The 42,961-nt window shown below is 64.2% G+C and carries 39 protein-coding genes and 1 pseudogene; 24 read left to right on the top strand and 16 right to left on the bottom strand.

What is annotated here, in order from left to right:
- Together AC3A35_RS27010 and AC3A35_RS27005 are read right to left on the bottom strand one after the other, a co-directional pair.
- A pseudogene (locus AC3A35_RS27010) lies at window positions 1-191 on the bottom strand (haloacid dehalogenase type II); the annotation flags it as partial.
- Between the two features lie 276 nt (window positions 192-467).
- Entirely contained in the window at window positions 468-1,952 is a 1,485-nt protein-coding gene (locus AC3A35_RS27005; protein WP_487439645.1) for an aldehyde dehydrogenase family protein, read from the bottom strand.
- A gap of 264 nt (window positions 1,953-2,216) precedes the next feature.
- Between AC3A35_RS27005 and AC3A35_RS27000 the strand changes: the two genes are divergently transcribed.
- The 7 genes from AC3A35_RS27000 (at window position 2,217) to AC3A35_RS26970 (ending at window position 10,324) form a co-directional block, all read left to right on the top strand.
- Window positions 2,217-3,077, top strand: coding sequence for a GNAT family N-acetyltransferase (locus AC3A35_RS27000; RefSeq protein ID WP_487439644.1), 861 nt, complete (start codon window positions 2,217-2,219; stop codon window positions 3,075-3,077).
- A 19-nt stretch (window positions 3,078-3,096) separates the two neighbouring features.
- On the top strand, window positions 3,097-4,023 hold the full coding sequence (locus AC3A35_RS26995; protein ID WP_487439643.1) for a 2-hydroxyacid dehydrogenase: 927 nt from the start codon (window positions 3,097-3,099) through the stop codon (window positions 4,021-4,023).
- Between the two features lie 140 nt (window positions 4,024-4,163).
- Window positions 4,164-5,786 carry a methyl-accepting chemotaxis protein gene (locus tag AC3A35_RS26990; RefSeq protein ID WP_487439642.1) on the top strand — a complete coding sequence of 541 codons (1,623 nt, stop codon included), beginning with the start codon at window positions 4,164-4,166 and terminating at the stop codon, window positions 5,784-5,786.
- A 235-nt stretch (window positions 5,787-6,021) separates the two neighbouring features.
- Window positions 6,022-7,401 (top strand): aminotransferase class III-fold pyridoxal phosphate-dependent enzyme, encoded by a 1,380-nt coding sequence (locus tag AC3A35_RS26985; protein ID WP_487439641.1) that lies wholly within the window; start codon window positions 6,022-6,024, stop codon window positions 7,399-7,401.
- A 97-nt stretch (window positions 7,402-7,498) separates the two neighbouring features.
- Entirely contained in the window at window positions 7,499-7,996 is a 498-nt protein-coding gene (locus AC3A35_RS26980; protein ID WP_487439640.1) for an Lrp/AsnC family transcriptional regulator, read from the top strand.
- A gap of 211 nt (window positions 7,997-8,207) precedes the next feature.
- Entirely contained in the window at window positions 8,208-9,302 is a 1,095-nt protein-coding gene (locus AC3A35_RS26975; protein ID WP_487439639.1) for a tartrate dehydrogenase, read from the top strand.
- Between the two features lie 32 nt (window positions 9,303-9,334).
- Window positions 9,335-10,324: a M14 family metallopeptidase gene (locus AC3A35_RS26970; RefSeq protein WP_487439638.1), complete on the top strand. Its 990-nt coding sequence runs from the start codon at window positions 9,335-9,337 to the stop codon at window positions 10,322-10,324.
- Between the two features lie 244 nt (window positions 10,325-10,568).
- On the opposite strand, the gene AC3A35_RS26965 is transcribed toward AC3A35_RS26970, so the two are convergent.
- Window positions 10,569-11,036 carry an Lrp/AsnC ligand binding domain-containing protein gene (locus AC3A35_RS26965; RefSeq protein ID WP_487439637.1) on the bottom strand — a complete coding sequence of 156 codons (468 nt, stop codon included), beginning with the start codon at window positions 11,034-11,036 and terminating at the stop codon, window positions 10,569-10,571.
- A gap of 103 nt (window positions 11,037-11,139) precedes the next feature.
- On the opposite strand from AC3A35_RS26965, the gene AC3A35_RS26960 reads away from it, so the two are divergent.
- The gene (locus AC3A35_RS26960; RefSeq protein ID WP_487439650.1) at window positions 11,140-12,471 is read left to right on the top strand and encodes a D-amino acid dehydrogenase; all 1,332 of its coding nucleotides are present in this window, start codon (window positions 11,140-11,142) and stop codon (window positions 12,469-12,471) included.
- Between the two features lie 25 nt (window positions 12,472-12,496).
- Here the strand turns inward: AC3A35_RS26960 and AC3A35_RS26955 are convergent, their stop codons facing one another.
- Window positions 12,497-13,159, bottom strand: a complete 663-nt coding sequence (locus tag AC3A35_RS26955) for a pseudouridine synthase (protein ID WP_487439636.1) — start codon at window positions 13,157-13,159, stop codon at window positions 12,497-12,499.
- Window positions 13,160-13,333: 174 nt separating this feature from the next.
- On the opposite strand from AC3A35_RS26955, the gene AC3A35_RS26950 reads away from it, so the two are divergent.
- Together AC3A35_RS26950 and AC3A35_RS26945 are read left to right on the top strand one after the other, a co-directional pair.
- Window positions 13,334-16,387, top strand: a complete 3,054-nt coding sequence (locus AC3A35_RS26950) for an EAL domain-containing protein (protein ID WP_487439634.1) — start codon at window positions 13,334-13,336, stop codon at window positions 16,385-16,387.
- Between the two features lie 131 nt (window positions 16,388-16,518).
- The gene (locus AC3A35_RS26945; protein ID WP_487439633.1) at window positions 16,519-17,121 is read left to right on the top strand and encodes a nucleotidyltransferase family protein; all 603 of its coding nucleotides are present in this window, start codon (window positions 16,519-16,521) and stop codon (window positions 17,119-17,121) included.
- A gap of 45 nt (window positions 17,122-17,166) precedes the next feature.
- On the opposite strand, the gene AC3A35_RS26940 is transcribed toward AC3A35_RS26945, so the two are convergent.
- From AC3A35_RS26940 to AC3A35_RS26930, 3 genes are all read right to left on the bottom strand, one after another.
- On the bottom strand, window positions 17,167-18,186 hold the full coding sequence (locus tag AC3A35_RS26940) for an XdhC family protein (RefSeq protein ID WP_487439632.1): 1,020 nt from the start codon (window positions 18,184-18,186) through the stop codon (window positions 17,167-17,169).
- Window positions 18,187-18,273: 87 nt separating this feature from the next.
- On the bottom strand, window positions 18,274-20,484 hold the full coding sequence (locus AC3A35_RS26935) for a xanthine dehydrogenase family protein molybdopterin-binding subunit (RefSeq protein ID WP_487439631.1): 2,211 nt from the start codon (window positions 20,482-20,484) through the stop codon (window positions 18,274-18,276).
- Between the two features lie 11 nt (window positions 20,485-20,495).
- A complete protein-coding gene (locus AC3A35_RS26930) occupies window positions 20,496-20,954 on the bottom strand; it encodes a (2Fe-2S)-binding protein (RefSeq protein WP_487439630.1) in 459 nt (152 codons plus the stop codon).
- A 126-nt stretch (window positions 20,955-21,080) separates the two neighbouring features.
- Between AC3A35_RS26930 and AC3A35_RS26925 the strand changes: the two genes are divergently transcribed.
- From AC3A35_RS26925 to AC3A35_RS26905, 5 genes are all read left to right on the top strand, one after another.
- On the top strand, window positions 21,081-22,034 hold the full coding sequence (locus AC3A35_RS26925) for a LysR family transcriptional regulator (protein ID WP_487439629.1): 954 nt from the start codon (window positions 21,081-21,083) through the stop codon (window positions 22,032-22,034).
- 405 nt (window positions 22,035-22,439) lie between these two features.
- Complete coding sequence (locus AC3A35_RS26920) at window positions 22,440-25,001, top strand: response regulator (RefSeq protein ID WP_487439628.1); 2,562 nt, start codon at window positions 22,440-22,442, stop codon at window positions 24,999-25,001.
- Entirely contained in the window at window positions 24,998-25,387 is a 390-nt protein-coding gene (locus AC3A35_RS26915) for a response regulator (RefSeq protein ID WP_487439627.1), read from the top strand. Before AC3A35_RS26920 ends, AC3A35_RS26915 begins: the two co-directional genes overlap by 4 nt.
- A 20-nt stretch (window positions 25,388-25,407) precedes the next feature.
- Complete coding sequence (locus tag AC3A35_RS26910; RefSeq protein WP_487439649.1) at window positions 25,408-25,782, top strand: response regulator; 375 nt, start codon at window positions 25,408-25,410, stop codon at window positions 25,780-25,782.
- Between the two features lie 67 nt (window positions 25,783-25,849).
- A complete protein-coding gene (locus AC3A35_RS26905) occupies window positions 25,850-28,132 on the top strand; it encodes an EAL domain-containing protein (RefSeq protein ID WP_487439626.1) in 2,283 nt (760 codons plus the stop codon).
- A 275-nt stretch (window positions 28,133-28,407) separates the two neighbouring features.
- Here AC3A35_RS26905 and radA read toward each other — a convergent pair whose 3' ends face one another.
- Together radA and AC3A35_RS26895 are read right to left on the bottom strand one after the other, a co-directional pair.
- Window positions 28,408-29,778 (bottom strand): DNA repair protein RadA, encoded by a 1,371-nt coding sequence (gene radA, locus AC3A35_RS26900; protein WP_487439625.1) that lies wholly within the window; start codon window positions 29,776-29,778, stop codon window positions 28,408-28,410.
- Window positions 29,778-30,716, bottom strand: coding sequence for a LysR family transcriptional regulator (locus AC3A35_RS26895; protein ID WP_487439624.1), 939 nt, complete (start codon window positions 30,714-30,716; stop codon window positions 29,778-29,780). Before AC3A35_RS26895 ends, radA begins: the two co-directional genes overlap by 1 nt.
- Window positions 30,717-30,869: 153 nt before the next feature.
- Between AC3A35_RS26895 and lplT the strand changes: the two genes are divergently transcribed.
- Window positions 30,870-32,120, top strand: a complete 1,251-nt coding sequence (gene lplT, locus AC3A35_RS26890) for a lysophospholipid transporter LplT (RefSeq protein WP_487439623.1) — start codon at window positions 30,870-30,872, stop codon at window positions 32,118-32,120.
- Window positions 32,121-32,147: 27 nt separating this feature from the next.
- Here the strand turns inward: lplT and AC3A35_RS26885 are convergent, their stop codons facing one another.
- The 4 genes from AC3A35_RS26885 to AC3A35_RS26870 form a co-directional block, all read right to left on the bottom strand.
- Window positions 32,148-32,999, bottom strand: coding sequence for a uracil-DNA glycosylase family protein (locus AC3A35_RS26885; protein WP_487439622.1), 852 nt, complete (start codon window positions 32,997-32,999; stop codon window positions 32,148-32,150).
- A 29-nt stretch (window positions 33,000-33,028) separates the two neighbouring features.
- Entirely contained in the window at window positions 33,029-33,478 is a 450-nt protein-coding gene (gene rimI / locus AC3A35_RS26880; protein ID WP_487439621.1) for a ribosomal protein S18-alanine N-acetyltransferase, read from the bottom strand.
- 2 nt (window positions 33,479-33,480) lie between these two features.
- A complete protein-coding gene (gene tsaB, locus AC3A35_RS26875; protein ID WP_487439620.1) occupies window positions 33,481-34,170 on the bottom strand; it encodes a tRNA (adenosine(37)-N6)-threonylcarbamoyltransferase complex dimerization subunit type 1 TsaB in 690 nt (229 codons plus the stop codon).
- A 75-nt stretch (window positions 34,171-34,245) separates the two neighbouring features.
- Window positions 34,246-34,590: a hypothetical protein gene (locus AC3A35_RS26870; protein ID WP_487439619.1), complete on the bottom strand. Its 345-nt coding sequence runs from the start codon at window positions 34,588-34,590 to the stop codon at window positions 34,246-34,248.
- A gap of 214 nt (window positions 34,591-34,804) precedes the next feature.
- Here AC3A35_RS26870 and ompR point away from each other — a divergent pair, with 214 nt between their 5' ends.
- The 8 genes from ompR to AC3A35_RS26830 are packed head-to-tail and all read left to right on the top strand — an operon-like array spanning window position 34,805 to window position 40,091.
- Window positions 34,805-35,542: an osmolarity response regulator transcription factor OmpR gene (gene ompR, locus AC3A35_RS26865; RefSeq protein ID WP_487439618.1), complete on the top strand. Its 738-nt coding sequence runs from the start codon at window positions 34,805-34,807 to the stop codon at window positions 35,540-35,542.
- Window positions 35,543-35,576: 34 nt separating this feature from the next.
- A complete protein-coding gene (locus AC3A35_RS26860; RefSeq protein ID WP_487439648.1) occupies window positions 35,577-36,971 on the top strand; it encodes a sensor histidine kinase in 1,395 nt (464 codons plus the stop codon).
- Complete coding sequence (locus AC3A35_RS26855) at window positions 36,968-37,681, top strand: MBL fold metallo-hydrolase (protein ID WP_487439617.1); 714 nt, start codon at window positions 36,968-36,970, stop codon at window positions 37,679-37,681. Before AC3A35_RS26860 ends, AC3A35_RS26855 begins: the two co-directional genes overlap by 4 nt.
- Window positions 37,671-38,084: a group II truncated hemoglobin gene (locus AC3A35_RS26850; protein WP_487439616.1), complete on the top strand. Its 414-nt coding sequence runs from the start codon at window positions 37,671-37,673 to the stop codon at window positions 38,082-38,084. Before AC3A35_RS26855 ends, AC3A35_RS26850 begins: the two co-directional genes overlap by 11 nt.
- A 34-nt stretch (window positions 38,085-38,118) precedes the next feature.
- A complete protein-coding gene (locus AC3A35_RS26845) occupies window positions 38,119-38,727 on the top strand; it encodes a septation protein A (RefSeq protein ID WP_487439615.1) in 609 nt (202 codons plus the stop codon).
- The gene (locus AC3A35_RS26840) at window positions 38,727-39,026 is read left to right on the top strand and encodes a YciI family protein (protein WP_487439614.1); all 300 of its coding nucleotides are present in this window, start codon (window positions 38,727-38,729) and stop codon (window positions 39,024-39,026) included. Before AC3A35_RS26845 ends, AC3A35_RS26840 begins: the two co-directional genes overlap by 1 nt.
- Window positions 39,023-39,298, top strand: a complete 276-nt coding sequence (locus tag AC3A35_RS26835; protein ID WP_487439613.1) for a BolA family protein — start codon at window positions 39,023-39,025, stop codon at window positions 39,296-39,298. The genes AC3A35_RS26840 and AC3A35_RS26835 overlap by 4 nt, the downstream gene beginning before the upstream one ends.
- 10 nt (window positions 39,299-39,308) lie before the next feature.
- The gene (locus tag AC3A35_RS26830; protein WP_487439647.1) at window positions 39,309-40,091 is read left to right on the top strand and encodes a peptidylprolyl isomerase; all 783 of its coding nucleotides are present in this window, start codon (window positions 39,309-39,311) and stop codon (window positions 40,089-40,091) included.
- Between the two features lie 109 nt (window positions 40,092-40,200).
- On the opposite strand, the gene AC3A35_RS26825 is transcribed toward AC3A35_RS26830, so the two are convergent.
- From AC3A35_RS26825 to AC3A35_RS26815, 3 genes are all read right to left on the bottom strand, one after another.
- Window positions 40,201-41,991 carry an acyl-CoA dehydrogenase gene (locus AC3A35_RS26825; RefSeq protein ID WP_487439646.1) on the bottom strand — a complete coding sequence of 597 codons (1,791 nt, stop codon included), beginning with the start codon at window positions 41,989-41,991 and terminating at the stop codon, window positions 40,201-40,203.
- 41 nt (window positions 41,992-42,032) lie between these two features.
- Window positions 42,033-42,698: an energy-coupling factor ABC transporter permease gene (locus AC3A35_RS26820; protein ID WP_487439612.1), complete on the bottom strand. Its 666-nt coding sequence runs from the start codon at window positions 42,696-42,698 to the stop codon at window positions 42,033-42,035.
- Window positions 42,699-42,724: 26 nt separating this feature from the next.
- Window positions 42,725-42,961 (bottom strand): electron transfer flavoprotein subunit alpha/FixB family protein (locus AC3A35_RS26815; RefSeq protein WP_487439611.1); only part of this gene is annotated, 237 nt, incomplete at its 5' end.

Raw genomic sequence — 42,961 nt, 5'->3', positions numbered from 1 at the left:
AGCTGGTCGTACGGCCTCCAGTCGCCCATCACCTCGTCCAGGCGGTAGCGCGCGAAATCGGTCGTGAACTGGGCCATGTTTTCCGGAGCGATGCGGTCGGCAAAAAGCTCGCGCGCCACCTCGGCCATCTGGAAGTTGATCAGGGTGCCGTAGCAATCGAAGCTGATGTACTTGGGCCGCAGGCTGCTCATGTGTCTACTCCTGTATTGGGCGGGAATTTTCTGCGTTGGGGTCTCGATCGACCCGGGGTCGGCCGCACGTCGAGAAGGGCTTGAACTGCCGGGACTCTCTACGTTTGCTGCTTCCGTGTATTCATTACATCACTCGACCGATAGATTTAATTTCGTTCTCGCTTGCTCGCTTCACACATTCGTCGGTACTGGTGCCGATCTGCAGCACGTTTTGCCGTGTTTCTTTCGGGGCCGGCCGGCGGGCGGAAAACCGTGCCGCGGACCGTTCCGAGGGGCCTATGCAGCGTCGTCCGCGAAATCGATCAGTACGGTCTTGGTGTGCAGATTTGCCTCATAGGCGTGACGTCCCAGGTCCTTGCCGATGCCCGAACGCTTGTAGCCGCCGGTGGGCAGCGCGAAGTCCCAGCTGCGGCCGTAGCGGTTGACCCATACGGTGCCTGCCTCGAGGCCGCGTGCGAAGCGCAACGCGCGGTTGATGTCGGCGGTGTGCACGCCGGCGGCGAGGCCGTACGACGGGTGGGCGGCGAGCCGCATCCCCTCGTCGTCGTCGTCGAAGGTCTGTACCGTGAGCACCGGTCCGAAGATCTCGTCGCGTACGGCGTCCATGCCCATGTCTACGTTGGCGAGGATGGTCGGCTGGTAGAACGCACCGCCACTGTTCTCGGCGATGCTGTGTCCGCCGGTGACAACCTGGCCGCCCTGCTCGACGGTCGCGCGCACGATGCCGTCGATGCGCTTCATCTCGCGCGCGGAAATGATCGGCGACAGCGTGGTTGAAGGGTTCCAGGTCGGCCCGGGCACCAGCTCGGCGAATGCGCCGGCGATCCGCTCGACGAGCTCGTCGGCGATGGCGCGCTGCACGATCAGACGCGAGCCGGCCACGCACACCTGGCCGGCGTTGGTGCTGATGGCCTGCGCCACCCGGCGCGCCACCTTGTCGACGTCGGCCACGTCGGCGAAGACCACCTGCGGGCTTTTTCCGCCGAGCTCCAGCGTCACCGGTTTGATGCCGCTCTCGGCGCAGGCGGCCATGATGGCGGCGCCGGTGCGGGTCGATCCGGTGAAGGTGACCTTGGCAATGTGCGGATGGCGGCACAGTGCATCTCCGGCCCGGCCGTCGCCGTGCACGATGTTCAAGATCCCCGGCGGTATGCCGGCGGCGATGGCAAGTTCGGCCAGGCGCACGATCGAAAACGGGGTCATCTCCGAGGGTTTCAGTACGACGGCGTTGCCGGCGGCCAGCGCGGGCGCGATCTTCCAGGAGGCCATCACCAGCGGGAAGTTCCACGGCGCGATGGCGCCGATCACGCCGTAGGGCTCGGTCACCGTCATGCCAAGCTGGTCGCGTTGGGTCGGCACCACCTCACCACCGCACTTGTCGGCGAATTCCGCGAAGAAGCGGATGCCCTCGGCGCAGAACGGCACGTCCCACTGTGTGGCGTTATGGATCGGGCGGGTGGAGCCGGCCGCTTCCAGGAGGGCGAGGGTGGCCACATCGGCCTCGATGAGATCCGCCCAGCGGCGCATGATGCGGGCCCGGTCGCGCGGGGCGCAGGTCGCCCAGTCACTTTCCTTGAACGCGCGCCAGGCGTCTTCGACCGCGTGGTCGACCAGGTCGGCATCGGCCAGCGGCAGCGCCGCGTACACGTTGCCGTCGGACGGCCGGCGGACGTCCATGGATTCGCGAGCGACGCCGACGGCGCGCCCTCCGATGAAATGCGTGCTCGGCACGGCAATTGTGCTGGGGTCGTACTGCTTCATTGCGATTCCTCTTGATTGTCTCGTCGTTGCCCGCTCGCCGCGTTGGCGACCGGACGCTCACTCCCGCACCATCATAGGGATGGACCCCGAGGAGGAGCTGCCGTGAGCCGCTGTGCAGCCGGCAGGATCTGCGCTTGTTTTCGGCGAGGCGGACGTTTCTGCCGAATATCGCGTGCGCCGTGTTTGATGCGCCAGGCGGCAAGAACGTCCTATCAATCGTGAGCGCCGTCTGCGACATTGGGCCGACACTTATAGGAGGCTTTCATGACCACTCCCAGCACCGAACTTCAAATCGAATATCGCCGCATGATGGAGGGCGACCTGCCAGCCGCCCATGCGCTTTCCCAGGCTGTACGTTGGCCGCATCGGCTCGAGGACTGGCAGTTCGTCCATCGCCTCGGAACCGGATTCGTCGCCGAATGCGAGGGAAAGGTCGTCGGCACCGCGCTGTGCTGGGCATTTGGTAGGGACCACGGCTCGCTCGGCATGGTGATCGTTTCCCCCGACGCGCAAGGCAAGGGCATCGGGCGGGAGCTGATGGACCGTGTGCTCCAGGAACTCGGCGGGCGCAGCACGCTGCTGAACGCCACGCCGGCGGGCCAGCCGCTCTACGAGCGCCTCGGCTTCGTCGCGACCGGCCACGTGCATCAGCACCAAGGCACGGTGTTCGAACCGGGGATGGCCGTGCCGCCCGCGGGCGAGCGCATCCGCCCGATCGGCGCGAGCGACGGCCCCAAGCTGGCCCGTCTCGCAAGCCGGGCGCTCGGCATGCCGCGTGCCACGGTGCTCGACGCGTTGCGGAAGGCGGCCGACGGTGTGGTGATCGACAGCGGCGGCGAGCCGGTGGGTTTCGCCTTTCAGCGCCGTTTCGGCCGCGGCTACGCGATCGGGCCGGTCGTTGCGCCAGACGCGGAGCGGGCCAGGGCCCTCATCGGCCATTGGCTGGGCGTGCGTGCCGGCGCCTTCGTGCGCATCGACGTCCATGAATCCAGCGGCCTCGGCCCGTGGCTGGCCGAACTGGGTCTGGAACATGTCGAGACGGTGATTACCATGGTGCGCGGCGAGTCGCCCCATGCGGACGAGGGGGTACGCCAGTTCGCCATCCTCAACCAGGCCCTGTGCTGAACCATTCCGGAGCGACCTGATGACGTTTCTCTACAAGGCCGATCCGGTGCGCGGTGCCGATTGGGCGAAGCTGTTCGCCGATCATGCACCCGGCATCGATTTCCGCATCTGGCCCGATATCGGCGACCCCTCCGCAGTGCGCTATCTCGCCGCTTGGGAGCCCCCGGAGAACCTGGCGGAGGCGTTTCCCAACGTGGAAGTCGTGTTCTCGGTGGGGGCCGGCGTCGACCAGTTCGATTTTGGACGCATCCCCGCCGAAGTGCCGGTGGTGCGCATGATCGAATCGGGGCTGGTCGCCGGCATGGTCGAATACGCCACGCTGGCCGTGCTGGCCGCCCACCGCGATTGGCTCACTTACGCCGCACAGCAACGCGAAGGCGTGTGGAATCCGGTCCGGGTGCGCACCGCGGGCTCGCGTCGGGTCGGCGTGCTCGGCATGGGCGTGCTCGGCCAGGCGGTGCTCGCGAAACTGCAGGGTTTCGGCTTCCAGTGCGCGGGCTGGAGCCGGACCCTGCGCCAGCTGACAGGCGTCGAGATCTACGCCGGGGAAGAAGGCATGCACACCTTACTCGCGCGCACCGACATCCTCGTCTGCCTGCTGCCGCTCACGGACGCGACGCGGGGAGTGCTCTCGCGCGCCCTTTTCGAGCGGCTGCCGTTGGGCGCGGTGCTCGTCAATGTGGGGCGGGGCGGCCACCTGGTGGAGCAGGACCTGCTCGACACCCTTGATAGTGGGCGCCTGTCGGCGGCGATCCTCGACGTCTTCGACACCGAGCCGCTGCCACCGGGTCACCCTTTCTGGCGCCACCCGCGCATCATGGTCACGCCGCACATCGCGAGCATGACCCAGCCCGAGACCGCCGTGGAGGCAGTACTGGAAAACCTCCGGCGCCACCGCGAGGGGCTCCCGCTGATCGGCCTGGTCGACCGCGCCCAGGGTTATTGACGCCCAACCGCAGGGATTGGGCGGCCGCAACCCGACCCGGACGAAGCGGCGGAATCCCGGAGGCGGGTTCGAAGCCCTGCGCTTCCCGCTGCCCGCGGCCTGCATCCGGGCTACGAATCCACCAAGCGTCCTCTCTAAGAATGAAAAACTGGAAAATCCGTTACCGGCTGTTTGCGCTGGCCCTGGTGTTGATCGGCTTCATCGTGCTGACGGCGGGGATCGGCCATTTCGGCATGAACTCGACCGTGCAGGGCCTGGAGCGGGTGTACGTGGACCGCGTGGTGCCCTTGCGCAGTCTGAAAGTCATCGCCGACATGTATGCGGTGAATATCGTCGACGCGTCGCACAAGGCACGTGAGGGCCATCTCCCGTACCAGGCGGCGCTGGGCCTGGTGCAGGAAGCCGAGACGACGATTGCCGAGCATTGGAGTGCGTACACGAGCGGGCGGCTGTCGTCCGCGGAGCGCGCCGTGGTCGGGCGACTCGGCGCGATGATGGTGGCGGCCGACGCGCACTTGCAGTCGCTCAAGAGGATCCTCAAGCGGGGCGACCCGGAGGCGCTCTCCGTCTTCACCACCCACCAGCTCTATCCGCTGGTCGATCCGTTCTCCGATGCATTCGCGCAGTTGATCGACATCCAGTTGGCCGAAGCGAAGCGCGAGTATGAGTCTGGCCGCGAAACTTTCCAGGCGAGCCTGATTGCCAACGTCGTGGTCGCGGTCCTGGCGGTGATCATAGGCGCCGCGCTGGCGGCGGCGATGACTCGCCAGATCGCCGCACAGCTCGGGGCCGAGCCGCGCGACCTGGATCTCGTCGCGACGGAGATCGCCGGCGGCCGCCTGGCCGGTACCGCGGGATCCGGTACGGCGCCGATCGGGGTGATGGCCTCGATCGAGCGCATGCGGACGAATCTGCGCGAAGTGGTCGGTCAGATCGCGGGCGGAGCGGGGCGCCTCGGGAGTAACGCTGCGCAGCTCGCTGCGGCGTCCGGGCAGGTGATCGAACGCACCGCAATGCAGGGTGAGGCGAGCGCATCGATGGCCGCGGCGCTTCAGCAGCTTTCGGTGAGCATCGCCCAGATTGCCGACCACGCCGATGAGGCACAACGGGTCGCCGTCCATGCGAACCAGGCGGGTGAGGCCGGGCTGGGGGTGATCCGCGCGGCGGCCGACGAGTTCGAACGCATCGACAGGCTGGTGGACGACAGCGCGCGCCGCATGGCGCGTCTCGGCGAGGACTCGGACAACATCGGCAAGATCGGCATGGTCATTCGCGAAATTGCGGAGCAAACCAATCTGCTGGCGCTGAATGCCGCCATCGAGGCAGCACGCGCTGGCGAGCAGGGGCGTGGTTTTGCGGTGGTTGCAGACGAAGTGCGCAAGCTCGCGGAACGTACCTCGATGTCCACCGGCGAGATCGTCAAGCTCGTCACGACGATACAGGATGGAACCCGGGGCACGCGGGAACAGATGGAAGTGGTATGCGCACAGGTCGTGCAGGGCAAGCATCATATTCTCGAGGTCGGCGATACGATGACCGGGATCCGGGCCGCGATCGCGCGGACGCTGGAGAACGTCGAATCGATCTCGCACTCGCTCGGCGAGCAGCGCAAGGCGAGTACCGAGGTGGCCTCCCGGATCGAACAGGTGGCTCAATCGGTGGCGGAGACTTCGTCTACGCAAAAGGAGGTCGGCCTCGCAGCGCACGACCTGCGCGACCTTGCCATGCAATTGAACGCGACGGTGGCGCGCTTCGCACTTTGAGCCTGCTCGAACCGGGGTAAGGGGCTTGCACGGGCGGGTGCAGAACAAACTGCCGAATCGACCGCGTTTTCGGGATATCCGCATATCTGCGCCCCGGCTGTCGAAATCAATCGCCGCGGACTCATGGCTAACATGAACACATCGCCAGAGCCGCTGCGCCGCTCATCGAAATCATGACGGATGACTGCGCTTCCTGGCTGCGGCGCATTCCAACCTCGATAACGGCAGGCAGACCATGCACATAGACTCTCTCATCGCACTCGATCGCGACCACCTCATTCACCCCGTCGTCAACTACCGGACCCATGAGCGGCGCGGCGTGGCCGTGCTCGAATCCGGCCGCGGTGCCTACCTCACGGACAGCAACGGCAAGGAACTCCTCGACGCGTTCTCCGGACTCTGGTGCGTAAACGTCGGTTACGGCCACGAGAGCATCGTGCGCGCAGCAGAGGAGCAGATGCGCCGCCTGCCGTACGCGACCGGCTACTTCCATTTTGGCTCCGAGCCCGCGATCCGGCTCGCGGCAAAGCTGGTCGAGCTTGCACCGCCGTCGCTGCGCAAGGTCTATTTCACCCTCGGCGGCTCTGATGCGGTGGATTCCGCGATCCGCTTCATCGTTCATTACTACAATGCCCTGGGCAAACCCGAGAAAAAGCACTTCATCACCGTTGAGCGTGGATACCACGGCTCCTCGGCGCAGGGGTCGGGTCTCACCGCCATCCCCGCGTTCCACCGCAACTTCGATGTGCCGCTGCCCACCCAGCACCGGATCCCGTCTCCCTATCCCTACCGCAACCCGGTGGGCGACGATCCGGAGGCGATCATCAATGCCTCGGTGGCTGCGCTGAAAGACAAGGTGCAGGAGATCGGCCGCGACCGCGTCGCCGCTTTCTTCTGCGAGCCGGTACAGGGCTCCGGCGGCGTGATCGTGCCGCCGAAGGGCTGGCTCAAGGCGATGCAGGACGCGTGCCGCGAGCTCGGTATCCTGTTCGCGGTGGACGAGGTGATCACCGGCTTCGGGCGGACCGGCCCGCTCTTCGCGTGCGAGCCGGAAGGCGTAACGCCTGATGTGATGACGGTGGCAAAGGGGCTCACCGCAGGCTACGCCCCGATGGGTGCGGTGCTGATGAGCGATGCGATCTACCAGGCGATCGCCGAGGCGGGCGGCACCGATCTGCCGGTGGGTCACGGCCACACCTATTCGGCCCACCCGGTGAGCGCGGCGATTGCATTGGAAGTGCTGCGCCTCTACGGGGAGGGCGGGCTGGTGGAGAATGGCATCAGCCACGGACCCCGTTTTGCGCAGGGGCTGCGCGCCCTGCTCGATCACCCGCTGGTGGGCGATGCGCGTAGCCGTGGCCTGCTGGGCGCGCTCGAACTGGTCGCCGACAAGAAGACCAAGGCGCGCTTCGAGCCCGGGCTGAAGCTTGCCGACCGCATCTTCGATGCAGCCTATGGTAATGGCATCATCTTCCGCGCTTTCGGGGACAATGTGCTGGGCTTTGCTCCGGCCCTGTGTTACACCCGCACCGACTTCGAGCTTCTGTTCGAGCGGGTCCGGCGTACGCTGGATATGGTCCTCGATCAGCCCGACGTGCGCAGCGCGTTGAGCTAAAGCGGCGGCACCGTGGCGTACGGTTCTGGTACGTCGCGGTGCAGGCTGCTATCATTGAGCGCGTATATAACGAAATATATAGCGAAGACCCCTTGAAATGATGAGCGGCGCCGCCAAGCTGGACCGGATCGATCTGCGTATCCTCTCCCATCTCCAGCGCAATGGGCGCACCGCCAATGTCGATCTCGCCGACGCGGTCGGGCTGTCGCCCAGCCCGTGCCTGACCCGCGTCAAGCGCCTGGAAAAGGCAGGCTACATCGTCGGCTACGGCGCACACGTCCAGCTCGAGAAGCTGGGGCCGGTACAGATGGTATTCACCCAGGTCACCCTGTCCGACCACCGCCGGGAAGACTTCATCAAGTTCGAGTCATACATTCGCAACGTGGACGAGATCGTCGAGTGCCACCTGGTGAGCGGCGGCTTCGACTATCTGCTGAAGTTCGTGACCCGCAGCGTGGTGCATTACCAGAGCATCGTCGAGGACCTCCTGGAGCAGCGGATCGGTATCGACAAGTACTTCAGCTTCATCGTGATCAAGTCCCCGATCGTGAAGGACTTCTATCCGATCGAGAAGCTCTTCTCCTCGCAGTCCTGAGCGCGCGTCGGCACAAGCTTCCGAACCACCCCTCAAGAACGCGCGATCCTGCGACCGCGACGTCCCCTTACGAAAGTTTGCACTGTCCTCCCGTGGCTAAGATGAGGTCACTGCGACGGCTTTCCGGCCGCGCCGAACTCGGGGCAGGCCGCATCCATCCCGCGCGCCGCGTTCCCGTCACCTGTTACCCCAACAACGAGGCGCTTCGTACATGGATTCTTCATTCAGGATTGCCGTCATTCCCGGCGACGGCATTGGCAAGGAAGTGATTCCGGAAGGTCTGCGGGTGCTCGACCGCGCAGGCGAGCTGTTCGGCATCTCGCTCGAGTACCGGCACATCGAGTGGGCAAGCTGCGACTACTATCTGCAGACCGGAAAGATGATGCCCGACGACTGGAAGGCGCAACTCGCGGACGTCGATGCGATCTATTTCGGCGCCGTCGGCTGGCCGGAGACGGTGCCCGACCACATCTCGCTGTGGGGTTCGCTGCTCAAGTTCCGGCGCGAGTTCGACCAGTACATCAACCTGCGTCCGGCGCGCCTCTTCGACGGCGTGCCGTGCCCGCTCGCCGGCCGTGCCGCGGGCGACATCGACATGCTGATCGTGCGCGAGAACACCGAGGGGGAGTACACCGCGGTGGGCGGCATGATGTTCGAGGGCACCGAGCGCGAGGTGGTGATGCAGCAGTCGGTCTTCACCCGGCACGGCACCGAGCGCGTGCTGCGCTTCGCCTTCGAGCAGGCTCGCCAGCGTGCGCGCAAGCACGTGACCGTGGCGACCAAGAGCAACGGCGTGGCGGTGAGCATGCCCTGGTGGGACGCGCGTGCGGCCGAGATGGCGGAGCAGTTCCCCGACATCACCTGGGACAAGCAGCATATCGATGCCCTGTGTGCGCGCTTCGTGCTGCAGCCGCAACGTTTCGACGTGGTGGTCGCGTCCAACCTGTTCGGCGACATCATCTCGGACCTCGGCCCCGCCTGCACCGGCACGCTCGGTCTCGCGCCCTCGGCCAATCTGAACCCCGAACGCCGCTTCCCGTCGCTCTTCGAGCCGGTGCACGGTTCCGCCCCCGATATTTACGGAAAGAACATCGCCAACCCGATCGGTGCGATCTGGTCGGGCGCGATGATGCTCGACTTCCTGGGCAAGAGCGAAGGCGCCGGCCGGCGCGCGCACGACGCGATCCTGGGCGCCATCCAGAAGGTCCTGAAGGAAGGGCCGCGCACCGGCGACCTGGGGGGCAAGGCCTCGACCACCGAGATGGGCCAGGCCATCGCCGCCGCCCTTCAGGCGCAGGCCGATTGAGTCTGTCGCCAAACCCGCACTGGAACACGATCATGCAGACATCCAAGCAGAGCGCCGGGACGGCACCCGGCGGGCACTATCCGATCGAGCTCGAATTCCCGGACATCCGTGCCTATGCCGACGGCAATGCCGGCATTCCCTACGTGTTCACCTACGATAGCGGCGTACCCGGCCCGCATGTGATGGTGAACGCGCTCACCCACGGCAACGAGGTGTGCGGCGCCATCGTGGTGAAGGAGCTCCTCGAGCTCGGCATCCGCCCGCGCCGCGGCCGCCTTACGCTGGCCTTTGCCAACGCCGCCGCCTACGAGCGTTTCGATGCGGCCAATCCCGATGCCTCGCGCTTCGTCGATCAGGATCTCAACCGGGTATGGACCGCGGCCATCCTGGACGATCTTTCCCGCGACTCGGTCGAGCTGCGCCGCGCGCGCGAGCTGCGCCCGCTCATCGACCAGGCGGATTTCCTCCTCGACCTGCACTCCATGCATGAGCGCAGCGCGCCGCTGTCGGTATGCGGACCGCTGGAGAAGGGGCGGGCACTTGCGCGTGCGCTGGGCACGCCGGCGTGGGTGATCTGCGACGAGGGCCACCCCGAGGGGCGCCGAATGCGCGACTACGCCGGTTTCGGCGATCCGGCGAGCCCGAAGAACGCGCTGCTCATCGAGTGCGGGCAGCACTGGGAGGCGGGCGCGGCCGACGTCGGCCGCGAGGTGACCGGCGGCTTCCTCGTCCTGCACGATGTCATCGACGCGGCCGACCTGCCGCGCGGCTGGCTGCGCCGTCCCGAGTCGGGCCAGAAGGTGGTACGGGTGACGGAGCCGATCGTCGCCTCGAGCCGCGATTTTCACTTTGCCGGAGATTACACGGGCCTCGAAACCTTTCCGGATGCGGGGGCCGTCATCGCCTGGCGCGACGGCGAACCAGTGCGAACCCCCTATCCGAATTGCGTGCTGGTGATGCCCTCGCTGCGGCAACTGCGCCCCGGCGTCACGGTGGTTCGGCTTGGGGAATTACTCGCATGAGCGGCGATACTACTCGGAACAGGCGTTGACGATTCCACAGCCCGGACGGTGCCCTGGCCTTCTTCCGCGGGTTGGGGCGGGCTCTGGCTTCAGGCGGCGTTTGTCATGTCCCGGAAAGTCTGCGGTCGATTACCTCCTGCGGCGATAGAAGTCGAGGACGCCGACGGAACTGCAGGGGCGTCCGGCGGCTTTTCGGATCAGGCGTCCGGTTGCCGTGGCTCCATCCCCATTCGAGCGGGTGGTTTCAGACGGCCACATCCACGATGAGCGACTCCTTCAGCTCTTCCATCACCACATAGCTTCGTGACTCCGCTGCAGCGGGAAGTTGCGTCAGCAGATCACCGAGCAGTCTGCGGTATTCGCTCATCTCGCCGATCCGGGCTTTGATCAGATAGTCGAAGTCGCCCGACACCAGGTGACACTCCATGACCTCGGGAATCTGAATCAGTTCTTTCCGGACGCGCTCGAACATTTCTCCCGATCGTGCCGACAGCTTGATCTCGACAAACACCAGCAGCTTCTTGCCGAGTGCCTGCGGATTCACCCGGGCGTGATAACCGGTGATCACACCATCGCGTTCGAGGCGGCGAACCCGCTCGGTACACGCGGTCACGGACAGGCCGACCTGTTGCGCCAGTTCGGTCATCGAGATGCGGCCGTTTGACTGCAGCACACCAAGGATTTTGCGGTCGATGCGATCGAGGTCGCGCATTTCACTACTCCTGCAAAGCGTGGCGGGCGGGAACCGTGAATTTCACTGAAAGGGTGGCCAAGTTTAGTGCCTTTACCTGCTCAAGTGGTCCTAACCTAGCGCTATTGAATCATTCGAGCAGCAGGAGAAGATCATGCGCGTTCTAGTGCTCGGCAGTGGCGTCATCGGCACCACTACCGCCTATTACCTGGCCCGCGCCGGTGCCCGGGTCACCGTGGTCGACCGTCAGCCAGCGCCGGCCATGGAGGCCAGCTTTGCCAACGCCGGCCAGGTATCACCAGGCTATTCCACCCCCTGGGCCGCACCGGGGATTCCGTTGAAGGCGCTGAAGTGGTTGTTCCAACGTCATGCACCGTTGGCAATCCGCGCCGACGGCAGCGTGTTCCAGCTGCGCTGGATGCTGGCGATGCTGCGCAACTGCACTGCCGACCGTTATGCGGAAAACAAGTCACGGATGATGCGGCTGTCCGAATATAGCCGCGACTGCCTGCGTACCCTGCGCAGCGAAACCGGGCTGCATTACGAGGAGAGGAGCAAAGGCACGCTGCAGCTGTTCCGCACCGAGGCGCAGGTCGAGGCCGCGAGGCGCGACATCCGGGTGCTCGAGGAATACGGCGTCCCGTATGAACTGCTCGACCGCGCAGCGCTGAACCGTGCCGAACCGGCACTTGCACTCACCGCCGCGCAACTTGCCGGCGGACTTCGCCTGCCCAACGACGAGACCGGAGACTGCCAGCTCTTTACCACCCGGCTTGCTGCCATGGCGCGCGAACTCGGTGTCGAGTTCCGCCTGGAGAGCCCGGTGAGCGAGATTCTGACCGGCGGCGAAGGCGTGATTGGCGTCCGCACCGCCGACGGGATTATCGCCGCCGACCGTTATATCATGGCCCTGGGCAGCTACAGCCGCGACCTGCTCAAACCGCTGGGGCTGGACCTGCCGGTCTATCCGGTCAAGGGGTATTCGTTGACGATCCCGCTATCGAACCCCGATGCGGCGCCGGTCTCGACGGTGCTCGACGAGACCTACAAGGTGGCGATCACCCGCTTCGACGAGCGCATCAGGGTAGGGGGGATGGCGGAACTGGGGGGCTTCGATCTCGAACTGAACCCGCGTCGGCGCGACACCCTCGCCATGGTGGCGACAAGCCTGTTCGGCGGCTGCGGAGACATCGCCGCAGCGACGTTCTGGACCGGCCTCAGGCCGATGACGCCCGACAGCACGCCCATCGTGGGTGCAACGCCCTATCCGGACCTGTTCCTCAATACCGGACACGGAACCCTTGGCTGGACCATGGCGTGCGGATCGGCGCAGCTGCTGGCCGATCTGGTGACCGGGCGCCAGACTGCGATCCGCCACGACGACCTTGCACTCGCCCGCTACCAGGGTTCCCGTGCAGACGGACGCGGTCGGGTGCGCCTGCAACCGGTCGCATGATGCGCCGTTGATACGACTTGCCTGCTCAGAACGGCGCCGCAGACGAGAACCGGAGTGGTGCTCCGGTTTCGGGGTGCGCCAGGGCAAGCCGTGTCGCGTGCAGCAATAGCCGTCCTGCCTTTTGCAGCGCCGTCGGTGTGGCATAGAGCAGGTCGCCGAGTATCGGGTGGCCGCGCGACATCAGATGGACGCGCAGTTGGTGGGAGCGTCCGGTCACCGGCTCGAGCTCCACGCGGGTGGTGTCGGCTGCGGCATCGTGGCCCACCACGCGGTAACGGGTCACCGAGCGTTTGCCGAGCTCGAAATCGACCTTCTGCAGCGGACGGTTCGGCCAGTCGGCGATCAAGGGTAGATCGATTTCGCCGATGCCTGGAGCCAGTAAACCATCGACCACGGCAATGTAGCTTTTCTCGACCTCGCGGTTCTGGAACGATAGACTTAGCTGTCGATGCGCACCTTTGCTGCGTGCCAGCACCATCAATCCGGAGGTCTCCATGTCCAGCCGGTGCACGATCAGCGCATCCGGAAAATCCGCCTGTACCCGCGACGCTAGGCAGTCGGACTTGTCGGCCCCACGCCCCGGTACCGACAGCAGGCCCCCGGGCTTGATCACCACGATCAGCGCCGGGTCGACATGCAGGTAGGTCAACGGCACATACGGCGGAGCGAGGTAGGGTGCAGCTGACATGCGGCGAACGGCGTCCTGTAGACGGTGGCGATGGCGGGATTGTCGCCGGGTGCCGGTCATCGGGCAAATGCAGGGGCGGAAAGTAGAACCACGGCCGCAGAATTTCTCCCGGTTGCATTGGTCTATAAAGGAAGATAGCGCACGCCCGACATGTCGAGCGGCAAGGGTGACAAGGTGAAGAGGACCCTTCAAAGCAGTTCCCTGTCGCGACCCAAGGACAACAAGCAGATCAGGGTCGCGTGGGAGCGTTTTCTCAGCGGAGAAGACTATTCGTCCGTCGGCGTCCTGAGGCCCACCATCGACGACTCATGGCGGCGATGCGTGGTGTGCCGTGTCGACCCGGCGCGCAATCCGGCGCGTCTCGAACTCGACAGGGCCGGCTTGGAGGCACTTCGCAAACGGCACGAGCGGCTCGTTTCGGCAAGCGCGCCATTCATGGTTCAGTCGCGCGGGCTGCTCGCGCAGAGCGGAACCGTCATGGTGCTGACCGACCCCGAGGGGACGATCCTCGACGTGGAGGGCGACCAGCGCGCCCGCGACGCGATCGAGCGGATCCGCCTGATTCCGGGCGCATGCTGGAACGAATCCATCGTCGGCACCAACGCCATCGGCACCGCGCTGCTGCTGCGCCAGCCGATGCAGGTGCATGCCTCCGAGCACTTCTGCGAGGAGATCCACAAGTGGAGTTGCTCGGCAGCGGTTATCCGCGATCCGATCGACGGCGCGATACTCGGCGCCCTCGACATCTCCGGTCCGAGCGCCACCTGCAACCAGCACAGTCTTCCGCTCGCGGCAATGACTGCCGAGAGGATCGAGAATCAGCTCGCCCAGATGGAACGGGAACGACGGCTCGAGTTGCTCGAATCGACGATGCAGCGGCTTGGGTGCGGCGACGGTGTCATCGTGTTCGATTGCCGCGGCAATCTGGTGCGGGCCAATGACAGGGCCGCGCCGGCGCTGGCCGCATGGGGCGTGTTCCTGACCCTCGGTACGCGGCTGCCGGTACGCGACTCGGCCGGTACTCCACCTGCGCCTGAGGCGTTGCCCGAGTGGCTGCTCGCGAATCGGGTCGAATCGGTACTGCGCGGCAGCAGACTGCTCGGCTTCGTCCTCACGATGCCGATGCTTCCGGCCGTTTCGGCCCGCTCCCCGGCCGTGGTGACCGAGTGTTCCGTTGGGCGCGAAGCGGTCGCGATGGCGGGGCCGCGCGAAGCGCTGCTGTCGACGATGCTCGACCAATCCGCTTCGGTTGTTTTTCTCAAGGATCTGGCCGGGCACTACGAATTCGTCAATCGAAGCTTCGAGGATCTGTTCCGACTGAAATCCGCGGATGTCCTTGGACGAACCGATGCTCAGGTATTCGATGCGGAGCTTGCGCGGATGCTGCGCGCGAAGGATCTCGAAGCGATCGGCAAGGCGACGAGTTGCGAATCGGTCGATGAGCTCACGCTCGACGGCCGCACCGTCTGGCTGGGTGCGGTGCGCTTCCCGATTCGCGACGGCAGCGGGACGATCCGATCGATCTGCACCCAGGCCAGCGAAGTCGACAAACCGCGCGCCACCGGGCGCGATCCCGGTTCGGCCCTGACGATGGCGGATCCACCCGACGAAGGCGTCATGGTCACCGATGCGGATGGCCGCATCCTTACCGTCAATGCCGCCTTCACCCAGATTACCGGCTATACCCTGGAGGATGTCGCCGGCAAGTCGCCGCGCCTCCTTCAGTCCGGCCTCCACGCCAGAGAATTCTACGAACGCATGTGGCGCAGTCTCGCCGACCGCGGATGCTGGCAGGGAGAAATCCAGAATCGGCGCAAGAATGGCGAGATATTCCCCGAGTGGCTGACGATCTATTCGATCAGGAGCGGCGACGGCGCGATCCAGAACCACATCGCGATCTTCGGCGACAACAGCGCGACGCGGACCTCGCAGCAGCACATCGAGTTCATGAAGGGTCACGACGGACTGACCGGGCTACCGAACCGCCAATTATTGATGGAGCGCCTCAAGGACTGTGTGGAGGAAGCCGGGCAACTCGGGGATCCCCTTGCGGTCATGCTGATCGGTCTCGACAATTTCAGGGACATCAACGACTCGCTCGGCCATGACCTCGGCGACCGGCTGCTGCAGCAGGTCACCGAACGGCTGCGTCGCTGCCTGTGCGACGCCCACACGATTGCCCGCCTCGGTGGAAACGACTTTGCGATCGTCATGAGGGGGGCGGCGTCCGAGGAGCTTCACCGATTGGCGGCCAACACGCTCGATTACCTCTCGGCCTCGTTCTGTGTCGGCGTCACCGAACTGTTCGTCACCACCAGCCTCGGCATCAGCCTCTTTCCCGACGACGGTGATACGGCGGCGGTGCTCCTCAGCAAGGCCGATACGGCCATGCACAGCGCGCGAAAGGAGGGCCGCAACCGCTACCAGTTCTTCGCCGAGGAGATGAACCTCCGCCTACTCCAGCGCTTGTCGCTCGAAAGCGGGCTGCGTGCGGCGATCGAGCATGATCGCTTCCGTGTCGTCTACCAGCCGCAGGACGATCTCCTCACCGGCGCGATCGTCGGCGCCGAAGCGCTGCTGCGCTGGACCGATCCGGCACTTGGAGAAGTTTCGGCGGCGCGCTTCATTCCGGTTGCCGAAGACGCCGGCATGATGGTGGCGATCGGCGATATCGTGCTCGCCAAGGTCCTTGCCCAGATCGCGCTATGGCGCCGGCAGGGGCTGAACCTGCCAAGAATCTCGATCAACGTCGCCGCTCAGCAGATGCGCGAACCGCAATTCGTCGAACACGTGTGCGAACTGCTCGCGGAGCAGGGCGTTCCGCCGGAGGCGATATGTCTCGAGCTCACCGAAGGGACGCTGATGGCCGATCTCGACGAGACCAGCCGGATCCTGTCGCGCATGACCGAGCGTGGCATTTCGGTGAGTATCGACGACTTCGGCACCGGCTATTCGTCGCTCGCCTATCTCAGTCGCTTGCCGATCCAGGAGCTGAAGGTCGATCAGAGCTTCATCCGCACGATCGCGGACGAAGCCGGCAACCGCTCCATCACCACCGCGATCATCGACATGGCCCATGCGCTGGGCATGACCGTATTGGCGGAGGGGATCGAGACCGGCGCCCAGCTGCAGATCCTGAAAGACAAGCACTGCGAGATCGGGCAGGGCTATTATTTCCATCGTCCGCTGAGCACGGCAGCCTTCGAGAGACTGTTGCAAACGGCGTAGGGGTCGAGTTCCATGGCGGGCATCGAGCCGCGGCAGGGCGACTGGCAGGGGCCCTCATCGACGCGCACAGCATGGCGTGCTAGCGTCGACGCCCGACCGCCGTCCGCGCGCACCGCGACACCTGCCAGATCATGACCGACCCCGTCCCGGAGCTTCGTTCGCCACCGCAGGGCATTTTGCTTGCAGCCGGTCTCGGCCGGCGGTTCGACCCCGAGGGACGGCGCGACAAACTGCTCGAATCGCTTGCCGACGGTCGTCCGGTGCTGTGGCACAGTGCCCGTCACCTGTGCGAGGCCTTGCCGGGCAGCATTGCGGTGATCCGTGCCGGCCAGGCCGAGCGGCGTCGCGTGCTCGAAGATGCCGGTTGTTCCGTGCTGATCGGCGCGGACGCGGAGGAGGGCATGGGCAAGGCACTGGCGCTTGCGGTCGCGGCCACCGCCGATGCCGCGGGATGGCTGGTGGCGCTGGGCGACATGCCGTGGCTCACCCCCGAGCTGATCCGTGAGGTGGCGCGGGCACTGGACCGTCCCGATGCGGTGGCAGCACCCTATTTTCTGGATCGGCGCGGCCATCCCGTCGCCTTCGGTGCGGCTTGGGGCGGGCGACTGGCGCGCCTGGAGGGCGACAGCGGTGCCCGGACGCTGCTGCAGACGGCCGACATCCGGCGGGTCGCCTGCATCACCGCCAACATCATCCGCGACGTCGACCTGCCTGCGGACCTGGATGCCGGCTGAGCGGCGGGAGACGGCCCTTCGGTCGGCCCGCCGCCCTGCCGCTCCTCACACCCGGCAACTGCTCAGCGTGTCCGCCGCAACGTCGAGCAAGGCCTTGGCCTCGGCCACCGGCAGCACACGCTCGGGCGCGACACCGTTTTTCACCGCCACGAGCTCTGCGGCGATCGATACCGCGATCTCACCCGGAGTGCGGCTGCCGATATAGAGCCCGGCCGGCCCACGCAGCGCGGCCACCTGGTTCTCGCTGAGGTCGAATTCGCGCAGGCGCTCGCGGCGGACTGCGTTGTTGCGTCGCGAGCCGAGCGCGGCGACGTAGAAGGCCGGCGAGCGCAGCGCTTCCATCAGCGCCAAGTCGTCCAGTTTGGGGTCGTGGGTGAGCGCGATCACCGCAGTGCGTGCGTCCGGCCGCATCGCGATCACCACGTCGTCGGGCATCTCATGGGTCAGCGTGGTGCCGGGCACCGTCCATTCCTCGTACCATTCCTCGCGCGGGTCGCACACGGTGACGGCGAAGTCCAGGCCGTGCGCGATGCGGGCGAGGCTGGCCGATAGCTGGCCGGCGCCGATCAGCAGCAGGCGGTAGCGCGGGCCGAACACGCTGGTGAGCACTTCGCCGTCGAACGCCAGGCCCTGCTCCGGGTGAGCGGTGGCGAGCGTGGCCACGCCGCTGCCGAGCACGAGGCGGCGCTCGACCAGTTCGCCGGCGGTCAGCCGGTCGAGCAGCGCGGCCAGCGCTGCCGGATCGGCCAGCGGTTCGAGCACCAGCTCCATGGTGCCGCCGCAGGGCAGGCCGAAGCGGCGCGCATCCTCGGCGCCGACACCGTAGCTCACCAGCTGCGCGTGGGTCGGCATGCCTTCGCCGCGCAGGCGGTGGATCAGGTCGTCCTCGATGCAACCGCCGGACACCGACCCCACTGCGCGGCCGTCGTCGCGCAGCGCCAGCAGCGCGCCGGGCGGGCGCGGCGACGAACCCCAGGTGCGGACCACGGTCGCGAGCAGCACCCGTCGACCATCGGCCAACCATGCATGCGCACGCTGCAGTACTTCCAGATCCAGACTATCCATGCCTTTTCCCCAATTGTTCATGGCCCCGGGCGAGCCGCGGGCGGTCGAGTGTGCCACCCGCGGTCCCGAACCGACTCGCGCCCCGACTCAGGCCTTGAGCTGATCGCCGATCGGCAAGGTGCGGATGCGCTTGCCGGTGGCGGCGTAGAGCGCATTGGCCAGCGCTGGTGCCAGCGGCGGCACCCCCGGTTCGCCGACGCCGGTGGGCTTTTCCGCCGAAGGCACGATGTGCACCTCGACCGCCGGCATCTCGTTGATGCGCAGCACCGGGTAGTCGTGGAAGTTGGACTGCTCGACCTGGCCGTCCTTGAGCGTGATCGCGCCTGTCAGTGCGGCCGCGAGAGCAAAGCCGATACCGCCTTCCATCTGCGCGCGAATCACGTCCGGATTCACCGCGACGCCGCAATCCACCGCGCACACGACCCGGTCAACCTTGAAGCTGCCGTCGGCTGCCACCGTGGTTTCGACGACCTGGGCGACGAAGCTGTTGAAGGATTCGTGCACCGCCACACCGCGTCCGCGCTTCGCCCCCGTGGCCGGTACCAGCGGCTTGGTCCAGCCGGCCTTGTCGGCCGCGAGCCGGAGCACGCCGGCATGGCGCGGATGGGCGGCGAGCAATCCGAGCCGGTAGTCCACCGGATCGGCGCCGACGGCGTTGGCGAGTTCGTCGATGAACACTTCGGTGGCAAAGCCGGTGTGGGTGGAGCCGACCGAGCGCCACCACTGCACCGGAACCTTCACCGTGGCATTGGTGGTATGCAGGTCGACGTCGAGGTTGGGAATCGCGTAGGGCAGGTTGCTTGCCCCTTCTACCGAGGTCGCGTCCACACCGTCCTTGACCATCGCCGCCTCGAACGGCGAACCGGTGATGATGGACTGGCCGACGATGCGCTGCGCCCACGCCAGCGGCCGGCCCTGCGCGTCGAGCGCGGCGCGCACCCGATGCAGGTAGGCGGGACGGTAATAGCCGCCACGCATGTCGTCCTCGCGCGACCACACCAGCTTCACCGGCGCCCGGGCGCCGATCGCCTTGACGATATGGGCGGTCTCGACCAGATAGTCGGACTGCGGGTTGGCGCGGCGGCCGAAACTGCCGCCGGCATACAGCATGTTGAGCTTCACCTGCTCGGGCTTCAGGCCCAGGATCGCCGCGATCGAGCCCTGGTCCACGGTCTGGAACTGCTCGCCGTTCCACACTTCGCAGCCGTTCGCGTCGACCCGCATCACGCAATTGAGCGGTTCCATCGCCGCATGGGCGAGATAGGGGAAGGCGAACTCGGCTTCGAACACCTTCGTCGCCTGTGCCAAAGTGCCTTCGGCATCGCCGTCGCGGCGCGCCACCGCGCCCGGCGTGGCGGCGAGTTTGCGGTAGTCGGCAAGAAGCTGTTCCGAGCTTCCGCGCCATGCCGTCGCATCGTCCCAGTCCACCTTGAGCGCATCGCGGCCCTTCTTCGCGGTCCAGTAATCACCGGCGAGCACCGCGACACCGGAAGGGATGCGCACGACATCGGTCACCCCGGACACCGCACGTGCGGCCTTGTCGTCCACGCCGCGCACGGTGGCGCCGAAGCGTGGCGGATGGGCGACTACAGCGACCAGCATCCCGGGCAACTTCACGTCCTGGGTGAACAGGGCGCGGCCGGTGGTCTTGTCCACGCTGTCCTTGCGCGGTACGTGCTTGCCGATGAACTTGAAGTCCTTCGGATCCTTCAGCGTTACCGCTGTGGGTACCGGCAGACCCGCGGCAGCCTCGGCGAGCTCGCCGAAACGGGCGCTGCGTCCGCTCTTCGGGTGGCTCAGCACGCCCGCGCTGACGCTGATCTCGGCAGCCGGCACCTGCCAGCGGGCGGCTGCCGCCTCTACCAGCATCGCCCGCGCCGCTGCACCCGCCTGGCGCAGTTGCTCGAAGGAGTTGGCGAGCGCAGTGCTGCCGCCGGTGCCCTGGGTCGGGCCCCAGAACAGGTTGTTGTAGCGTCCGGCATCGGCCGGCGCACCTTCGACCACGACCTGCGCCCAGTCGGCGTCCAGTTCCTCGGCGACCAGCGTCGCCAGGCCGGTGTAGGTGCCCTGACCCATTTCGAGGTGCTTGGCGAGCACGGTCACCGTATTGTCGGCGCCGATGCGGACGAAGGCATTGGGCGCGAACGCGACTGCACCCTGTGGCCCGCTCCCTGCAATCCCGGGGCCGGCAATCCCCGGATTGTCCGCCCGCGCCGCCGGCAGGACCAGGGCGAGGGTGAGGCCGGCACCGCTCTTGAGGAAGTCGCGGCGGGAAAGGTTCTCGATCCGTGTGTTCATGTCGCGCTCCCTCAGGCCAGAGTCCTGGCGGCTTCGTGAATGGCCGCGCGGATGCGGACGTAGGTGGCGCAGCGACACAGATTGCCGCTCATCGCGGCGTCGATGTCGGCGTCGGTCGGCTTCGGCGTGGTCGCAAGTAGCGCCGCCGCCGACATGATCTGGCCGGACTGGCAGTAGCCGCACTGGACCACGTCCAGTTTCTGCCAGGCTGCCTGCACCGCCTTGCCGATGCGGGCATCGCCGATCGCTTCGATGGTGGTCACCTGCTTGCCGGCCACCGCCGACAGCGGCGTGGAACAGGAGCGGGTCGGTGCGCCGTCGACGTGCACCGTGCACGCGCCACAAAGCGCCATGCCGCAACCGAATTTGGTGCCGGTCATGTCGAGCCCGTCGCGCAGGACCCATAGTAGCGGCGTATCGTCGGGCAGCTCGGTGTTTACCGGCTTGCCGTTGAGGGAGAAGGCAGTCATCGGGCATCTCCTTGGGGGAAGAGGGGGGCTGAAAGCGGGAAGCGGTCGCCGGACTCGGCCTGCGTACCGATAGTGCAGCTTAGTCGTAAAATCTTTTAAGATCGACGTGTTAATGATGGATGAGTCATGAAGCCAGCCTTAAGAATTGACCCCTCACTGCTACCGTCGCTGGCCGCCTTCGAATGCGTGGCCCGCCATGCCAGTTTCAGCCGCGCCGCAGCAGAGATGGGACTTTCCGCGTCGGCCCTTTCGCAGTCGATGCGCACTCTGGAGCAGCGGCTGGGGGTACGCCTGCTGGCGCGCACCACGCGTCGGGTCGGGCTGACCGAGGAGGGTGCCCATATCGTGGACCGGGTCCGCCGTGGACTGGGCGAGCTCGACGACGCACTCGGCGCGCTCGAGGAGACCCGCGGCCAGCCGGGCGGGATCGTCCGGATCAACCTGTCGCGGATGGCCTATGCGAGTCTGTTTGCACCACACATCGTCAGCTTCTCGGAGCGCTTTCCCGGCGTCGGGCTGGAGTTTGCGCTCGACGACGGTCTGGCCGACATTGTCGCGGAGGGCTTCGATATCGGCGTACGCCTGGGCGGCAACATCGAGGCCGACATGGTGGCGGTGCCAATCGGCCGCCCGTTGCGACTGGTCACGGTCGCAACACCGGGCTATTTCGCCCGGCGGCCGCCACCGCATTCGCTGGAAGCACTCGCCGAGCACGATTGCAGCCGCTTCCGTTACATCACCAGCGGCCGCCTGGCGCGGTGGGACTTCCGCCGCGATGGCCTTCCGGTTGAAGTCGAAGTGAAAGGGCGTTTCGTCGTCAACGACCTCGAGGCCGAACTACATCTGGTACGCAGCGGTCTGGTCCTCGCACAGGTGATGGAATCGATGGTCGCGGACGAGATCTGCGACGGCCGACTGGTAACTGTGCTCGACGAGTTCGCCAGCGAAGTGGGGAGGGCACATCTGTACTTTCCGAGCACCGCGCAGATGCCGACCCGACTGCGCGTCTTCATCGATCATTTCCAGGCGGAAAATGCCGACGACGACCCGGATCGTCGACACCCCGCGGCACAAGGGTGACGTCTCGATGGTCGCACTCGAGCCGATGAGCGACCGGAATACTCCAAGAGCTGCCTGAAGCCCACAGGCCGGATCAGCTATGGCGGACCTCCGGAGCTGCATCGCACGCTGAGCAGGCTATCGCCTTGGTGGTACGGCTCAGCACGGATGCATCGGAATATGCCATTGGAGGCTGCACTGGCTGTTGCCGGCAGCATTCCAGAGTACTATCCTGACACTCGACATCAGCTCGCTATCGGGTTCCCGCGCGGTTTTCGCGGGGTTGCCACGGGGCTTCAGTGAGCACAGGAAAGGCAAACCGTGATGCAGGATGGACCCCGCCGAATCCGGTGTTGCGGTCGATACCGCGCTCACCGGGCGTCGTCTGCTTGCGGTCCGCGCGATTTGCGCACAAGGGGGTATCGGTTGCATAAAGGCCACAAGGAGCTCGAGTTCGGCAACCTTGGTGCTTCGTTCCTCGGCACCCTACGCCCGGGGCGGAGTCAGCGTCGGCTCGCGGTCGTCACCATTGCGGTGTCGTTCGCGCTGTTTGTCGCTGCAGTGCCATTTGCGAAGGTCCAGCTGCCGCAGGTCTGGGCATTCATCCCGGTCTATCAGTCCGCGCTCGTGGTCAATGACCTGATCACGGCGATTCTTCTTTTCGGTCAGTTCAAGATCCTCCATTCGCGCGCCCTGATCGTGCTCGCTGCGGGGTACCTGTTCACCGCCCTCATGGCCATCACGCATGCGCTGACGTTTCCCGGCCTGTTCGCGCCCGGCGGGCTGCTCGGTGCAGGACCGCAAACGACAGCGTGGCTGTATATGTTCTGGCACGGCGGCTTTCCCTTGTTCGTCATCGCCTATGCAATGATCAAGGATCGGCGCCCGATTGACGGAAGTCGCGACCGTGCCGCAGTCGAGATCCGCATCAGCGTGGTCGCCGTCGTGCTGATCGCACTTGGGGCGACGCTCCTCGCGACCGCAGGAAATACCTTGTTGCCGAACATCATGGACGGCAATCGCTATACGCCAGCGATGATCATGGTGGTGTCGAGCACCTGGGTGTTCAGCCTGCTGGCGCTCGCCGCATTGTGGCGAAAGCGCCCACATTCGGTGCTCGACCTGTGGCTGATGGTCGTGGCCTGCGCGTGGCTGTTCGATATCGCGCTTGCGGCGGTGCTCAATGGCGGCCGTTTCGATCTGGGATTCTACGCCGGCCGGATCTATGGCCTGCTCGCGGCAAGCTTCGTCCTCGTGGTGTTGCTGCTGGAGAACGGCGTGCTATACACGCGACTCGCGCAGTCTCATGCGCGGGAACTCGAGAAGTCCGCCGAATCGCAGCGGCTTGGCGCCGAGCTCGAAGCGCTCAACCGTACCCTCGCAGAGAAGAATCGCCAGTTGCAGGAGGCCAGCGAACGCAAGTCCGAGTTTCTCGCCAACATGTCGCACGAATTGCGCACTCCACTCAACGCCATCATCGGCTTTTCAGAGGTATTGAAGGACGGTTTGAGCGGCCCCTTGAGCGACCAGCAGCGTGAATACGTCACCGATATCTACACCAGCGGACGTCACTTGCTGGCACTTATCAACGACATCCTCGACTTGTCCAAGGTCGAGGCCGGCAAGATGACGCTCGACCTCGAGGTGGTCGAGATCGACAAGCTGCTCGAAAATAGCCTGTCGATCATCCGCGAAAAAGCGACGAGCCATCGGATCGAACTCGTGCGGGAGATCGAACCCGGCCTCGGGGACCTGCAACTCGACCCGCGCAAGACCAAGCAGATCATCTACAACCTGCTCTCGAATGCGGTCAAGTTCACCGCCAACGGCGGGCGGGTCAGTCTGTCTGCGCGCCGTGTCGGACGGGATGCAGTCGAGCACTGGAGCACCACTCGTCCATCCGGACTCCACGGGCAACTGCCGAGCGGCGAATTTGCCGAGTTCCTGGAGATCGCGGTCGAGGACGACGGAATGGGCATCGCGTCCGACGACGCGTCGCGACTCTTCCAGCCGTTCAGCCAGCTCGACACATCGCTGGCGCGCCGACACGAGGGTACCGGCCTCGGCCTGGCGATGGTCATGAAGCTGGCGCAACTGCACGGGGGCACCGTGGCGCTGCGGAGCGAGCCGGGTCATGGCAGCTGCTTCACGGTATGGCTGCCGTGGCGGAGCGCCAGGATCGAGGAGAACAGCGCCTCGCCCCCGGCGCCGCCCGGTGACGATGGCCGCCCCTTGGCGTTGGTGATCGAAGACGATCGTGCGGCGGCGGAACTGTTGCGCCTGCACCTGAACGGCGAGGGGTTTCAGGTGCTGGTGACCAGGGATGCGGAATCGGCACCGACGTGTGTCGGCTTGAGGCGGCCGCATCTCATCGTCCTCGACGTGATGCTTCCCGGTGTCGACGGCTGGGCGTATCTGGCCGCGATCAAATGTGCCGGTTCGCCGTGGGCCGACGTACCGGTGGTGATCGTTTCGATTGTCGCCGACAAGCAGAAGGGGTTGTCGCTCGGCGCAGCGCAGGTGCTGCAGAAGCCGGTAAGCCGCGACGAGCTGGCCGCAGCCCTCGATCGCGTCGCGCGATCCAATCCGCCGGTCTCTGCGTCGAAGGTGCTGGTCGTCGACGACGACCCGAAGGCAGTCGAGCTGCTCGTCACCTGCCTGACCGGTATCGTTGGCACCGTAGTGCAGGCATATGGCGGCAAGCAAGGCATCGAGTCCGCGCGCAGTGAACGGCCGAACCTGATGGTCCTCGACCTGCTGATGCCGGAAGTCAGTGGGTTCGACGTCGTCGAGGCACTGAAAGCCGATCCCGAAACTGCGACGATTCCGGTCATCGTCGTGACCAACAAGGATCTCACGGACGAAGATCGCCGCCTCATCAATGGCCATGCGATGGCCATCTTCGAGAAATCCGCGTTTACCCACGAACGCTTTGCCGCCGAAGTCCGCCGCGCCCTTGGCGGCAAACCTCAGGGGGAGGCTGCATGATGGCGCCGACCGTGCTCGTGGTCGAGGACAACCCGACCAACATGAAATTGGCCGTGATGATCCTCGAGCATGCCGGGTATCGCGTCCTGCGTGCGGAAGATGCGGCCGATGGTATTGCCCTGGCGCGCGAGCAGACACCCGGCCTGGTGCTGATGGATATCCAGTTGCCGGGCATGGATGGACTCGATGCGACGCGCATACTGAAGGCAGATTCGAGCACCCGCGATATCCCGGTGGTGGCCCTGACCGCATTTGCAATGACAGGCGAAGAAGCCCGGATTCGTGCCGCCGGCTGTGACGGCTATATCGCCAAACCGATCGACTACCATCTCTTTCTTGCCGAAGTGGCACGACGGCTGGCACCAGGGGGAGGGACTCCACAATGACCGAAACCAGCCGCAGGACCGTGTTGATCGTCGACGACGATGCGCTCAATCGCAAACTGCTCGAAACACTCCTCATTGCCGACGGCTACGCGAGCCGCAGTTGCGATTCCGGCATTGCAGCACTGGCTGCGATCGCCGAGCAATTGCCGGACGTTGTCTTGCTCGATGTGATGATGCCGGGCATGGATGGCTTCGAAGTCGTGCGTCGCTTGAAGGCGAACCCGACGGCGAGGGGGGTTCCGCTGATCATGGTCACCGCACTCGACGACGAGGCGTCCCGGCTGCGCCTTGCCGGCGCGGGGGTCGATCATATCCTGACCAAACCGGTCGATCGCTGGGAGTTGCGGGCACGGCTGGCAGCGCTGTTCCACCGAGCGGGAGACGAAGATGAGTGATGCCGACGTTGCCGGCGATCTGGCCGCCTCACGCGAGAAGCTCAAGCGCTTGCTCGCCCTCTACGCAATGCTGAGCCGCATCAACCGCAGCATCGTTCGTGCCGACAATCCACATGAGCTTTACCTCACTGCCTGCCGTATCGCGGTCGAGGACGGCGGTTTCACGGCAGCGTGGATCGATATTGTCGAACCCGGCGGCGGACGTATTTTTCCGGTCGCCCGTGCCGGCGTGCCGATCGACCTCGGGCCCGCCGGGGACATCATCGTCACCGAACCCGCTGGCCGCGAGCCGAGCGCGAGTGCGATCCGGGACAACCACCCTTGCGTGGTCAACGACGTCGGCGACGACGATCGGCTGCTGCCCTGGCGCAAGGTGCTCGACCAAGCAGCTATCCGTGCATTGGCCGCGTTCCCCTTGACTCAGGAAGGCCGCACGATCGGGGCCATTGTCATCGCCGCCGACGAAGCCGAAGCGTTCGACGCAGACCGTATCGCCCTGCTGACCGAGGTCGCCGGCGATATTTCGTTCGCACTCGAAGTCATGCGGCGGGAAGAAAAGCGTGCCGTGGCCGAGAGCAAGATCCAGTACCTGGCGTACTACGATGCGCAGACCGGGCTTCCCGGGCGAGAACTGTGGGTCCAACGCTTCGCCGCGGCCTGCGCCGCAAAGGCGCCAGTGGCGGCGCTGGCGGTGAACCTGCGCAGCTATCATGGTGTGCTGCAGGGGCTCGGCCAAGCGCATGGACCGGATCTGGCGCGCGCGGTCGCCGCCCGCCTCGAAAAACTGCTGCCGACCTCGGTGGTTGGGCGCATCACCGAGTCCGAGCTTTCCATCATCGTCGAGGATGCCGACGGCCTGCACCTCGTGGAGGAAGCGGCCTGGGCCATCAGCGCCGCGCTCACCGAAGCCATCCAGGTGGAGGGTCGCGAAATCTTCCTCGACCCGTTCGTCGGTATCGCGTTGTTCCCGAACGACGGCAACACCCCCCAGGAAATCTTGAAGGCGGCGCTGATCGCCGCCGCCGGCAGCTCACAGGACGGCGGCGACCGCTATCGCTTCTATGCGCCCGAACTCGACCTGCGGACACAACAACGGCTCGAACTCGAAGCTGCGCTGCGTCATGCCCTCGTTCGTGGAGAGCTGGTGCTGCACTACCAGCCGCAGGTCGATCTCGAAAGCGGTCGCATTGTCGGCGCCGAGGCGTTGTTGCGCTGGCAACGTCCGGGCCACGGCCTGGTACCGCCGCTGGATTTCATTCCGCTGCTGGAGGAGACCGGCTTGATTGTCCCCGTGGGGGCCTGGGTGCTGGAAGAGGCGTGCCGGACCGCGAAGCGCTGGCAGGACGCCGGACTGCCGTGCCTCCGGATGGCCGTCAATCTGTCAGCGCGTCAGTTCCAGGATGGAGACATCAGTTTGCTGGTCCAGCGGGTGTTGGGCGACACCGGGCTCGAGGCGCGCTGGCTCGAGTTGGAGATCACCGAGAGTATCGTGCTGCGAAATGCCGATGCGGTAATTAGCACACTCAATCAACTGAAAGGGCAGGGCATCAGCCACTCACTCGACGACTTCGGCACCGGCTATTCGTCATTGAGCTACCTGCAGCGGCTGCCAATCTCGCGTATCAAGATCGATCGCAGCTTCATCACCCACATCACCTCGGATCCGCATGACGCCGCGATCGTCCGCGCCGTTGTCGGCATGGCCCACAGTCTGGGCATCAAAGTGATCGCGGAGGGCGTCGAGACAGAAGGGCAACTCGGCTACCTGCGCGGTCTGCGTTGCGAGGAAATCCAGGGCTATTTCTTTAGCCGACCTCTGCCGGCGGAAGATTTCGTCGCGCTCCTGAGAGCCGAGCACCGCCTCGAACCGGTATCGGAAACCGGTGGATCCGAACGCGTATTGCTCCTCGTCGACGACGAACCGGGTGTGCTCGCCTCCTTGCGCCGACTACTGCGGCCGACCGAAATCGAAGTGCTCACCAGCCGCACTCTCGAGGCGGCATTCGAGGTGCTAGCGACCAGGCGGGTAGGTGTGATCGTCTGCGACCAACGCATGCCAGCGATGACCGGCACCGAGTTCCTGCGCAGAGTCAGGAAGATATATCCCAATGTGATCAGGATCGTACTATCCGGCTACACCGAACTGAACTCGGTGATCGACGCGGTTAACCGCGGCGCAATCTACAAGTTTCTGACCAAACCGTGGGACGATCAGGTGCTCCTCGACAGCCTGCGCGACGCGTTCCGGATGTATGAGATGAACCGGGAAAACCGCGAACTATCGCAACGCATCGAGGAACTGATGGCAAACGGTCGATCGCCATTCGAACCACCCATGACATCGATTTGAAGCTTGTGCGGCTCAATCCATGAGCACGGACTCCACTGCAGGCTTGTACCGGCCCATAACAACCATAATGTGTATTATGTAAACCGTAAAGATCGTCTCGACCGCGAATGGTCTAGCGTCCATCGAACCGCTGAAGATGATCGCTCTGGCGAGTTTGTGGACTTGATATTCATGATGCCTCTCCTCGCACGGCGATTTGACGGTTTCACCCAACAACTTCAACGTTGCCAGTTACTGATTAGTCCGCTCGAAAGCCGTTTAGCCGACGCGACCCACTATTCGAGGCCCTTCGCCAGTTCGAGTGCCTGATCGATGCGCTCGACCGGATGCACTGCGATGCCCTCGATCGGATGCCGCGGCAGGTTGGCCTTGGGGACGATGGCGGTGTCGAATCCGAGCTTCGCGGCTTCCCTGAGGCGCTCCTGTCCGCGCGGTGCCGGCCGGATCTCGCCGGCTAGGCCCACTTCGCCGAAAACGGCGAGTCCGCGCTTGAGCGGACGGTCGCGAAGTGACGATACGGTGGCAAGCAGAATCGCCAGATCGGCGGCGGGCTCGGTGATCTTTACTCCACCGACGGCATTGACGAAGACGTCCTGATCGAAGCACACGATACCCGCGTGCCGATGCATCACCGCAAGCAGCATCGCCAGCCGGGTCTGCTCCAGGCCAACCGACAGGCGTCGGGCATTCGGACTTTGGGCCGCATCCACCAGAGCCTGGATCTCCACCAGCAGGGGCCGGGTACCTTCCTGGGTAACCAGCACGCAACTCCCCGACACCGGATCCCTGTGTTGCGACAGAAACAGTGCCGACGGATTCGAGACCCCACGCAGGCCCCGGTCGGTCATGGCAAAAACGCCCAGTTCGTTTACCGCACCGAACCGGTTCTTGAACGCGCGCACCAGGCGGAAGCTCGAATGATTGTCGCCCTCGAAATAGAGCACGGTATCGACGATGTGCTCCAGCACGCGCGGACCGGCAAGGCTGCCATCCTTGGTAACGTGCCCCACCAGGATCAGCGTGGTGCCGCTCTGCTTGGCGAAACGTGTGAGCTGGGCGGCGCATTCCCTGACCTGCCCGACCGAACCCGGTGCCGATTGCAGGCCTTCGGAGTAGACCGTCTGGATCGAGTCGATCACCGCCACCCTGGGCGCTGCCGCGCGCAAGGTATCGAGAATGCGCTCGAGGTTGATCTCGGCCAGCAACTGCAAGCCGGACGGCGCCACTTGCAGGCGCTGCGCACGCAAGGCGACCTGTTCGGGCGACTCCTCGCCGCTGACATAGACCACCGGATGTGTCGCAGCCAGCTGACACAGGGCCTGTAACAACAGGGTCGATTTTCCGATACCTGGATCGCCACCGATCAGGACGACGCCACCCGCGACCAGACCGCCCCCCAGCACCCGGTCGAACTCCTCGATGCCGCTGGGGAGGCGCGGTTCCTCCCGCGGCTGGAGAGTGGACAAGGGCTGCAGTTTCGCTGCTGCGCCAGCGAGTGCGGTAAAGCGGCTGGGCGCCCCTGCCCCGCGTTCCACAATGGTTTCGACCAAGGTATTCCATGCCTGGCATTGCGGGCATTGCCCCTGCCAGCGCGGCGTCTGTGCGCCGCATTCGGTACAGACATGCGCCGACTTCGGTTTCGCCATCAGGCTCCGCCCTGCTGCTGCGCCTTTTTCGCCACCTGGACGGCCATCGCGGCAAGTTCTGCGCAAGCATGTTCGGCAAACGTGGTGATCAGGCGGGAGCGGAATTTGTCGCGCGGGATGATCACTTCAAGCGGCGTATGGAGCTCGGGCTCGAGTGGAATACCGACCAGCTTGCCCTCACGGATGTCGCGCAGGATCGCGGCCTGGGACGCGATCGCATACCCGAGTCCTTCGGCCGCGAGATGCTTGACGGTGGCAAGACTGCCGAGTTCGGCACAGACGTTTACTTCGCTCATCGGCACGCCCGCCGCCTCGAAGAACTCTTCGGCAATCTCGCGGATGGCATTGCCCGGATCCCGGGTAATGAAGGGATGCTCGATCAGGTCCGTTGCCGTCAACGATGCAGCCTGCGCCAGTGGATGGGATGGCGCGCAGATAACCAGCAAGACATCGCGGGTTGCACTGAAGTGCTCGATTGCGGGCTGTTCCGAGACGATCTCGATCAAGCCGATATCGAGCTCCCGCGCGGCGACGCGATCTTCGGTGAGTTGGGAGTTTCCCACCACGACGCGCGGTACCACGCGCGGGTATCGACGCTTGAAGCTTTCGAGCAGTTGCGGCAACCAGTAGGCAGCGATTGTCGTACTGGTGCCGATATTGAGCACGCCCGAAAGTTCGTCGGTCAGTTCCGACACCCTCGATTCCAGCTCCTCCGACAGACCGAGGATCCGCTCCGCATAGGCCAGCACCAGTTCACCGGCCGACGTGAGCGAGATACGGCCGTGACCGCGATCGAGCAGACGGGTGTTGAAATGTTCTTCCAGTTGCTTGATCTGGAAAGTCACCGCGGGCTGGGTCATGAACAAATGTTCAGCAGCACGGGTAAAGGATCCGTGCTTTGCCACCGCGTGAAAGACCTGCAGCCTGCGATCAGCCATGATTCCGATAAGTGCTGTTTATATGCGCAATTACACCACAAATTGCCTCTCTACTGGCGCCAGACTTGTCCTGCCTTGTCTTATCCCGTAACAAGTTTCGTGTCTTCGTGATATAAACCGCGCTTCCGCTAACGTGACGGTGTGTAGGCAACGATGCCGCTCGGCTTCTATATCATCATGGCAGCGCAGTTCTTTTCGGCACTGGCCGACAATGCGCTGCTCATCGTTGCCATTGCGCTACTGAGAGACATGGCTTCCCCGGCGGAGTACGAGCCGATGTTGAAGCTCTTTTTCACGCTCTCCTACGTCGCGCTCGCGGCCTTCGTCGGCGCCTTCGCCGACTCGATGCCAAAATGGCGGGTGATGCTGATCAGCAACACGATCAAGATCGGCGGCTGCCTGCTGCTCTTCCTCGGCACTCATCCCCTGTTCGCCTATGCCATCATCGGACTGGGTGCGGCAGCCTACTCGCCGGCCAAGTACGGCATCCTGACCGAGTACCTTCCGCACCGGCTGCTGGTCGTCGCCAACGGCTGGATCGAGGGCTTGACCGTGGGTGCGATCATCGTCGGTACGGTGATGGGGGGCATCCTGATCCGGCACGACGTGTCCGGCTGGCTGCTCGACCTCGACCTGCCGTTCGTCAGCTCCGCGTTTCAGGCCAGCGTCCTTGCCATCGGCACGCTCTATCTGCTGGCCGCGGTGTTCAATTTCTATATCCCCGACACCGGCGTCGACCACAAACCGCTCAAGAACAGCCCGTTCTACCTGTTCCACGATTTCAATCATTGCCTGAAGCTGCTGTGGCGCGACAAGCTTGGACAGATTTCGCTCGCAGTCACCACCTTGTTCTGGGGTGCCGGAGCGACTTTGCAGTTCATCGTGATCAAGTGGGCCGAGCACAACCTCGGCCTCGGTCTTTCCGAGGCCTCGATGCTGCAGGGCGTGGTGGCGGTGGGGATTGCCGTGGGCGCCATTCTCGCCGCGCGTTTCATCACGCTGCGCAGGTCAGTGAAGGTCATCCCCCTCGGAATCGCTATGGGCCTGGTGGTGTTGGTCATGACCGTGGTAACGAATACCCCGCTGGCCATGGGATTGATGGTGGTCGTGGGCGCACTCGCCGGCTTCTTCGTGGTTCCCATGAACGCGCTGCTACAGCACCGCGGCCACATCCTGATGGGAGCCGGTCATTCGATCGCGGTGCAGAACTTTAATGAGAACCTGTCCATTCTGGTCATGACGGGCGGTTACGCCCTGCTCCTCATGTTCGGCCTGCCGATCAGCGCCGTCATCGTGCTGTTCGGGCTCTTCGTCGCCGGGTCGATGTATTTCGTCAAGCGCCAGCACGAAGCCAATCAGCGCGAATTCGACGCGGTAAGCCAGCTGGACGACCAGCGCCACTAGGGCGCTTGTGCATGCGCCAGAAAAGCCCTATTCGGGTGGCACCAGCCTGCGGGCAAGACAGAGGTCTTCCCATGCCTTTCCCTTGTCCTGCGGATTGCGCAGCAGATACGCCGGATGGTAGCTCACCACCACCGGAATGCCCCGATACTCGAAGCGCTTGCCGCGCGCTGCGCCGATACTGACTTCGGTGTTCAGCAAAGCCTGAGCGGCCGGACGACCGAGCGCAAGCAACAACCGCGGCTGTACAAGGGCAATCTGACGCTCCAGGAAAGGCAGGCAGGCTGCGATCTCTCCCGCCTCCGGCGTTCGATTGTGGGGAGGCCGACATTTGACCGCATTGGCGATGTAGACGCCCTCCTCCCGTTTCAATCCCACCGCCGCCAGCATGTTGTCGAGCAACTTCCCGGCCTGCCCGACAAACGGCTCGCCGCGCTGATCCTCCTCCGCACCCGGCGCCTCGCCCACCAGCATCCAGCCGGCCGAGCGATCCCCGACCCCCGGCACAGCCTGCTTGCGTTTCTCGCACAGGACGCAACTGCGGCAGCTGCGGATTTCGTGCTCGAGCTCGATCCAGTCCAGCCGCCCAATACGTTCGGCTCTGGCTGCATCGGTCGGAGCGTGCGCGGGTTCGCATCCCGCTGCCGAACTGGCGACCGAAGTCTTGGGCGGCAATTTCGGGGACGGCGAACGTCGCTGACTCGGGGTTTCCACGGCCGTGGACGCATCAGGCGCGGTCGCCTGGACCGGCGGAACGACCGGTGCCGGCTCGCTGTGCCGGGAGGGCGACAACAAAGCACTGTCCCGAGCCGTCTCCTGCGACGCCACATCCGGCGCATCCGTCGGGGCACCGCGCAACCGCCACAAAGGCGCAACGCCCATCTCCCTCAGTATGGCAGCCCGCCGTGGCGTCAAAGCGCAGCCCTCATCACGATCGCATCTTCACGACCGTCGGCCGCGGCGTAGTAGCCCTTGCGTCGCCCGATCTCGACAAAGCCCGCCTTTTGATAGAGTGCGCGCGCCGGCAGATTCGAGGGTCTGACCTCGAGGAAAAACTGGGTGGCGCCGTTATGCCGCGCCTGGCTGAACAAATGGTCAAGCAGCATGCCGCCCCGCCCTCTTCCCTGAACCTCCCGCGTCACCGTGATGTTCAGCAGATGGGCCTCGTCGAGTACGCCGAGGACAATGGCATAGGCAACGGGTCGCTCCGCCTCGCGCATGACCCAGCTCCCGTAGCCGGCAGCAAGGGAGTCGAAAAAGTTCTCCCTGGACCAGGGAAAAGGATGAAGACTGGCTTCCTGCGCGGCTATCCAGTCAAGATCCTGCTCCGACATCGGGGTGAACAGCGGTCCTGCCGACATATTCAGGCCCGTCCGCCACGGGCAAGGCGCTCTGCGGTCGTCAGTGCGACCTTGTCTCGAACGTACAAGGGCGCCGCCATTTCCGCCGGCAACATGTCGCCCTCACGGATCCGAATCACGGCAAGCCGGGCGATGTCGCTTGCACGGGGCACCGCTGCCGGATTGCAGCCAGTCAACCGGCCGCCGAGTCGGGGCAACAGGATCGTTTCATAAGCTCCGAAAGCGGAGCCGATACCGAACCAGTTGCCATCCGGCAACCGGAGGCAGTCGGGGGCGAGGCAGGCGGGCTCCGAAAGGGGCGTCGGAAGTCCTGCATCAAGACGATAGGCGCAGTGATATGCCTCGTTCATGCGTGCATCGGTGGCCACGAACACCCGCTCGGCCCCTGCCTGCATCGCGAGTGCCGACAGGCTGCAAACGGGCACAACACCAATCCCTGCACCAAGCGCCAAGCCCTGGGCAATTCCGCACGAGAGCCGCAAACCGGTGAAGGCTCCCGGGCCACTGCCGAAGGCCACCGCCCGGAGGTCGGACAAGCCGGCTCCGGCCTCCGAGAGAAGATCCCGAACGACGGAGAGGATGTGTTCCGAATGATTTGCATGCCCCTCGAGCAGACGCTCGCGGATCTCGCCATCGAGATAAAGCGCAACACTCGCGTGTTCGCAGGAGGTTTCCAGTGCTAGAAAATTCATGGTGGCGATATTCTACCGGCTGACGGCCCGCAAGGCTCGCTCCGGCTTCGCCGCTCGACAGGCGCGGACAACGACTCAGCGTCGTTTGCGCTCACCCGCCTCATAATCGGCATTCACATGCCGCATGGCGTCGCGAAGATCGCGGTGCAGCGCTTCGCGCTCCTCCCGGCTCAATTTCCGCCTTTCCCTGACGACATCGCTATCGAAATCCGAGGCCAGGGCACGCCGCAAATCGGCACGCTGCTCTTCCAGGGAAACCGGCGTCGTGTCGACTGCAATCTCCTCCGCGGAGATCGGCTCTTCCGCCCCGGCCGCACAGGCAAAAAAAGCCGAGAGCACAAATAGGCCGAGACGACTTGTCCGACGGCAATATTTGCGCAATGCTCCGACCGATACATCAGTGCCACTCGAGATCATCATTGTCAGAGTCCGTACGGACTTCACCACAGTTGAAGATAAGCGTGAAAATACCGGACTATCGTCCCGCGTGCCTAGCACTATGTCACACCCAGCGCGACCGTTTGTAAGGGGGTATTGCCTCAGAGCGCTGCCTTACGAAGCGTTACGCTCCGTTCCCGAATTGCCAGGCATGGATGGCTGGCGACACACACAGACACACGATAGGATGAGGGTCATGAACGTAAAAACACGATATCGAGTGCTGCTGGTCGACGACGATGCCCGTCTGCGCGAACTGCTTTCCCGCTACCTTCAGGAACAGGGATTCGCCATCAAGGCGGTCAATGACGCCCCCATGATGGATCGCGCCCTGCATCGCGAACACTTCGACCTTATCGTCCTCGACCTGATGCTTCCCGGTGAGGATGGATTATCGATCTGCCGCCGCCTTCGGGCCGCTGAAAACACCGTCCCCATCATTATGCTCACGGCCAAGGGAGACGACGTCGACCGCATCGTCGGACTTGAAATGGGGGCTGACGACTATCTCGGCAAGCCGTTCAATCCACGCGAACTTGTCGCCCGCATTCAAGCCGTCATGCGTCGTCAGCCGCCGCCCCTTCCCGGTGCGCCGACGGCAGAGGACGAAGTGATCGTATTCGGACGGATCAGGGTCAATCTCGGCACTCGCGCCTTGCAGCGCGACGGCGAGGAGATCCAGCTCACTACCGGGGAGTTTTCGCTTCTGAAAGTATTGCTCCAGCACCCGCGCCAACCCCTGTCACGCGACAAGCTGATGGAGTTGGCACGAGGTCGCGAGTATGGCGTTTTCGACCGGGCGATCGACGTGCAGGTATCGCGACTGCGCAAGCTGGTCGAGGACGACCCGGCCAAGCCGCGCTACATTCAGACCGTATGGGGCTTTGGTTACGTGTTCGTGCCGGATGACAGCAAACTCGCAGCCAGCGAATAAGGGCCGCCGGCCGAGCAGGCTGAGGCGGCGGCGTCTGCGTGCTCTCGGGCGTTTTCTTTCCGGCTGGTTGCCCCGTACCTTGTTGTGGCAGACCTTCCTTCTCGTTGCCCTGCTGCTCACGCTTGCGCTCGCCGCATGGAGTCAGATCTTCCGCTATTTCGAGGAGCCGCCGCGTGCACGGGATCTGGCGCAGATGGTGGTCAGCGTGGTCAACCTGACTCGGACCGCCTTGATCAATGCGGATGCCGGACGTCGCAGTGAGCTTTTGATCGAGCTCGCCGCCCTTGAGGGAATACGGGTCTATCCCGCCGAACTGACCGACGAAATCCAGCCTCTGCAGGACACCAGGCCGATGCGACTGCTGGTCGCCGAAGTGCGCCGCAGCCTCGGCGAGCACACCCGCTTTGGTTCGCGCTGGAAGACGCTCGACGGCTTCTGGATCAGCTTCAGGCTCGATCCGGACGATCGGGATGAATACTGGGCCATGCTGCCGCCCGATCGACTCGCCAAGCCCCATGCCCTCGAGTGGTTGTCATGGGGCGGTGCTGCACTGCTCGTCGCGCTCCTTGGCGCCTACCTCATCGTGTCGCGGATCGGCGCACCCTTGCGCCAGCTGGCGAAAGCCGCGCGCATGGTCGGCAGCGGCCAGACCCCTTCGCCGCTCGCCGAGTCGGGGCCGCAGGAGATCTCCGTCGTCGCGCGCGCCTTCAATCAGATGGCAGGCGATCTTGCACGAATGGACGCCGATCGCGCCCTGATCCTTGCGGGCGTATCACATGACCTGCGCACACCGTTGGCTCGTCTGCGCCTCGGGGTGGAGATGTCCGGAGCGCCTGATGACGAGGTCACTGCGATGGTCACCGACATCGAGGAAATGGATCGCATCATCGGCCAGTTTCTCGATTTCGGTCGCGGCGCGCCCCAGGAACCGTTGCAGCTGGTTGACCTGCCCGACTTCGTCGCCGAACTGGCCGAGCCCTACCGTCTTCGTGGCGCCAGGCTCACGCTGTCGCTACCGCCACATCTTCAGGTGTCCATCCGCACCGTTCCGCTCCGCCGCGCCCTGGCAAACCTCATCGACAATGCCCTGCGTTACGCCGGGGAGGACCAGCCTCTCGAAGTGAGCGTTTTCGAGGACGAGGGGCTCGCGTGCATCGAGGTTTCCGACCACGGCCCAGGCATCGCTCCGGATCAGGTCGAACGGATGCGTCAGCCGTTTACCCGGCTCGAGAGCGCACGCAGCAATACCAAGGGTGCAGGCCTCGGACTTGCCATCGTGGAGCGTGTGGTGCGCGCGCACGACGGCTGCCTCGAGCTGCTGCCGAGGGAGGGTGGTGGGCTGCGCGCTGTGCTCCGCTTTCCGCTCACCGCTTCGTCATCGGCGCGCGTTAGAATGCCCGCAGTGACACCCGGAGCCCACCACGCATGACCATCGTATTCCGTCAGCTGTTCGACGAAGAGAGCTGCACGCTGACTTATCTGCTGGCCGATGCCCTCACCGGCGACGCCATCCTGATCGACACCGTGCGCGAGCATGTTGGTCGCTATCTAACCCTGCTCCAGGAGTTCAACCTCCAGCTGGTATGGCTCCTCGAGACCCATGCGCATGCCGACCACATTACCGGCGCAGCAGGCATGAGGGAGGTCACCGGCGCCAAATCCGCCGCCGGAGACTTGGCCGGGGCGACCTGTGCCGACCGGCAACTCAGGGACGGGGACGTGATCGCCTTCGGTAACGAGCTCATCCGTGCGATCACTACGCCCGGCCACACACCGGGCTGTATTACCTACCACTGGCGTGACCGTCTGTTTACCGGCGATACGCTGCTGATCGGCGGTTGCGGCCGTACCGATTTCCAGGGCGGCGATGCGGATGCGCTGTTTTCAAGCATCGGCCGCCTTCTGGCGCTCCCGGACGAAACCCTGGTCTATCCGGGGCACGACTACAAGAACATGCGGGTCAGCAGCGTCGGCCAGGAAAAACTGACCAACGAACGCATCAGGGGTCAGACCCGCGAATCCTTCATCGACCTGATGAACAGTCTCAACCTGCCGCGCCCCCGCCTGATCGACGAGGCGGTGCCGGCCAATCAGCGCTGCGGCCGCAGCGAGGAGATCTTCGACATCCATGCAGCCTGAGTCAAATATTCTTCCTGTCCGTGCGCCCTACGATGAGATCGGCGGAGAACCGACGGTACGTGCACTCGTAAGGCGCTTCTATGAACTGATGGATACGCAGCCTGAAACCTACGGAATTCGCAAGATGCACGGCGAAGACCTTGGTGGTTCGGAGGAGAAGCTCTTCCTCTTCCTGTCGGGCTGGTTCGGCGGACCGCAGCGCTATGTCGAGCGATTCGGCCAGCCCTTTCTGCGCGCCCGCCACCTTCCTTTCTCGATCGGCACATCCGAGCGCGACCAATGGATGATGTGCATGAAGCAAGCGCTCGAAGAGCACGTTCCGGATACCGTGCTACGCGGGCGGCTGCAAGAGTCCTTCGCCGCGCTTGCCAACCATATGCGGAACCGCGCCGAGCCGGGCTGAGTCAATTCCCCTTCACCATTCTATAATTCAGCGCATGAAGTTTCTTTTCGACCTGCTGCCGGTCATCCTGTTTTTCGCAGCCTACAAGTTCGCCGGTGCCGATCCGGACGCGTCCTTCGCGCTTGCTTCGCGCTTGCTGGGTGATGGCATCGTCGTCTCTCAGGCGCCGATCCTGATCGCCACGCTGGTTGCTATTGCCGCAACCTTCATGCAGATCGTGCTGGTGTGGCTCAAACACCGCAAAGTCGACCGGATGCTGTGGATCAGTCTCGTCATCATCGTTTTCTTCGGTGGCGCGACCCTGCTGTTTCACGACCCGACCTTCATCAAATGGAAACCGACCGCGCTCTACTGGCTGTTTTCCGTAGTGCTAGCGTTTTCGGCTCTGTTATTGAAGCGCAACCTGATCCGCAAGATGCTCGAAGCGCAGATTCGGCTTCCCGACGAGATATGGTCCCGACTAAATCTTGCCTGGGCCGCATTCTTCGCCGCGATGGGCGTACTGAATCTCTATGTTGCATACAATTTTTCCGAAGAAGCGTGGGTCAACTTCAAACTGTTCGGCGGAATGGGTCTGATGCTGGGCTTCGTGCTTGGGCAGGGACTCTACCTTTCGAGACATATGCAAGAGGATGCAAACTGATGTTCTATGCCATGATTGGCGAAGATGCTCCGGGTTCGCTCGACAAAAGGATGGCCGCGCGACCTGCTCATCTGGCGCGCCTGGAAAAGCTGCGTGACGAAGGCCGAATCCTGCTTGGCGGTCCGATGCCGGCAATCGATTCGCCCGACCCCGGCCCGGCCGGCTTCGCCGGAAGCCTGATCGTGGCCGAGTTCGCCTCCCTCACCGAGGCCGAACAATGGTTGTCCGAAGACCCTTATGTGATCGAGGGCGTGTTCGAACGTACCGTAGTCCGCCCCTTTCGGAAAGTGATGCCGTGACTGTCGCCGACCGAATCCGGAACAGGCTCGCCGCACTGCAGCCGGCCCTAATCGAGATCGGCGACGACAGCGCGCTTCATGCCGGCCACGCCGGCGCGCGCAGTGGCGGTGGACACTACAGCCTGCATATCGTGTCGGCGGCATTTGAAGGAAAAAACACCGTGGCGCGGCATCGCATGATCTACGCCGCACTCGGCGAAATGATGAAGGGCGAGATTCATGCGCTCGCCATTCGTGCTCAAACGGCTGAAGAAGCCAATCAACCCACCTGAAGGAACACAGATGAAACTTTTCCCGAGCCGTCTGGCTATTGCCCTTGTTGCCGGTTTTATCACGCAGGCGAGCTTCGCGGCCGACCCGATCGCAACCGTAAACGGGACCGCGATTCCGGCCGCCCGCGCCGAAGCGATGATCAGCGAGCAACGGGCGCAAGGGGCCCCGGACACGCCGCAGCTGCATGACGCGGTTCGTGAAGAACTGGTCCGTCGTGAAATTCTGGGCCAGGAAGCAGGTCGCAAGGGGCTCGACAAGAAGGCGGACGTCATCGCGCAGATGGAACTGGCCCGCCAGGCCATCCTGATCCGTTCCTACCTGCAGGACTATGTGAAAGCCAATCCGGTTACCGACGCCGAACTCAAGAAGGAGTACGACTCGATCAAGGGCCGCATGGGCGACAAGGAATACAAGCCGCGCCACGTGCTGCTCGAAACCGAAGAGCAAGCGAAGGACGTGATCGCCAAACTGCAGGCCGGCAGCAAGATCGAGGATCTCGCCAAGGAATCACGCGACCCCGGGTCCAAGGAGCGTGGTGGTGATCTCGGATGGAGCAATCCCGGCATGTTCGTCGCTCCGTTCTCCGAAGCCATGGTCAAGCTCGCCAAGGGCACGTTCACCACCACCCCGGTGAAGAGCGATTTTGGCTATCACGTCATCTACCTTGAGGACTCGCGCGAACTGAAAGCCCCCGCGTTTGACGAAGTCAAACCTCAGATCCAGCAGCGCCTGCAACAGCAGAAGGTCGAGAAACACATCCTCGAGCTGCGTGCAAAAGCCAAGATCCAGTAAGGCCAAGCCCGTCGATTCGGGTCTTCAGGCGTAGAAAAGCGGCTGGTGGAGTGATCCACCAGCCGCTTTTCTCATGATGCCGGTTGGAGAAACCGACAACATGCAGGCGTCAGAACAGTTCTTCGGGCAACTCCAGTGCGCCTGCAGCGCCATTGACCACGGCGTAGGCCAGCCCGGAGGCCTGTGACAGGACGTGATCGGCATAGAAGCGCGCGGTCACGAGCTTGGCACGATAGAAACCATCGTCCCCCCGATCGACAACCCTGCGTTTGGCGACAAGGGCAGCACGCGCCATCTGCCAGCCGCCGGCAACGATGCCGAGCAATTTCAGGAAAGGAACCGAGCCCACGGAAGCCGCCTTGATATCGGCATTGTAGGTGGCGAGGATATATGCCACCGCCTCCTCCACTGCGGTGATTCCGCTCCCCAGCGACTTGCGAATCGCGCCGAGCGCGGGATCGGTGGCATCGAGTTCGGCCTCGACCTGGCGCATCTCGGCAATCAGCGCCTTGATCGTCACGCCATTCTCGCGCGCGATCTTGCGTCCGATCAGATCGTTCGCCTGAATTGCAGTGGTTCCCTCGTAGATCGTGGTGATCCGGGCATCACGGAAATGCTGGGCAGCGCCGGTTTCCTCGATGAAGCCCATGCCGCCATGGACTTGCACACCGGTCGAGGCGACCTCGATCGAATTCTCCGTCAACCAACCCTTTACCACCGGAATCATCAGGTCGACAAAGGCCTGGTGTTTCGCCCGCTGCGCCTGGTCTTCGTGATGGTGGGCCAGATCGATGGCGGCCCCTACCACATAGGCAAGCGCGCGCATCGCTTCGGTCTGACTCTTCATCGACATCAACATGCGACGCACGTCGGCGTGATGAATGATGCTGACCTTCGGGCCGCCGCGAACACCCGCATCCGTGCCTTGAATACGGTCCTTGGCGTACTGCAGTGCGTGCTGATACGCACGTTCTGACAGTGCCAGGCCTTCCATCCCCACCGCAAAGCGGGCTTCGTTCATCATGATGAACATGTACTCGAGACCACGATTCGGTTCACCGATGAGGGTCCCGATTGCACCACCTTTGTCACCGAACGCGAGTACGCAGGTCGGACTGGCGTGGATGCCGAGTTTGTGCTCGATCGACACGCAATGCACATCATTGCGCCCGCCGAGACTGCCATCCACGTTGACCATGAACTTTGGCACGACGAACAGCGAGATTCCCTTTACCCCTTCCGGGGCATCCGGCAAACGCGCCAGCACCAAGTGAATGATGTTGTCGGTCATGTCGTGATCACCATAGGTGATGAAGATCTTCTGACCGAAAATCCGGTATGTTCCATCGCCTTGCGGCTCGGCCCTGGTACGCACCGCGGCAAGATCTGAACCGGCTTGCGGCTCGGTCAGATTCATCGTGCCGGTCCACTCGCCGCTGACCATCTTCGGCAGGTAGGTTGCTTTCTGCTCGTCGGTACCGCGCAACATCAGCGATTCGATGGCCCCCGTGGTCAGCATCGGGCACAGCGAGAACGCCATATTGGCCGACTTCCACATCTCCATGACTGCGGTCGATAGCAGTTTGGGCAGGCCCTGGCCACCATATTCCGGATCGCAGGCAAGCGCGGTCCAGCCGGCTTCGGAGAACTGTCGATAAGCCTCCTTCCAGCCGCTGGCGGTCGTCACGCCGTCGTGATCCCACTTCGCGCCTTCCTGGTCGCCAGACCAGTTCAGTGGCGCAAGCACGCCACTCGCAAACTTGTTCGCCTCCTCGAGGATCGCATCGACCAGGTCGGACGAGACTTCTTCGTTGCCCGGCAGCGCGGCGACCTTGTCAAACCCGGCCAGCTCATTCATCACGAACTGTATGTCGCGAATCGGTGCGGTGTAATTGCTCATTAGTCTCCCTCCAGAATGAATATTCGAACGCTCCGGGAACGCTACTTCTTCCACAGATAACGGCGATCGTCGAACGCCACGACCCATTCGGGCCGATATACCACCATCAGTGTTACCAGCGCGCCACTCAGCCACCCTTCCGCAAAACCGAGCAGCAGGAAGTAGGGCAGATACTCGCCGACCAGGAACTCCGCGCTGTATGCGCCAGCCAGTACCATGGTCAACGAGGCGATCACCCCCTGCAGCATGATCGTCAGCGCCGCCCCGGCAAAACCGATGACAAAAATGAATACAAAAAAATGGGCAGGCAGCGACTCCTCCACGAGGCGCTGGATCGCATGTGCAAGCATCACCGGAATGACGGCCATCAGGATGAAGTTCAGCGGCCATGCCTGCCATTCAATCGCGCCATTGAGCGTGACCCCGGTCAGCGCGAGTGCAAGTGCGACGACCGCAAGCCGCGGGCCCAGCGTCAGCGTGACTGCCATTGCCCCCAACATGTGAAGGTTTAGGCCGGGCTTCACGCCCGCCTTCAGGCTCCATGCCAGGGTCAGTCCCACGACAAAACCAAGTAGCAGGTTGAGTTGGGAGCCATTCGCCAACCGCTTCCACGGCGCCTTCAGCACAACCTGATACAGCACCGGCAAGGCAAGCACGAATGCGACCCAAAGCCACGTCGACGAGAACAACGAGGCCGGCAGATTCATGCGCGCCCTTGTGCCTGCAGATACGTCTAGTCCAGTGCTGCCGTCAGCTCCGGCACCAGCGCGAACAGATCGCCCACCAGGCCGTAGTCGGCGACCTGGAAGATCGGGGCCTCGGGGTCCTTGTTGATCGCCACGATCACCTTGGACTCCTTCATCCCGGCCAGATGCTGGATCGCGCCCGAGATCCCGACCGCGATGTAGAGCTGGGGGGCGACGATCTTGCCGGTCTGGCCGACCTGGTAATCGTTGGGGACGTAGCCCGC

The sequence above is a fragment of the Azoarcus sp. Soil_N_20 genome (genome assembly GCF_057656155.1).
Note: the sequence above shows the minus strand (reverse complement) of the source record. Positions and strands in the feature narration are given on the sequence as shown.

Bases quoted from the DNA above. Each gene is read 5' to 3' on its own strand.
- AC3A35_RS27005 (WP_487439645.1), bottom strand. From the start codon at position 1,952: ATGAAGCAGTACGACCCCAGCACAATTGCCGTGCCGAGCACGCATTTC.
- AC3A35_RS27000 (WP_487439644.1), top strand. From the start codon at position 2,217: ATGACCACTCCCAGCACCGAACTTCAAATCGAATATCGCCGCATGATG.
- AC3A35_RS26995 (WP_487439643.1), top strand. From the start codon at position 3,097: ATGACGTTTCTCTACAAGGCCGATCCGGTGCGCGGTGCCGATTGGGCG.
- AC3A35_RS26990 (WP_487439642.1), top strand. From the start codon at position 4,164: ATGAAAAACTGGAAAATCCGTTACCGGCTGTTTGCGCTGGCCCTGGTG.
- AC3A35_RS26985 (WP_487439641.1), top strand. From the start codon at position 6,022: ATGCACATAGACTCTCTCATCGCACTCGATCGCGACCACCTCATTCAC.
- AC3A35_RS26980 (WP_487439640.1), top strand. From the start codon at position 7,499: ATGATGAGCGGCGCCGCCAAGCTGGACCGGATCGATCTGCGTATCCTC.
- AC3A35_RS26975 (WP_487439639.1), top strand. From the start codon at position 8,208: ATGGATTCTTCATTCAGGATTGCCGTCATTCCCGGCGACGGCATTGGC.
- AC3A35_RS26970 (WP_487439638.1), top strand. From the start codon at position 9,335: ATGCAGACATCCAAGCAGAGCGCCGGGACGGCACCCGGCGGGCACTAT.
- AC3A35_RS26965 (WP_487439637.1), bottom strand. From the start codon at position 11,036: ATGCGCGACCTCGATCGCATCGACCGCAAAATCCTTGGTGTGCTGCAG.
- AC3A35_RS26955 (WP_487439636.1), bottom strand. From the start codon at position 13,159: ATGTCAGCTGCACCCTACCTCGCTCCGCCGTATGTGCCGTTGACCTAC.
- AC3A35_RS26945 (WP_487439633.1), top strand. From the start codon at position 16,519: ATGACCGACCCCGTCCCGGAGCTTCGTTCGCCACCGCAGGGCATTTTG.
- AC3A35_RS26940 (WP_487439632.1), bottom strand. From the start codon at position 18,186: ATGGATAGTCTGGATCTGGAAGTACTGCAGCGTGCGCATGCATGGTTG.
- AC3A35_RS26935 (WP_487439631.1), bottom strand. From the start codon at position 20,484: ATGAACACACGGATCGAGAACCTTTCCCGCCGCGACTTCCTCAAGAGC.
- AC3A35_RS26930 (WP_487439630.1), bottom strand. From the start codon at position 20,954: ATGACTGCCTTCTCCCTCAACGGCAAGCCGGTAAACACCGAGCTGCCC.
- AC3A35_RS26925 (WP_487439629.1), top strand. From the start codon at position 21,081: ATGAAGCCAGCCTTAAGAATTGACCCCTCACTGCTACCGTCGCTGGCC.
- AC3A35_RS26915 (WP_487439627.1), top strand. From the start codon at position 24,998: ATGATGGCGCCGACCGTGCTCGTGGTCGAGGACAACCCGACCAACATG.
- AC3A35_RS26905 (WP_487439626.1), top strand. From the start codon at position 25,850: ATGCTGAGCCGCATCAACCGCAGCATCGTTCGTGCCGACAATCCACAT.
- radA (WP_487439625.1), bottom strand. From the start codon at position 29,778: ATGGCGAAACCGAAGTCGGCGCATGTCTGTACCGAATGCGGCGCACAG.
- AC3A35_RS26895 (WP_487439624.1), bottom strand. From the start codon at position 30,716: ATGGCTGATCGCAGGCTGCAGGTCTTTCACGCGGTGGCAAAGCACGGA.
- lplT (WP_487439623.1), top strand. From the start codon at position 30,870: ATGCCGCTCGGCTTCTATATCATCATGGCAGCGCAGTTCTTTTCGGCA.
- AC3A35_RS26885 (WP_487439622.1), bottom strand. From the start codon at position 32,999: ATGGGCGTTGCGCCTTTGTGGCGGTTGCGCGGTGCCCCGACGGATGCG.
- rimI (WP_487439621.1), bottom strand. From the start codon at position 33,478: ATGTCGGCAGGACCGCTGTTCACCCCGATGTCGGAGCAGGATCTTGAC.
- tsaB (WP_487439620.1), bottom strand. From the start codon at position 34,170: ATGAATTTTCTAGCACTGGAAACCTCCTGCGAACACGCGAGTGTTGCG.
- AC3A35_RS26870 (WP_487439619.1), bottom strand. From the start codon at position 34,590: ATGATGATCTCGAGTGGCACTGATGTATCGGTCGGAGCATTGCGCAAA.
- ompR (WP_487439618.1), top strand. From the start codon at position 34,805: ATGAACGTAAAAACACGATATCGAGTGCTGCTGGTCGACGACGATGCC.
- AC3A35_RS26855 (WP_487439617.1), top strand. From the start codon at position 36,968: ATGACCATCGTATTCCGTCAGCTGTTCGACGAAGAGAGCTGCACGCTG.
- AC3A35_RS26850 (WP_487439616.1), top strand. From the start codon at position 37,671: ATGCAGCCTGAGTCAAATATTCTTCCTGTCCGTGCGCCCTACGATGAG.
- AC3A35_RS26845 (WP_487439615.1), top strand. From the start codon at position 38,119: ATGAAGTTTCTTTTCGACCTGCTGCCGGTCATCCTGTTTTTCGCAGCC.
- AC3A35_RS26840 (WP_487439614.1), top strand. From the start codon at position 38,727: ATGTTCTATGCCATGATTGGCGAAGATGCTCCGGGTTCGCTCGACAAA.
- AC3A35_RS26830 (WP_487439647.1), top strand. From the start codon at position 39,309: ATGAAACTTTTCCCGAGCCGTCTGGCTATTGCCCTTGTTGCCGGTTTT.
- AC3A35_RS26825 (WP_487439646.1), bottom strand. From the start codon at position 41,991: ATGAGCAATTACACCGCACCGATTCGCGACATACAGTTCGTGATGAAT.
- AC3A35_RS26820 (WP_487439612.1), bottom strand. From the start codon at position 42,698: ATGAATCTGCCGGCCTCGTTGTTCTCGTCGACGTGGCTTTGGGTCGCA.